This window comes from Paraburkholderia tuberum STM678 (assembly GCF_902833905.1).
GTDB lineage: Bacteria > Pseudomonadota > Gammaproteobacteria > Burkholderiales > Burkholderiaceae > Paraburkholderia > Paraburkholderia tuberum.
This window is the reverse complement of the sequence record NZ_CADFGP010000002.1, coordinates 1-57,671: the sequence shown is the minus strand read 5'-3', so window position 1 is coordinate 57,671 and position 57,671 is coordinate 1. Positions and strand designations below refer to the sequence as shown.

At 64.9% G+C, this 57,671-nt stretch carries 47 protein-coding genes and 1 pseudogene (1 of these 48 running past the window's edge); 25 read left to right on the top strand and 23 right to left on the bottom strand.

What is annotated here, in order from left to right:
• Together HWY30_RS01880 and HWY30_RS01875 are read left to right on the top strand one after the other, a co-directional pair.
• A protein-coding gene (locus HWY30_RS01880) for an NHL repeat-containing protein (protein WP_090808210.1) crosses the window boundary here: on the top strand, positions 1-1,895 show its 3' portion. It extends 289 nt beyond the left edge of the window; 1,895 of the gene's 2,184 nt are visible here — the last part of the coding sequence; its start codon lies beyond the left edge, outside the window; its stop codon occupies positions 1,893-1,895.
• 94 nt (positions 1,896-1,989) lie between these two features.
• A complete protein-coding gene (locus HWY30_RS01875; RefSeq protein WP_018424067.1) occupies positions 1,990-2,247 on the top strand; it encodes a hypothetical protein in 258 nt (85 codons plus the stop codon).
• A gap of 97 nt (positions 2,248-2,344) precedes the next feature.
• On the opposite strand, the gene HWY30_RS01870 is transcribed toward HWY30_RS01875, so the two are convergent.
• The 4 genes from HWY30_RS01870 to HWY30_RS01855 form a co-directional block, all read right to left on the bottom strand.
• Entirely contained in the window at positions 2,345-4,075 is a 1,731-nt protein-coding gene (locus tag HWY30_RS01870; RefSeq protein WP_090808212.1) for an FAD-dependent oxidoreductase, read from the bottom strand.
• Positions 4,076-4,193: 118 nt separating this feature from the next.
• Positions 4,194-5,186 carry a DedA family protein/thiosulfate sulfurtransferase GlpE gene (locus HWY30_RS01865; RefSeq protein WP_090808214.1) on the bottom strand — a complete coding sequence of 331 codons (993 nt, stop codon included), beginning with the start codon at positions 5,184-5,186 and terminating at the stop codon, positions 4,194-4,196.
• A 408-nt stretch (positions 5,187-5,594) separates the two neighbouring features.
• On the bottom strand, positions 5,595-5,846 hold the full coding sequence (locus HWY30_RS01860; RefSeq protein ID WP_008921056.1) for a hypothetical protein: 252 nt from the start codon (positions 5,844-5,846) through the stop codon (positions 5,595-5,597).
• A gap of 457 nt (positions 5,847-6,303) precedes the next feature.
• Positions 6,304-7,704 carry a GntP family permease gene (locus HWY30_RS01855; RefSeq protein ID WP_090810341.1) on the bottom strand — a complete coding sequence of 467 codons (1,401 nt, stop codon included), beginning with the start codon at positions 7,702-7,704 and terminating at the stop codon, positions 6,304-6,306.
• Between the two features lie 327 nt (positions 7,705-8,031).
• Between HWY30_RS01855 and HWY30_RS01850 the strand changes: the two genes are divergently transcribed.
• The 7 genes from HWY30_RS01850 to HWY30_RS01820 all read left to right on the top strand — a co-directional run bounded on the left by HWY30_RS01850 (position 8,032) and on the right by HWY30_RS01820 (position 17,367).
• On the top strand, positions 8,032-9,498 hold the full coding sequence (locus tag HWY30_RS01850) for a sigma-54 interaction domain-containing protein (RefSeq protein ID WP_090808217.1): 1,467 nt from the start codon (positions 8,032-8,034) through the stop codon (positions 9,496-9,498).
• Between the two features lie 99 nt (positions 9,499-9,597).
• On the top strand, positions 9,598-9,861 hold the full coding sequence (locus HWY30_RS01845; protein ID WP_090808219.1) for a hypothetical protein: 264 nt from the start codon (positions 9,598-9,600) through the stop codon (positions 9,859-9,861).
• A gap of 538 nt (positions 9,862-10,399) precedes the next feature.
• On the top strand, positions 10,400-10,603 hold the full coding sequence (locus tag HWY30_RS01840; protein WP_090808221.1) for a hypothetical protein: 204 nt from the start codon (positions 10,400-10,402) through the stop codon (positions 10,601-10,603).
• A 144-nt stretch (positions 10,604-10,747) separates the two neighbouring features.
• Positions 10,748-11,947 (top strand): serine hydrolase domain-containing protein, encoded by a 1,200-nt coding sequence (locus tag HWY30_RS01835; protein ID WP_090810343.1) that lies wholly within the window; start codon positions 10,748-10,750, stop codon positions 11,945-11,947.
• A gap of 126 nt (positions 11,948-12,073) precedes the next feature.
• Positions 12,074-12,376, top strand: coding sequence for an H-NS histone family protein (locus tag HWY30_RS01830; RefSeq protein ID WP_090808223.1), 303 nt, complete (start codon positions 12,074-12,076; stop codon positions 12,374-12,376).
• A 752-nt stretch (positions 12,377-13,128) separates the two neighbouring features.
• Positions 13,129-14,730, top strand: a complete 1,602-nt coding sequence (locus HWY30_RS01825) for a peptide chain release factor 3 (RefSeq protein ID WP_090808225.1) — start codon at positions 13,129-13,131, stop codon at positions 14,728-14,730.
• A 171-nt stretch (positions 14,731-14,901) separates the two neighbouring features.
• Positions 14,902-17,367, top strand: a complete 2,466-nt coding sequence (locus HWY30_RS01820) for a bifunctional acetate--CoA ligase family protein/GNAT family N-acetyltransferase (protein ID WP_090808226.1) — start codon at positions 14,902-14,904, stop codon at positions 17,365-17,367.
• Positions 17,368-17,409: 42 nt separating this feature from the next.
• On the opposite strand, the gene HWY30_RS01815 is transcribed toward HWY30_RS01820, so the two are convergent.
• Together HWY30_RS01815 and HWY30_RS01810 are read right to left on the bottom strand one after the other, a co-directional pair.
• Positions 17,410-17,955 carry a hypothetical protein gene (locus HWY30_RS01815; protein WP_090808228.1) on the bottom strand — a complete coding sequence of 182 codons (546 nt, stop codon included), beginning with the start codon at positions 17,953-17,955 and terminating at the stop codon, positions 17,410-17,412.
• A 102-nt stretch (positions 17,956-18,057) separates the two neighbouring features.
• The gene (locus HWY30_RS01810; RefSeq protein ID WP_090808230.1) at positions 18,058-18,843 is read right to left on the bottom strand and encodes an IclR family transcriptional regulator; all 786 of its coding nucleotides are present in this window, start codon (positions 18,841-18,843) and stop codon (positions 18,058-18,060) included.
• A 260-nt stretch (positions 18,844-19,103) separates the two neighbouring features.
• On the opposite strand from HWY30_RS01810, the gene HWY30_RS01805 reads away from it, so the two are divergent.
• Genes HWY30_RS01805 through HWY30_RS01790 form a run of 4 tightly spaced genes read left to right on the top strand, consistent with a single transcriptional unit; the run spans position 19,104 to position 22,660 of the window.
• A complete protein-coding gene (locus HWY30_RS01805; RefSeq protein WP_090808232.1) occupies positions 19,104-20,144 on the top strand; it encodes an aldo/keto reductase in 1,041 nt (346 codons plus the stop codon).
• 7 nt (positions 20,145-20,151) lie between these two features.
• Complete coding sequence (locus HWY30_RS01800; RefSeq protein WP_090810344.1) at positions 20,152-20,982, top strand: amidohydrolase family protein; 831 nt, start codon at positions 20,152-20,154, stop codon at positions 20,980-20,982.
• A 33-nt stretch (positions 20,983-21,015) separates the two neighbouring features.
• Entirely contained in the window at positions 21,016-21,759 is a 744-nt protein-coding gene (locus HWY30_RS01795; RefSeq protein WP_090808234.1) for an SDR family oxidoreductase, read from the top strand.
• A gap of 52 nt (positions 21,760-21,811) precedes the next feature.
• Positions 21,812-22,660, top strand: a complete 849-nt coding sequence (locus tag HWY30_RS01790; protein ID WP_090808236.1) for an ureidoglycolate lyase — start codon at positions 21,812-21,814, stop codon at positions 22,658-22,660.
• A gap of 86 nt (positions 22,661-22,746) precedes the next feature.
• Here HWY30_RS01790 and HWY30_RS01785 read toward each other — a convergent pair whose 3' ends face one another.
• On the bottom strand, positions 22,747-23,181 hold the full coding sequence (locus HWY30_RS01785; RefSeq protein WP_090808238.1) for a PaaI family thioesterase: 435 nt from the start codon (positions 23,179-23,181) through the stop codon (positions 22,747-22,749).
• A 282-nt stretch (positions 23,182-23,463) separates the two neighbouring features.
• Here HWY30_RS01785 and HWY30_RS01780 point away from each other — a divergent pair, with 282 nt between their 5' ends.
• Positions 23,464-25,086 (top strand): methyl-accepting chemotaxis protein, encoded by a 1,623-nt coding sequence (locus HWY30_RS01780; protein WP_090808240.1) that lies wholly within the window; start codon positions 23,464-23,466, stop codon positions 25,084-25,086.
• A 133-nt stretch (positions 25,087-25,219) separates the two neighbouring features.
• Here the strand turns inward: HWY30_RS01780 and HWY30_RS01775 are convergent, their stop codons facing one another.
• Together HWY30_RS01775 and HWY30_RS01770 are read right to left on the bottom strand one after the other, a co-directional pair.
• Complete coding sequence (locus HWY30_RS01775) at positions 25,220-25,423, bottom strand: cold-shock protein (RefSeq protein WP_018424088.1); 204 nt, start codon at positions 25,421-25,423, stop codon at positions 25,220-25,222.
• Positions 25,424-25,725: 302 nt separating this feature from the next.
• Positions 25,726-26,859 (bottom strand): AGE family epimerase/isomerase, encoded by a 1,134-nt coding sequence (locus HWY30_RS01770; protein ID WP_090808242.1) that lies wholly within the window; start codon positions 26,857-26,859, stop codon positions 25,726-25,728.
• A 274-nt stretch (positions 26,860-27,133) separates the two neighbouring features.
• Between HWY30_RS01770 and HWY30_RS41380 the strand changes: the two are divergent.
• From HWY30_RS41380 to HWY30_RS01740, 6 genes and pseudogenes are all read left to right on the top strand, one after another.
• A pseudogene (locus HWY30_RS41380) lies at positions 27,134-27,289 on the top strand (MgtC/SapB family protein); the annotation flags it as partial.
• Between the two features lie 314 nt (positions 27,290-27,603).
• The gene (locus HWY30_RS01760) at positions 27,604-28,974 is read left to right on the top strand and encodes a hypothetical protein (RefSeq protein WP_090808244.1); all 1,371 of its coding nucleotides are present in this window, start codon (positions 27,604-27,606) and stop codon (positions 28,972-28,974) included.
• A 163-nt stretch (positions 28,975-29,137) separates the two neighbouring features.
• A complete protein-coding gene (locus HWY30_RS01755) occupies positions 29,138-29,296 on the top strand; it encodes a hypothetical protein (protein ID WP_167368734.1) in 159 nt (52 codons plus the stop codon).
• 497 nt (positions 29,297-29,793) lie between these two features.
• Positions 29,794-30,099 (top strand): hypothetical protein, encoded by a 306-nt coding sequence (locus HWY30_RS01750; RefSeq protein WP_090808246.1) that lies wholly within the window; start codon positions 29,794-29,796, stop codon positions 30,097-30,099.
• 213 nt (positions 30,100-30,312) lie between these two features.
• Positions 30,313-31,188, top strand: coding sequence for a 3-hydroxyacyl-CoA dehydrogenase family protein (locus HWY30_RS01745; protein WP_244144759.1), 876 nt, complete (start codon positions 30,313-30,315; stop codon positions 31,186-31,188).
• A gap of 110 nt (positions 31,189-31,298) precedes the next feature.
• Complete coding sequence (locus HWY30_RS01740; RefSeq protein WP_090808250.1) at positions 31,299-31,910, top strand: flavin reductase family protein; 612 nt, start codon at positions 31,299-31,301, stop codon at positions 31,908-31,910.
• A 37-nt stretch (positions 31,911-31,947) separates the two neighbouring features.
• On the opposite strand, the gene HWY30_RS01735 is transcribed toward HWY30_RS01740, so the two are convergent.
• Complete coding sequence (locus HWY30_RS01735) at positions 31,948-33,381, bottom strand: polyhydroxyalkanoate depolymerase (RefSeq protein ID WP_090808253.1); 1,434 nt, start codon at positions 33,379-33,381, stop codon at positions 31,948-31,950.
• 227 nt (positions 33,382-33,608) lie between these two features.
• Between HWY30_RS01735 and HWY30_RS01730 the strand changes: the two genes are divergently transcribed.
• Positions 33,609-34,262 carry a glutathione S-transferase family protein gene (locus HWY30_RS01730; protein ID WP_090810346.1) on the top strand — a complete coding sequence of 218 codons (654 nt, stop codon included), beginning with the start codon at positions 33,609-33,611 and terminating at the stop codon, positions 34,260-34,262.
• 44 nt (positions 34,263-34,306) lie between these two features.
• Here HWY30_RS01730 and HWY30_RS01725 read toward each other — a convergent pair whose 3' ends face one another.
• The 3 genes from HWY30_RS01725 to HWY30_RS01715 form a co-directional block, all read right to left on the bottom strand.
• Positions 34,307-36,280, bottom strand: a complete 1,974-nt coding sequence (locus HWY30_RS01725; RefSeq protein ID WP_090808255.1) for a methyl-accepting chemotaxis protein — start codon at positions 36,278-36,280, stop codon at positions 34,307-34,309.
• Positions 36,281-36,471: 191 nt separating this feature from the next.
• Positions 36,472-39,108, bottom strand: coding sequence for a heavy metal translocating P-type ATPase (locus HWY30_RS01720; protein WP_090808257.1), 2,637 nt, complete (start codon positions 39,106-39,108; stop codon positions 36,472-36,474).
• 94 nt (positions 39,109-39,202) lie between these two features.
• Positions 39,203-39,850, bottom strand: a complete 648-nt coding sequence (locus HWY30_RS01715; RefSeq protein ID WP_090808258.1) for an FMN-binding negative transcriptional regulator — start codon at positions 39,848-39,850, stop codon at positions 39,203-39,205.
• A 344-nt stretch (positions 39,851-40,194) separates the two neighbouring features.
• On the opposite strand from HWY30_RS01715, the gene HWY30_RS01710 reads away from it, so the two are divergent.
• Positions 40,195-41,613 (top strand): DUF1254 domain-containing protein, encoded by a 1,419-nt coding sequence (locus tag HWY30_RS01710; RefSeq protein ID WP_167368735.1) that lies wholly within the window; start codon positions 40,195-40,197, stop codon positions 41,611-41,613.
• Positions 41,614-41,826: 213 nt separating this feature from the next.
• Entirely contained in the window at positions 41,827-45,597 is a 3,771-nt protein-coding gene (locus HWY30_RS01705; protein WP_090808260.1) for a DUF748 domain-containing protein, read from the top strand.
• A gap of 149 nt (positions 45,598-45,746) precedes the next feature.
• Here HWY30_RS01705 and acnA read toward each other — a convergent pair whose 3' ends face one another.
• From acnA to prpC, 4 genes are all read right to left on the bottom strand, one after another.
• Entirely contained in the window at positions 45,747-48,461 is a 2,715-nt protein-coding gene (gene acnA / locus HWY30_RS01700; RefSeq protein ID WP_090808262.1) for an aconitate hydratase AcnA, read from the bottom strand.
• Positions 48,462-48,503: 42 nt separating this feature from the next.
• Positions 48,504-49,955, bottom strand: a complete 1,452-nt coding sequence (locus HWY30_RS01695; RefSeq protein WP_090808264.1) for a bifunctional 2-methylcitrate dehydratase/aconitate hydratase — start codon at positions 49,953-49,955, stop codon at positions 48,504-48,506.
• Positions 49,956-49,979: 24 nt separating this feature from the next.
• Positions 49,980-50,492: a hypothetical protein gene (locus HWY30_RS01690; RefSeq protein WP_090808266.1), complete on the bottom strand. Its 513-nt coding sequence runs from the start codon at positions 50,490-50,492 to the stop codon at positions 49,980-49,982.
• A 101-nt stretch (positions 50,493-50,593) separates the two neighbouring features.
• Complete coding sequence (gene prpC / locus HWY30_RS01685) at positions 50,594-51,763, bottom strand: bifunctional 2-methylcitrate synthase/citrate synthase (protein ID WP_176078833.1); 1,170 nt, start codon at positions 51,761-51,763, stop codon at positions 50,594-50,596.
• A 237-nt stretch (positions 51,764-52,000) separates the two neighbouring features.
• On the opposite strand from prpC, the gene prpR reads away from it, so the two are divergent.
• Entirely contained in the window at positions 52,001-53,959 is a 1,959-nt protein-coding gene (gene prpR, locus HWY30_RS01680; RefSeq protein ID WP_090809232.1) for a propionate catabolism operon regulatory protein PrpR, read from the top strand.
• A gap of 6 nt (positions 53,960-53,965) precedes the next feature.
• On the opposite strand, the gene HWY30_RS41375 is transcribed toward prpR, so the two are convergent.
• Both HWY30_RS41375 and HWY30_RS01670 read right to left on the bottom strand, forming a co-directional pair.
• Positions 53,966-54,628, bottom strand: coding sequence for a hypothetical protein (locus tag HWY30_RS41375; RefSeq protein WP_244144744.1), 663 nt, complete (start codon positions 54,626-54,628; stop codon positions 53,966-53,968).
• Positions 54,629-55,022: 394 nt separating this feature from the next.
• Complete coding sequence (locus HWY30_RS01670) at positions 55,023-55,286, bottom strand: hypothetical protein (RefSeq protein WP_090809231.1); 264 nt, start codon at positions 55,284-55,286, stop codon at positions 55,023-55,025.
• 96 nt (positions 55,287-55,382) lie between these two features.
• Here HWY30_RS01670 and HWY30_RS01665 point away from each other — a divergent pair, with 96 nt between their 5' ends.
• The gene (locus HWY30_RS01665) at positions 55,383-55,592 is read left to right on the top strand and encodes a hypothetical protein (protein WP_143037257.1); all 210 of its coding nucleotides are present in this window, start codon (positions 55,383-55,385) and stop codon (positions 55,590-55,592) included.
• Positions 55,593-55,650: 58 nt separating this feature from the next.
• Here HWY30_RS01665 and HWY30_RS01660 read toward each other — a convergent pair whose 3' ends face one another.
• The 4 genes from HWY30_RS01660 to HWY30_RS41370 form a co-directional block, all read right to left on the bottom strand.
• A complete protein-coding gene (locus HWY30_RS01660; protein WP_090809227.1) occupies positions 55,651-55,926 on the bottom strand; it encodes a hypothetical protein in 276 nt (91 codons plus the stop codon).
• Entirely contained in the window at positions 55,926-56,213 is a 288-nt protein-coding gene (locus HWY30_RS01655) for a hypothetical protein (protein WP_090809225.1), read from the bottom strand. Before HWY30_RS01655 ends, HWY30_RS01660 begins: the two co-directional genes overlap by 1 nt.
• Positions 56,214-56,282: 69 nt before the next feature.
• Positions 56,283-56,633: a hypothetical protein gene (locus HWY30_RS01650; RefSeq protein ID WP_221307645.1), complete on the bottom strand. Its 351-nt coding sequence runs from the start codon at positions 56,631-56,633 to the stop codon at positions 56,283-56,285.
• Between the two features lie 12 nt (positions 56,634-56,645).
• Complete coding sequence (locus HWY30_RS41370; protein WP_244144743.1) at positions 56,646-57,476, bottom strand: hypothetical protein; 831 nt, start codon at positions 57,474-57,476, stop codon at positions 56,646-56,648.
• Positions 57,477-57,671 lie beyond the last annotated feature (195 nt).

Here is a 57,671-nt window from a genome sequence, read left to right as displayed (position 1 = left end):
GAGGCGACGCGGTGACGGTGAATCACACGTACCTGTACGCGGCGATGTCGATCGGCAACGAGAACAATGCGCTGGTCGGCGCCGACTATCCGCCGGCCAATCAGACCTGGTACGGCGTCACGCGACGCACGCTTGCGAATCTCGCGACCGGCGCGCCGTTTTCCGGCGGCATCGGCAATAGCGCGAACGCGACGAAGAACAGTTTCGTCGCGGTCGATACGGTGAAGACTGGCACCGACGCGAGCATTCGCGGCCTCGCCGCAACCGACAGCGAGCTCTACGTGGCCGACACGTACGGCAACCGGATCGCGGTGTACGACGCGCAGTCCATGCAGCCGCTGCGTTCGTGGAGCGTCGCGTCGCCGGCCCGCATCGCGATCGACACCGACTCGACGCTGTGGATCATCAGCGGCTTCGGCACAGGCAATCTGAGCATCCTGCACTACCGCGCCGACGGCACCGCGCTCGCCGGTCCATTGACACTGCCCGCCGGCACCGTGCCGAGCGACCTCACAGTGACGCCATCCGGCCAACTGCTGGTCGCCGACAACGGCGTTTCGCAGCAGATCCTCGTGTTCAACAAGGGCGCTGGCGGCCAGATCCAGGCGGGCGCGTCGATCGGCACGCGCAACGGCATTTTCCACCCGGTGCGCGGCGTGCCCGGCGATACGCGTTTCAACGGCATCACCGGCATCGGCGTCGACGCGGCCGGCAATCTGTACGTCGCGCAAAACGGCGAGGGACCGCGCGCGCTCGGCTCTGCATCCGTAGGGCAGGGCGCAGTGCTGGAGAGCTACGTGTACGGCACGCGCGTGCTCAACTGGCGGCTCTACGGTCTGAGCTTCGTCGATAGCGGCGCGTTCGACCCGGCCACGCCCGCTTCCATCTACACGGGCTCGAAGCGCTTCACGCTCGATTACAGGCAGCCGGTCGGCCACGAATGGTCATATGCGGCGTTCACGCTCGATCGCTTCGATTACCCCGACGATCCCGCCTTTCACGAGCCGCGCGGCGTGCGTGGCGAACCGATGGTGCGCAGATTCGATGGCCAGCGCTTTCTCTATACGCTCGATCCGGGCGCGCACTATCTGAACGTCTATCGCTTCGATGCCGCGCATGGCGAGATCGCGATACCGTCGGGGATGCTCGCGCAGAATCCGCTGCCCGGCGCATGGCCCGCCGCGCAACCGACGTACGGCGAATGGCTGTGGCGCGACAGCAATGGCAATGGCGCCGTCGACGCGAGCGAGATCAGCGGCAATCCGTCGACCGGCAGCACGGTCGGCGACGGCTTCTGGTGGGTCGACGAACCCGGCAACGTGTGGCTTGCCACGCCATTGAGCGGCGTGCGCGAGATGCCGCTGCAAGGTCTCGACTCCGCCGGCAATCCGATCTACACGTACGCGAGTGCGAAGATGTTCGCGATGCCCGCGCCATTCACGCGGCTCGCGCGGCTCGTCTACGTCGCAGCGACCGACACGATGTATCTGTCCGGTTTCACGAGTGCGATTCCGTGGGACCCGACGCACTGGAAGGAAGCGGGTCCGGTGCTGGCCCGCTACGACAACTGGAGCAGCGGCAACCCGACGCTGACATACACGGTCTCGCTGCCGTGGAACACGCAAAGCGATCCGCAGACCACCACGGTCGGCGTCGCGGTGGCGGGCAACTATATCTTCGTTGCCGAGCTGTACACCGATCGCATCGACGTCTACGACGCGCGCAACGGCACGGCGGTCGGTTACATGACGCCGGGCGCGAGCGTCGGCGGCACGAGCGGCTGGGTCGACGTGTATCTCGGCATCAGCGCGGTGCAGCGCGATAACGGCGAGTACGTGGTGCTGGTCGAAGACGACGCGCGCGCGAAGCTGCTGATGTATCGCTGGACGCCTTGACGTGGATCGCTGTCGCGCCGAACACGAATAGACGGCGGCGCACGATCGGTATATAACAACTTTACCGATGCACTCAATGGAGCGATGTTCGATCATGACGCAAGACGTTTCTCCCAAGCCGCCCTCCGACGATCGTCCCGAGATCGAGCAGCTCGACGCGGCGCTCAGTCACGTCGATCAACAGGTGTCGTCAGGCGGCATTGCGTCGGGCGCCGCGAAAGGCATTGTGTACAGTCTGATCGAAACGCTCGGCGCGCTGGTCGGCGATCCCGATCTGCCGGAGCACGCGCGTTCGGGTTACGAGGGACTGCTGGAGGCCGCGCGCGAGTTGCGCGCGAAGTTGGACCGCTGAACACGCGGGTCCGCTCCGGCGCAGCCATCGTGCCGTCTGCTATACAAAAGCGCACTGTGTAACTCACCGTGTGCTTTTTTTTCATGCTCTCTGAGGCTCACGCCCCGAGCGCCACCTCTTCACCGCTCGTCTGCGCCAGCAACTGGTGAATCTGCGCGACCACGGCCGCGCCTTCGCCGACCGCCGCGGCCACGCGTTTCGTCGACCCGGCACGCGCATCGCCGATCGCATAGACTCCTTCGACCGTGGTCCCGAGGTCGCACGCGGTGGCCGAGCCATCCGCGCTGATGCCGGTCAGCACGAAGCCTTTCGCGTCGAGCTGCACGCCGCAGGTGCGCAGCCATTCGGTGTTCGGGTCCGCGCCGGTGAACAGAAACAGATGCCGGGTGTCGAAGTGATCGACGCCGCCGGGCAGCGGCCGCTTCAGCGCGACCGACACGAGCCCGTCCTCATCGCCTTCGAGCCGGCCGACTTCCGAATTCGGATGCACGAACACGTTCGGCAGCGAGCGGATGCGGTCGATCAGATAGCGCGACATGGTCGCCTCGAAACCGCTGCGGCGGATCAGTACGTGAACCTTGGCCGCGTGCGTCGCCAGATAGACGATCGCCTGGCCGGCCGAATTGCCGCCGCCAACCAGCACGACCTCCTGGCGCTTGCACAGCTTCGCCTCGACCGGCGACGCCCAGTAGTAGACGCCGCGTCCGTCGAAGCGCTCGAGCCCGTCGAGCGCGGGGCGCCGGTACACGGCGCCGCTCGCTATCACGATCGCCTGCGCGCTGATGTGGCCGCCGCATTTCAGCTCGAGCCGATACGGCGACTGCCCGCAATGCAGCGCTTTCACGTTGACTGGGATCGCCACGTGCGCGCCGAACTTCTGCGCCTGCACGAACGCGCGGCCGGCGAGCGCCTGGCCCGAGATGCCGGTCGGAAAGCCGAGGTAGTTTTCGATGCGCGAGCTCGCGCCCGCCTGGCCGCCCGGCGCGCGGCTGTCGAGCACGATCACCGAAAGTCCTTCGGAGGCCGCGTACACCGCGGCGGCAAGTCCCGCCGGCCCCGCGCCGACGATCGCGACGTCGTACACGTACGTGTCGTCGAGATCGGGCAGCATACCTAAGCGAGTGGCAAGCTCCGGCATGCTCGGATGACGCAGCACCGAGCCGTCCGGGCAGATCACGAGCGGCAGGTCCTCGCGCTGCGCGGCGAACTGCTCGATCAGACGCAGCGCGTCTTCGTCGCGTTCGTCGATCACGGAATGCGGATGGCCGTTGCGCGACAGGAAGCCTTGCAGCGTCACGAGCCGTGCGTCGCTGCTATTGCCGATCAGGATTGGCCCGCCCGCGCCCTTTTCGATCAGTGACACGCGCCGCAGAATCAGCGCGCGCATGATGCGCTCGCCGAGTTCCGCTTCGGCGACGATCAGCGCGCGCAGGCGCTCGGGCGGAATCAGCAGCGCTTCGACGGGGCCAATCGCGAGGCCGTTCACGAGCGCGGGCTTGCCCGACAGTTGCCCGACCTCGGCCAGAAAATGTCCGGCGCCATGCTCGCCGATCAAGACTTCGCGGCCGATGCCGTCACGCTGATAGACCTTCACGCGTCCTTCGAGCAGCACGAACATGCCGGGCCCGGTGCGCCCGGTCTCGAACAGCAGTTCGCCGGACTTCCAGTGACCGACCTCGCCGAAGCGGCGCAGCCGGTCGATCTCCGCGCAACTGAGCTCCGGAAACATCTGGTGCATACGCGTCGATAGCGACGAAAACGGCGCGTCGGCGACGACCCCCTGCTGTCCTTCCACCTCTTGAATCGAAACGTCCTGAGTCGAAAGCATTGAACCGCTCCTTCGATATTCATTGCACGATTGAACGCGAGGCAACGCGATGCGCGCTCGCACGCCGGGACGAGCCGTGCCGCGCGCGTCAGGCGGACGATGCCGCCGCTGATTACGGCTAAACGGCTTTGGGCGCGATGTCGTCGACCGCGACTTCCGGCGGCGGCATCGCGGGCAGCGAGTCGACCGGCTTGCCCGAATCGCGCCAGGCTTCCATGCCGCCGCGCAGCGGCAGCACGTCGGAGAAGCCGGCTTCGTTGAGCTGCTTGGCCATCCATGCCGCGGAAATCTCGTTCGGGCAGGAGCAGTAGATCACGAGCTTCTGATCGTGCGCGTAGGTGGCGACGATGTCGTCGAGTTGCCGTTCATCGGCGAATTGCGCGCCGGGGATCACGAACGGATCGAGCTTGCGCTTCTCCTCCGAACGGATGTCGAACACGACCGGCGCCCGGTCAGCCGCGAACAGCTTCGCGAGTTCGTCGACCTCGATGCGCGCGGACGCGAGCTTCGCGATCAACTGACGGCGCCGGATCCACCGGTACACCGCGTACAGCACCAGCAACGCGACGACGACGAGCGCCGCCGTGCGCCCGAGCCGCCCGGCAATCGCGAACAGCATGTCGATCTGCCGCGCGAACAGCGCGCCGATGATCAGCCCGGTGCCGGACCACAGCGCGGCGCCGACGCCGTCATAGGTGAGGAAGGTGCGGTAGCGCGTGCCCATCGCGCCGGCCATCGGGATCGATACGATCGACAGCCCCGGCACGAACTTCGCGAGCGCGAGCACGCGCACGCCCCAGCGGCCGAAGAAGCGCTCGGTCTTTTTTACGCAGGTGTCACGCGACAGCGACAGCCGGCAGATCGTCTTCAGCGTATTGCCCCCGTAGATGCGGCCCGCGACGTACCACGCGCTGTCGCCGATCAGCGTCGCGAAGATCGACAGCACGAGGACCGGCAGCAGTTGCGTGCCGACCGAGCCGGGGTGCATCGCGGCCATCGCGCCGAACAGCACGAGCGACGGCATGGCCGGCACCGGCAGCCCGAGCGCGGCGGCCAGCACATTGAGGAAGACGAGCGCCGGTCCATATTGCGCGACGAGGTCATGTAGCATCGGTTTAACATCCGCGGTCCTTGCGGGCGCAGCGCGGTAAGGAATGCAAAGGGGAATGCAAAGATTATGGACGTATTTTCGAGACGTGCAACCGGCCCGGAAATTGGCCCGGCTTCTGGCTGCGATCAGATCGCCATATGTGGCCGCATGCCTCGATACACAAGCGTGGCAACCGCTTGTGACAAGTTGCTGAAGGCCGGGTAAGCGCGCTCGACGAGACGCGAAGGCGCTTGCAAAAAACCGTAGGAAAGCGGGGATTGGCGGCGTGAACGGAACAAACGGAAGCACGGCGACGCGCGCAGGCGCGCCCCCAATGCGAATAATCCCGCGCTGACGCGTCGAAGCGCGACGCAACCGGCGCGAGAGGCTGCCGAGTCACGCGACGGTCACACCCGCCGCGCGCCTGCTTCACTGACGATGATTGTGCTGCTCGCCCGGCAACTCGGCACCATGCGCGCGGATCGCGGCGATCAGCTCCGCGGGCGTGATTTCGTAGCGCACTTCGCGATGTATGCCCGGCTTGCGCTCATCGACCTCGATCAGCAGGATGCCTTTGCCGTCTTCGGTCGATTCGAGGCGCAGCGAGCGAAGTTCGCGCGCCGTTGCGTCGTCGTATTCGGTGAGCAGGGCCATTGACCCGGAGGACCCGGTGATGCGCATCGAAGTTGTCCTTGTTGCGTTGGTGATGGAACCATTGTACGGGGCGGACGGCGTGCCGTCTGCCGCGTCGTCGTGCCGTGTCGCGTCTGCCTCTGTCTCGCCGGGGTTTTAGTCGAGTGTGACGCTGCCGCTAGCGGATTCGCGGTTGCGGAGCGAGCAACCAGTTTAACGCGACTCCTCGTCGCGACGAATGCATTTTTCATGCCCCACAGTGGCGCGACGTGCGTTCGGATTTTGTCATGCGGGTGACGCGGGGGCGGGCTAGGAAGCGTTCGGCGCGCGCAAAAAATAGCCCGTCCGGACAGGGACGGGCCGTTAAACGCCGTTGTTACTCGGGTCAGCCTGCCCTTGCAACATTGGGCGCTGACGACTCCCATCCTCGTGCTTCGTTGGCAGGCTGTCGAGGTGGGGGTAATGCGGATCTATCAGATCAAAGTACTGTTTTCCGGTTCGGCGTTCACACGAGGCCGGTCGCGTAATACACCGCGATCACGAAGAACACCGCGAGCGTCTTGATCACGGTGACCGCGAAAATGTCGCGATACGACTGCCGGTGCGTGAGACCCGTCACGGCGAGCAGCGTAATCACCGCGCCGTTGTGCGGTAGCGTATCCATGCCGCCGCTCGCCATCGCGACCACGCGATGCAGTACTTCGAGCGGAATATGCGCGGCTTCCGCACCCTTGACGAACGTATCCGACATCGCGGCGAGCGCAATGCTCATACCGCCCGATGCCGAACCCGTGATGCCCGCCAGCGTGCTGACCGACACCGCGGCGTTGACGAGCGGATTCGGAATGCTTTTCAGCGCATTGCTGACGACGAGAAAGCCCGGCAGCGCCGCGATCACACCGCCGAAGCCATATTCCGACGCGGTGTTGAGCGACGCCAGCAGCGCGCCCGCCACTGCCGCCTTGGTGCCCACCGCGAAGCGCTGGCTGACGCGACTGAACGCCGTCACGACGACCATCACGATGCCGAGCAGCAGCGCGCCCAGCACGGCCCAAATCCCCACGAGCGCCTTGACGCTCGTTTCTACCGGTGCATGCAGCCCCGGCAGGATGTCCGGGGTGACCGTGAAGGACGGACCGTACCAGGTCGGAATCCAGCGCGTCAGCAGGAAGTTCGAGACGCCGACCACGACGAGCGGCGCGACCGCCAGCAGCGGATGCGGCAACTGCTTCGACTCGACGCGCTCCGGCTCGTTGACGAGGTCGGTGCCGTAACCCTCGCCGGTCGCCATCGCGGCGCGGCGGCGCCATTCCAGATACGACAGACCGACCACGATGATGAACAGCGCGCCGAGCACGCCGAGCGTCGGCGCGGCCCACGAGGTGGTCTTGAAGAACGTCGTCGGGATGATGTTCTGGATCTGCGGCGTGCCGGGCAGCGAGTCCATCGTGAACGAGAACGCGCCGAGCGCGATCGCGCCGGGCATCAGCCGCTTCGGAATGTTGCTCTGGCGATACAGCTCGGCCGCGAACGGATAGACCGCGAACACGACGACGAACAGCGACACGCCGCCGTAGGTGAGCAGCGCGCACACCGCGACGATCACCGCGTTAGCGCGCGAGCGGCCGATATAGCGGATCGCGGCCGCGACGATGGACTCCGAGAAGCCCGACAGCTCGATCACCTTGCCGAATACGGCGCCGAGCAGAAACACCGGGAAGTACAGCTTCACGAAGCCGACCATCTTGTCCATGAAGATGCTCGTGAAGACCGGCGCGACGGCGGCGGGCTCGGTGAGCAGGACGGCGGCGAGCGCCGCGATCGGCGCGAACAGGATCACGCTGTAGCCGCGATACGCAGCGAACATCAGAAACGCCAGCGCGGCGATAACGATGAGAAAGGTCATTGAATCTCCATAGCCCGGTTGTTCTACATGTTTGCCGTCCCGATCGAGCGACGGCGCGGCGCGCTCGGAACGCAGGTTCCATGCCATGCCTGCCGTTTTGCTGCTGGCATGCCGTAGCGCATGGCGCGGCCGCGCAGCGGCGGGCCGAGGCATCGTTGGCGGATTGTACCCAAGCGTCTCCGAAACGGGACTTCCATCCGGTGAAGAACGCCTGAAACCAGGGTAAGTCATGATGCATAAGGCCTATCGGGTGTCTCAATTTGGAGATAAATTCATCCACCGATTGAGATTGATGCAATCAAAACGATAAGCGGAGACAGCGACAGCATGTTGACCGACTGGACGGGCCTGCCCGCCACCTATGACGACGTGCTTCGTCGGGCGATGGATTCGCTGTTTCGCACGTTCGAAAACTTCAGCGAAGGCACCTTCATCGTCGATGGGCAGGCGCGCGTCGTCTGGATCAACAAGCGGTATGCGGCGCGCTTCGGCTTTGCTGACCCGCAGCAGGCGATCGGCCGGGATTGCGAAGCGGTGATTCCAAACAGTCTGATGCGCGAGGTCGTCAACACCGGCAAGCCGATCCTGCTCGACATCATGGAGACCGATCGCGAGCCGCTCGTCGTCACGCGCCTGCCGCTCAAGGACGATGCCGGGGTGACGATCGGCGCGGTCGGCTTCGCGCTGTTCGACGAGCTGAAAGCGCTGTCGCCCCTCTTTTCGCAGTACTCGCGGTTGCAGCAGGAGCTGATCGCGACGCGTCAGTCGCTCGCGCAGGCGCGCCGCGCGCGCTATACGTTCAGCAGCTTCGTCGGCACGAGCGCGGCGTCGCTCGAAGTGAAGCGCCAGGCGCGGCGCGCGGCGCAACTCGAAGCGCCGGTGCTGCTGCTGGGTGAAACCGGCACCGGCAAGGAGCTGCTCGCGCATGCGATTCACGGCGGCTCGGCGCGCGCGCACAAGCCGCTCGTCGGCGTCAACGTCGCGGCGATTCCCGACACGCTGCTCGAAGTCGAGTTCTTCGGCGCCGCACCCGGCGCGTACACCGGCGCGGATCGCAGGGGCCGGGTCGGCAAGTTCGAGCTCGCCAACGGCGGCACGCTGTTTCTCGACGAGATCGGCGATATGCCGCTGCCGTTGCAGGGCAAGCTGCTGCGCGTGCTGCAGGACAAGGAATTCGAGCCGCTCGGCTCGAATCGGATCGTGCGCGCGGATGTGCGGATCATCGCGGCGACATCGGCCGATTTGCCGGCGCTCGTCGCGGCCGGGCGTTTTCGCGCGGACCTGTTCTACCGGCTCAACGTGCTGACGATCCATGCGCCGGCGCTGCGCGAGCGTCCGTCCGACATCGAGGCGCTTGCCTACGCGATGCTCGAGGAGCTGGCCGCGCAGGCAGGCGGCGGCAGCCACTTCGAATTGCACGACGACGCGTTGCGCCTGCTGTGCGCGTACGACTGGCCCGGCAACGTGCGCGAACTGCGCAACACATTGGAGCGCGCCGTGATGCTGTCCGACAGCGAGCGCATCGATGCGCGTGTGCTCGCGCCGTTCATCGGCTCGGGGCAGGGCGGTGCGGTGGCACCGGCGCGGCCCCCGTCTGTCGCGGCCGCCGGCGTGGACGTGGCCGCCACCGCCGAACCCACCTCGTGGAGCGACGCGATGGCCGCGTTCGAAAAGCGCTTTCTCTGCGACGCGTTGCGCGCGAACGGCGGCCGCGTCATTGACACGGCGAAACAGATCGGCATGGGCCGCGCGACGCTGTACAAGAAGATCGCCGCGCACGGCATCGACGTTTGACTCGCCGCGCCCGGCCAGCCGCGCCACGCCAACTGACGCAGCACGAGAGCAGCGTGGCACAATCGCGAGATCGAAAAACAAGACGTGACCGGGGTCTCCATGAAATGCCATTCCTTCTTCGCGCGCCGCTCGCGCGACATACTGGCCGTCGCCGCGATCGTCGCGCTTGGCGGTTGCAGCAGCAGCGCGCCGCTGTTCCTGCCGGACGGCCGTGCGACCACGCTCGTGCAATGCCCGGTCGGTTCCGACTTGTGCTCGCAACAGGCGGCCGCCAGTTGCAATGGCGCGTTCGACGTCGTGCGCCAGTCGAGCGAGGGCGGTACGTTGAGCCTGATCTACGCCTGCCGCGCGACTGCGAAGTAAGCTCCTGACGCCGTGCCGATGCAATGCCGGCGCGCGCGGCTGGCCGATCCGTTGGCGGCCTTCGGTTTTTTTCGCCTGTTCGCAGTTAATCCCTGCCAATTCCCGATACGCTCGCTGACCACGCTCGTGCCATTCCGGTTACCACATGGCCGTCATAAATTCATGCGCCTAATGCGTGTCCGATAAGCGGTTTGCATGCGAATTGGATAAGTAAGCCCCATGCGGCATTTTTACAACATTGAGTCACCGCGCACCGATTATCCTTTGCGCCCGGACCATGATTTATCTTTACCCTCGGGACGTCGAACGTAGTCAGTGCGGCAGGCAACGGAACGTGAAATTTGACAGCAGTATTCTTTTTTAAACCGTTGGGATTTAACCCGGCGAGCAGAAATTGCCGGTTTTTTCCGATGCAGAAGGAGTTCAGGAAGGTTTTTCCGCTGCTGGCGGGCATTACTTTGGGCCGCGCGGGCCAACGCGGCTTCATGCTTTCGATTTTTTTGCTTCAACACTAATTCAATAGAATCCGGGGAAAGCAATGAATCATCAGCAACTCGAAAAAGACATCGAGCATCTCGAGCAGATAATTTCCCATATTTCCGCAGAAGACCGTATTCCCTTGTCTTACTGGCGTAACCGCCTTCAGCACGTTTCCGGCGCGGTTCTCGTGCCGGCGCAGGCAACCCGCGTCAAACGCCTCGATGCCGCGCTTTGCGCATTGGAAAAACGGCAGAAAGCCTGAATGTCGTCATTGTGTCCGCCAATCGGGATCGGCAATTAGGAAAGCCGTCGTGTGCGCTTTCGCCGGACAGGTTTTATCTTTCGGTTTGATCGCCCAAAGCGACCTGGGCGCGCGCACGTTTTCTTTTACCGACACAGGATGTACATGCAGATAGCAGGACTTGCCGCGACCCGGCTCGCTACGCTGACCAACGCGATGCAGGGCTACGTGGAACGGGGCGAAGTGGCGGGGGTGGTGTCGCTCGTATGGCGGCGCGGCGAAATCGGCTACTTCGAACCGGCAGGCCTACGCGACGAAGCCGCGCAATTGCCGATGGAGCGCGACACGCTGTTTCGCATCGCATCGATGACGAAGCCGGTGACGAGCGCCGCGATCATGATGCTGATCGAGGAAGACCGCCTCGCGCTCGATGCGCCCATCTCGCGGTGGCTGCCCGAGCTTGCCGCGCCGCGCGTGCTGCGTGACCCGACCGGCCCGCTCGACCAGACCGATCCGTTACGCGTGCCGATTACGGTGCTCGACCTGCTCACGCATCGCGCGGGCTTCGCGTATCACTTCACGGCGACGGGTCCGCTTGGCGAAGCCTACGCAGCCGCGTTCAACGGCTTCGAGGCGAGCGGCGGCAACAGCGCATGGCTTGCGCGCATCGCCGCGTTGCCGCTGATGTTCCAGCCCGGCTCGCGCTGGCACTACGGCGTGGCGACCGACGTGCTCGGCGTGCTGATAGAACGCGTGAGCGGCATGACTCTTGGGGAGTTTTTCCGCACGCGCATTTTCGCGCCTCTCGGCATGCGCGACACCGCGTTCTGGGTGCCCGACGCACAGCTTGCGCGCCTCGCCACCGCGTACAACATCGATCCCGGCACGCGGCGTCGTGTGGTCGAGGATCATGCGGCGGCGAGCCGCTGGGCCAATCCGCAACGCTTTCAGAGCGGCGGCGGCGGGTTGGTCTCGACCGCCGAGGATTATCTGCGATTCGCGCAACTGCTGCTCGGGCGCGGCCGCGTCGGCGACACGCGGCTGCTGTCGCATCGCTCGGTCGACCTGATGCGCAGCAATTTCCTGAGCCGCGACCAGCGCCGCCTGCCTGCCTTCGGTCACGTGATCTGGGCGGCGCAAGGCTTCGGCCTCGGCCTGTCGATCGTCGATGATCCGGCGCAGCAATTGCCGCTCGGCTACCGCTCGCTCGGCTCGTTCGGTTGGCCCGGCGCGTACGGCACGAGCTGGTTCGCCGATCCGGTCGAGAACATGATCGGCCTGATGCTGATCCAGCGCCGCTCGATCGACCCCTTCCCGATGGCCATCGACTTCGAACGCCGCGTCTACGATGCGATCGACGATTGAGCGGGGCCGTCGCGCATGCGCTCGGCCGCGCGATTCACTATCCTGTGATTTATTCGTCTGATAGTGTCCGCCAACCATTCATCGCGATTCATCGCAGTGCGTCCAACCGAGGGGGGGAACACCGGCATGGCCTCTTACAAACAGCTGACTGCGCAACTCGAAAAACTCCACAAGGAAGTCGCAGCCGCGCGCGAAAAAGAAGTCTCGCAAGCTATCGCCGATATCAAGCAGAAGATTGCCGAATACGACCTGACCGCCGAAGAACTCGGCTTGACGAGCGCCTCGCCGAAGCCGCGCCGCAAGTCGTCGTCGACGACGTCCGTCGCCAAGTACCGCAATCCGAAGACCGGCGAAACCTGGAGCGGCCGTGGGCGCTCGCCGGCCTGGCTCGTCGGCAAAAATCGCGAGCGGTTTCTGATCGAAGGTTGAGCTTCATCGTGGGTGCCGATGCGTCCGTGTTCTCTGAAGTGATGCGTGGTTTGATCCGTTCCGCACCGTTGCAAAGGTCCCGAAAACGCTCACCTTTGCGTGACGCCTGAACGTATACGGCGATATTTACCGATGCATTCGAACCTCGCGGGATGCTTCGGTGAGCCAGGCTTTGTCGCGCGACGCACCTCCGCGAGTGCGAATCGCCATCGTGCCGCCCCGCCCGCGCCGCTCGCAGAAAACCCGCGACAGCCTTTGCTGGCGGGCGTTTCCAGGCGTCGAGCCGGAACCTGTTCATAGCGGTGCGAAGCTTTATCGCCGTTTTCCCGCGCATCGCGTTGGTGGCGCCCGCGACCTGGCAGGTGCGTGCATGCGCTTCGCGATCCTCACCTTTGACCGCAAATCGATATTCGCCGCCGTAAGTCCCGAAAACGCTCACCTTTGCCAGAAGCATGCGCGGCGCGCCGACGCTCGCGCCGTCGCCCCGTCCGGCGCCGGGGCCCTTTCCCCCGGCCGTCGCGCCAGACGTGTATCATTCGCACCTTGCGCCGTTTTTGCGCCAGCGATTCCCGCATTGTCGAACGCTGGGTCGTGACCCGTTCGCCACCCGTTTTCGGACGCGGTGCGAGCGCCGGCCGATCCGGGCCCGCGCCTGATTCTCGCAGCTCGACGCCGCCGCGCCACGCGCGGCATACCGGCCGCGCACGGCCGCCGGGAACCGCCTGAACCCCTTTCCGTGACCGCCAGACCCGATGTCAGTCTCCGAACTCAAACGCCGCCGCACGTTCGCGGTCATTTCCCACCCGGACGCGGGTAAAACCACGCTCACCGAAAAACTGCTGCTGTTCTCGGGCGCGATCCAGATCGCCGGTACCGTGAAGGGCCGCAAGAGCAACCGCTACGCGACGTCCGACTGGATGGAAATCGAAAAGCAACGCGGCATTTCGGTCGCGAGCTCGGTGATGCAGTTCGAGTACGGCGATTGCGTGATCAACCTGCTCGACACGCCGGGCCACGAAGACTTCTCCGAGGACACCTACCGTGTGCTGACCGCGGTCGACGCCGCCGTGATGGTGATCGACGGCGCGAACGGCGTCGAAGCGCAGACGCTGAAGCTGCTGGAAGTCTGCCGCAGCCGCAAGACGCCGATCGTCACGTTCATCAACAAGCTCGACCGCGAAGTGCGCGAGCCCCTCGAACTGCTCGATGAGATCGAGCAGCACCTCGGCGTGGCGGCGGTGCCTTTCACATGGCCGATCGGCATGGGCAAGGATTTCCAGGGCGTCTACGACGTCCAGCGCGATCAGGTGCGCGTGTTCCGCGCCGGTCAGGACACGGCCGGCGGCGCGGTCGAAACGCTGCAGGCACTGAGCAACGAGGAAGGCGAGCGCCGTTTCGGCCATGCGTGGGTGCGTGCGAAGGAAGAAATCGATCTGATCAGCGGCGCGACGCCCGAGTTCGACCGTGAGCAGTTCCTCGCCGGCCAGCAGTCGCCGGTGCTGTTCGGTTCGGCGATCAACAACTTCGGCGTGAAGGAGATTCTCGACGCGCTGGTCGACCTCGCGCCGCCGCCGTCGATGCGAATGACCGTACAGCGTCCGGTGCAGCCGGAAGAGTCGAAGTTCACCGGCGTCGTGTTCAAGGTGCAGGCGAACATGGACCTCGCGCACCGCGACCGCGTCGCGTTCATCCGCGTGTGCTCGGGACGTTTCGAGCGCGGCATGGCGGTGAAGGTCACGCGCTCGAACAAGACGTTCCGCGCAAACAACGTGGTCACGTTCCTGTCGCAGCGTCGCGAGACGGTGAGCGAGGCGTATCCGGGCGACATCATCGGTATTCCGAACCACGGCACGCTGAGTCTCGGCGATACGCTGACCGAAGGCGAGCAGCTGCAGTTCGTCGGCCTGCCGTTCTTCGCGCCGGAAATTTTCCAGACCGTCGAAGTGGTCGATCCGATGCGCGCGAAGCAGCTCGGCGAAGCGCTGAAGCAGCTCGGCGAGGAAGGCGCGATCCAGGTGTTCCGTCCCGAAGCCGGCGGTCTGATGATTCTCGGCGCGGTCGGGCAGCTGCAGTTCGAAGTGGTGTCGCACCGTCTGTCGACGGAATACAAGGTCGTCGTGCGCATGGCGCCGGCGCGTTACCGGCTGTCGCGCTGGGTGACCTGCGACGATGCGGCCGAGCTGCGCCGCTTCACCGACTCGTACTCGGCGCGGATCGCGCTCGACGCGTCCGATGCGCCGACCTATCTGGCCTCGCACGTATCGGAGATCGAAGTCGCGCAGAAGGCGTGGCCGAAGATCGTGTTCAACGAGTTGCGCGAGCACTCGGGGGCGCCGTTCAGAAAGGCGATGTAAAACCGCGCGTCCGCTGGTTTCGAAGCAAAAAAGCCGCGTCGTTCGACGCGGCTTTTTACTTTTCCGCCGCAACAACGTCCCGCGCCAGCGCGCGACTTCGCCTATGCTGACGGAACCACCCGCCTCGCCGCGAAGCCGGCTCCAATTCCTGTCCAACCGCATGGAGCGCCCGTGACCGTTCGCAACCTCGACGCCTTGTTTCGCCCGAAATCCGTCGCCGTGATCGGCGCGTCCGAGCGGCCGGGCAGCACCGGCGCGATGGTCTGGGCGCGTGTGCTGGAAGGCGGCTTCGACGGCCCGCTGTGGCCGGTCAATCCGAAGCACGCGACGCTCGGCGTCCACCCGGTGATTGCCGACGTCGGCGATCTGCCGCAGGCGCCCACTGTCGCGGTGATCTGCACGCCGCCCGCGACGTGGCCCTCGCTGATCCATAAGCTCGGTGGCATGGGCACGCGCGCCGTAATCATCGTCGGCGAGGTGCGCAGCGATGAAGACCGGCTCGAACTGCGGCACGCGCTGTCGGCGGCGCGGCCGCATCTGTTGCGCATCGTCGGACCCGGCAGTCTCGGCGTGGTGTCGCCGGCGCTCGGCGCGCATCTGGGCGCGCCGTCATGCACGGTCAAGGCGGGCGGCGTCGCGTGGGTGTCGCAGTCGAATGCGCTGACCAACGCAGTGCTCGGCTGGGCACGAGCGCGCGGGCTCGGTTTTTCGCACGCGGTGGCGCTCGGAGCGGAGGCCGACGTCGATGCCGGCGACGTGCTCGATTACCTCGCGAGCGACCCCGGCACCCGCGCGATCCTGCTCGAACTCGACAGCGTGCGGGCGGCGCGCAAGTTCATGTCGGCCGCGCGCGCGGCGGCGCGCAACAAGCCGGTGCTCGCGCTGCGCTCCGGCCGCGACGATCCCGCCGACGGTCTCTACACAGCGGCGTTCCGGCGCGCGGGCCTCGTGCGCGTCGACGCGCTCGACGATCTGCTCGACGAAATCGAAACGCTCGGCGTCGGCCGCGTGGCGGCGGGCGCCAGCGCCACGCTGATCACTAGCGACCGCGGTCTCGCGACGCTCGCGCGCGATGCGTTCACCGCCGCCGGCGGCCTGCTCGCGCCGTGGCCGGCCGCGGCGTCGGACGCGCTGCGCGAGGCGCTGCCGCTCGCGGTCGGCGGCAATCCGCTGCTGCTCGGCGACGGCGCGCGTCCTGAGCACTTCGGCACTGCGCTGAAGCTGCTCGGCGAGTATCGCGAGACCGGCACCGCCGTCGTGGTGCACGCATCGACGCATGGCGCGCCCGTCGACGACGTCGCGCAGGCGCTGATCGAGCATCAGCGCTTTGCGTATCGCGGGCTGCTCGCGTGCTTTTTCGGCGGTGTCGATGCGACGAGGCGCGACGCGCTGCATGCGCAGGGTATCCCGGTGCACACGACGCCGCAGCGGCTCGCGCGCGCCTTCGCCCGTCTGGTCGATTACCGGCTGGGCCGCGAACTGCTGATGCAAACGCCGGAAGGCCTGCCTGCGCAGATTCCCGAGTCGATCGACGCCGCTCTGGCGCAGGCTCGCGAAGCGTTGGCGGCGGGCGCGAGCGAGCTGGCCGGGGCGGCGGCGGCGCGGTTTCTGTCGCGGTTCGGGTTGCGGGTGGAGGGTGCGCAAGGAGGGGGCGCCCACGCGTCGGGCGCCGATGTGCCGGGCGCCGATGCGCCGGGCGCCGATGCCGACGGCGCCGCAAAACCCATCGTCGACGTCGCCGTCGAACTGCACGACGACGACAATTTCGGCCCCGTGTTCCGCTTCGCCGCACCGCCGATCGACGGTGTTTCCAGCGGGTTGCACGTGTACGGCCTGCCGCCGCTCAATCCGATGCTCGCGCGCGATATCGTCATGCGTTCGCACTACGCGAGGCTGGTCGCGCCGGAGCCGACGCTCGCGGCGTTGACGGCGGTGTCGCAAGCGGTTTGCGACGTGCGCGAGATCGTCGGCCTGTCGTTGAAGCTCAGGGTCTACCGGGACCGCGTGACGGTGGTCGATCCCGTGTTGCGGCTCGGCGCGCAGCGCAGCCGTCTCGCGATCGTGCCGTATCCGCGCCGCTTCGAGGAAACGATCGACTGGCAGGGGATGCGTGTAACGGTGCGGCCGATTCGCCCCGAAGACGAAAACGCGCATCGCGAGTTCGTGCAGGCGATGACGCCGGAAGATTTGCGGCTGCGTTTTTTCGCTTCAGTCGGCGCGTTCGACCACTCGCAACTCGCGCGCATGACGCAGATCGACTACGACCGGGAAATGGCGCTGATCGCGACGGTCGACAACGAAGACGGCGTCGCGCAGACGCTCGGCGTGGTGCGTGCGGTGGCCGATCCCGACAACGAGACGGCCGAATTCGCGGTGACCGTGCGCTCGGATCAGAAAGGGCGGCGTCTCGGCCAGTTGCTGATGCAGCGGATCATCGCGTACGCGCGGGCGCGCGACACGCACTGGCTGATCGGTGAAGCGTTGCGCGAGAACACCGCGATGATCGCGCTCGCGAAGGCCAGCGGCTTCACGATCACGCGGACCGATGACCCCGGTGTGGTCGGCTTGCGGATGGCGCTCGACGAAACGGCGGGGGCGGACCCGAAGTCCGCCGCGCAGAACCAGCCGGCGCGTTGAGCGGCTGACGTCGCGAGCCGCTCAACGCATGGCTTCACCGCCTCACGCCGCCAGCTTCTGTGCCGCCTCATCGACCTGCGCGCGCGTGACCGACAGCTCGTCGAGCCATGCCTGCGCATACACGGCGCCGGTTTCGCGTTCGAGCCGCGCGATCGTCGCGGCGCAGCGGTTCGCGTCCTTCAGCGTCGAAATGAACGCTTTCACCGACTCACCGCCCTTGAACGCGTCGAACAGCGGCACGCGAATTTCGTCGGGCAGCGCACGGGTGGTCCATTGGTACGGCTTGCCGTTGAACGTCAGCGACGGCGGCAGCACGCGCTCCTTGCGCGCGGCCGGAATCAGGCCGTAGGTGCGCGCCGCTTCGCCGATTTGCTCGGGCGAAAACAGCTCGTCGGGCGTGATGTGGAACTGCTGGATGAAGGTCTCGATGCTTTGCATCGCGGCGGCGCGGTCGTCGCGGCGCTTCTGCGCGTGGGCGACGATGTCGCGCAGCTCGTCGGCTTCTTCGGCGGAGATCGTGAAGCTCGACTGCTTCTGCTGGAGTTCGGAAAAACGCTGGAATTCGGAATCGGTCAGAAGTTTGGCCATTGCTCAATCGATGCGCGCGCATGAGCCCGTCATGCGGCGTTATTTTGGAAGGGCCGCCATTCTAAACCATGTGCGCGTGCGCGCCGCCGCGCAACTTACCGATCACGCCGCCTGCTCGCGGAACATCGACAGCGCCTGCACCGTGTCGCGCAGCAGCGTGGTGGCCGCTTCGAGCGTCGGCGCGACGTATTCGTCGATCCGCCGCAGATACGGGCAGGTCAGCACCGCGCTCGCCTGTCCCGACGGCGCGAGTATCGGGAACGTCACGTCGGTGACGCCGAAGGTCTGCTGGCTGTCCTTCTGCCAGAAGCCCGCCGCGCGGATGCGCTCGCAGGCCTCCTCCAGCGCGTCGAGATCGAGCGTCACTTCGCCCTTCACCTTCGTGTGCTCCGCCAGCATCTGCTGGCGCTGCTCGACGCTCTGGAACGCGAGCATCACGCGCCCCGAACCGGTGTCGATCAGGCCGACCCGCGAACCGAGCCGCACTGACATGCCCCATGTGCCCGGTCCGTCGACTTGCGCAATCACCAGCAGGTTGCCGCGGTCGTAGACGACGAGGTGGCAAGACTGCTCGGCCGCGTCGGCGAAACGCTGCATCAGCGGCAGCGCTTCTGCGATCAGCCGGTTCATTGGCGGATGACGGTGCGCGAGCGCGAACAGCTTCAGGCTCAGCGAGTAGCGGTCGCCGGCCGCCGAGCGCACCACGTATTGGCGCGCGACGAGGCGTTCGAGCATCCGGTACATCTCGCTCGCGTTGCGGCCCAACTGCCGCGTGATTTCGGCGCGCGTGAGTCCTTCCTTCTGCTCGGACAGTAGCTCGAGAATGTCGAGGCCTTTATCCAGCGCGGGGGCGCGATAGCGGTCGTCGTCCTTGTCTTCGGCGTCCATCGTGAGGGTCCGGGAATTCCGTGTGGAGTTCTGATTATCTGGTGTGCGCGGGCGAGTGCGTAGCATTTCGCGAACTGGATGGCCTATGTCCAGGGAAAACCCAGGCATCCGCGCCGCGTAGTTTTCTTGACTTGGAAAAATTCGAATATGAATAATACGTTCATTGGTGAATGAATGCACTTCCCAAGCGGTGCGCGGAGTGTGACCGCCGCGCCCTCGCCGCCGCATGGTAAAAAGACCACAAATCTGGAGACACGCTCATGTCGGCATCGATCGTATCGAAAATCGGGCAGCGGCGCCGTATCGGCCGCGGCTCGCTGCAGGTGAGCGGACTGGGGCTCGGCACGGCGCCGCTCGGCGGCCTGTACCGCGACCTGTCCGACGAGGAGGCCCAAGCGACGATCGCCGCCGCCTGGGACGCGGGTGTGCGCTACTTCGACACCGCGCCGCACTACGGCAACACCAAGGCCGAGCATCGGCTCGGCGCCGCGCTGCGCCACTATCCGCGCGGCGAGTATGTGCTGTCGACCAAGGTCGGCCGCCGCTTCGTGCCGCGCACGTCGCCATTCGACGACCGCGAAGGCTGGCAGAATCCGCTGCCGTTCGAAGCGATCTACGACTACACGCACGACGGCATTCTGCGTTCGTTCGAGGACAGCCAGCAGCGCCTCGGCATCATCGATATCGACGTCCTGCTCGTGCATGACATCGGTCGCGTCACGCACGGCGACCAGCATCCGCACTACTGGCGGCAACTGACCGAAGGGGGCGGCTTCCGTGCGCTCGAGCGCCTGCGCTCGACGGGCGCAATCAAGGCGCTCGGCCTCGGCGTCAACGAGGGCGCGGTGATCCTCGACGCGATGGCCGAGTGCGAGATCGATTGCGCGTTGCTCGCGGGCCGTTATACGCTGCTCGAGCAGACTACCCTCGACGACCTGCTGCCCGCCTGCGAGGCGCGCGGCGTCAGCATCCTGCTCGGCGGCGCGTTCAATTCGGGCATTCTGGCGCGGGGCGTCGAAGGCGATCTGAAGTTCAATTACGGCGCCGCGCCGCCCGAGGTGATCGAGCGCGTCGCGCGTCTGGAGGCGGTATGTCGCGCGCATGACGTGCCGCTCGCCGCCGCCGCGTTGCAGTTTCCGTATGGACACCCGGCGGTCGCCACCGTGCTGACCGGCGCGCGTAGCGCCGACGAATTACGCGAGAACGTCGCGTCGTTCGAACTGCCGATCCCCGCGGCCTTGTGGTCCGCATTGCGCGACGCGGGCCTGCTCGACCCCCGTGCGCCCGCGCCCGAGGACTGATCCGACCATGCCGATCGACGCTCACCAGCACTACTGGGACCCCGCGCGGGGAGACTACGAGTGGCTGACGCCGGAGCTGAAAATCCTCTACCGGCCGTTCGGGCCTGATGATCTGAAGCCGTTGCGCGAACAGGCCGGCATCGAGCGGACCGTGGTCGTGCAGGCCGCGCCGACGCTCGACGAAACCCGCTACCTGCTCGACATCGCGCGGCACGAGCCGTCGATCGCGGGCGTGGTCGGCTGGGTGCCGCTGTTGTTGCCGAACGCGCCCGATCTGATCGAGGTGCTCGCGCGCGAGCCGAAGTTCAAGGGCGTGCGGCCGATGCTTCAGGATCTGCCCGACGACGGCTGGATCGCCAACCCCGATCTCGCGCCGGCGATCGAGGCGCTGATCGCGCACGATCTCGCGTTCGATGCGCTGATCTACGCGCGTCACGTGCAATACGTCGAGATCTTCGCGCAGCGTTTTCCGGCGCTGCGCATGGTGGTCGATCATGGCGCGAAGCCGCCGATCCGCTACGGCCAGGCGGGCTACCCGGTATGGCGCGACGCGATCACGCGGCTCGCCGCGCTGCCGCAGGTGCACTGCAAGCTGTCGGGTCTCGCGACCGAGGCCTCGCCCGGCTGGACCGAGGACACGCTGCGGCCCTACGTCGAGCATCTGCTGAACACTTTCGGTCCCGCGCGGCTGATGTGGGGCAGCGACTGGCCGGTGCTCGAAATGAACGGCGACTATTTGCTCTGGCATTCGGTGGCGACCACGCTCGTCGCGTCGTTGAACGACGCCGAGCGCGACGCCGTGTTCGGCGAGAACGCCGCCGCGTTTTATCGGCTTTGATTTCGTTAGCAGCCCATTCAACTGGAGTCGTAGATGACACAAAGACTGGCCGGCAAAACGGCCCTGATCACCGCGGCGGGACAAGGTATCGGTCTCGCCACCGCCGAACTGTTCGCGCGCGAAGGCGCGCGCGTGATCGCCACCGATATCCGCATCGACGGACTCGCCGGCAAGCCGGTCGAGGCGCGCAAGCTCGACGTGCTCGATGGCGCGGCGATCAAGGCGCTCGCCGCGGAAGTCGGCACGATCGACGTGCTGTTCAACTGCGCGGGCTTCGTACACTCGGGCAATATCCTCGAATGCAGCGAGGAGGACTGGGATTTCGCCTTCGACCTCAACGCGAAGGCCATGTACCGTATGATTCGCGCGTTCTTGCCGGCCATGCTGGAGAAGGGCGGCGGCTCGATCATCAACATGTCGTCGGCGGCGTCGAGCGTGAAGGGCGTGCCGAATCGCTTCGCGTACGGCGCGTCGAAGGCCGCGGTGGTCGGGCTGACGAAGTCCGTCGCTGCGGATTTCGTCACGCGTGGTGTACGCTGTAACGCGATTTGCCCGGGCACGGTGTCCTCGCCATCGCTCGAACAGCGAATCGCCGCGCAGGCTCAGGCGCAGGGCGCGTCGCTCGATACGGTGCAGGCCGCCTTCGTCGCGCGTCAGCCGATGGGCCGCATCGGCAAGCCGGAGGAGATCGCCGCGCTCGCGCTGTATCTCGCGTCCGACGAGTCGTCGTTCACGACGGGCCAACTCCATGTAATCGACGGCGGATGGTCGAACTGATTCTGATTGACTGACGAACCGGACACTACTGAACGTAAAGGGAAGTGCAACGATGAAACTGCTTCGTTATGGGCCGAAAGGCCAGGAAAAGCCGGGCCTGCTCGACGCGCAAGGCAAGATTCGCGATTTGTCGAAGGTAGTGGGCGATATCGACGGCGCTGTGCTCGGCGATGAAAGTCTCGCGAAACTGCGCGCGCTCGATCCGGCAACGCTTCCGGTCGTCGAAGGTAATCCGCGCGTTGGACCGTGCGTCGGCAAGATCGGCAAGTTCATCTGCATCGGCCTGAACTATGCGGATCACGCGGCGGAATCGAATCTGCCGGTACCGGCGGAACCGGTCATTTTCAACAAGTGGACGAGCGCGATCAGCGGCCCGAACGACGATATCGAAATCCCGCGCGGTTCGAAGAAGACCGACTGGGAAGTGGAACTCGGCGTCGTGATCGGCAAGGCGGCGAAGTATGTCGACGAAGCGAACGCGCTCGAGCATGTGGCCGGCTACTGCGTCATCAACGACGTGTCGGAGCGCGAATGGCAGATCGAGCGCGGCGGCACGTGGGACAAGGGCAAGGGCTTCGACACGTTCGGCCCGATCGGCCCGTGGGTCGTCACGCGCGACGAAGTCGCGGATCCCCAGAACCTGAGCCTGTGGCTCGAAGTGGACGGCCATCGCTACCAGAACGGCAGCACGAAGACGATGATCTTCAGTGTCGCGAAGCTGGTGTCGTATGTGTCGCAGTGCATGAGCCTGCAGCCGGGCGACGTTATCTCGACCGGCACGCCGCCGGGCGTGGGCATGGGTGTGAAGCCGAACCCGGTGTTTCTGAAGCCGGGGCAGACGGTACGTCTGGGTATCGAAGGGCTGGGCGAGCAGACGCAGAAGACTTACGCGGCGGAGTAACGCGCTTTCTCTTTCCGTCATATCGCCGTGAATGAAAGGCCGTTCCTGTTTCGCGCAGGAGCGGCTTTTTTCATGGCGTCCCGGCTTTAACTCCCCGCCTCCTGCTCCCCGTCCTCTCCAATCCGATTCACAGTGCCCTGCGCAACCGCCACCAGCTTCTCGCGATTCCCCTCCATCACGAACACGCTGCACTGGCAGGTCGCCTGATGCCTGCCCGCATAGACCACGCTGGCGCGCGCGATCAGCGTGCCCTTCACTGCCGGGCGCAGATAATTGATCTTGTACTCACCGGTCACGACTCTCGGACCCAGCGACAGCGCGCCAGCGAACGTCAACGCATTGTCGGCGAGATAGCTGATGACGCCGCCATGTACGAAGCCATGCTGCTGCCGCAGTTCATCTCGAATCGGCAGACATAGGGTGAGCTCGTCGCTGCCGGCGTGGATCAGCTCCGCGCCTAGCAGCATGCTGAACGGCTGGGCGTGCAGTGCGCCGCGCGCCCGGTCGAGTAGGTCGGTCATCGTGGTTCCTTCGTGCAGGGTCTGGGTAGTGCATCGGTGCAACAAAACATCCGCGCGGCGCGTGCCATGCGGTCCCTACCCACTCTAGGAAGTGCCGCTGCGCTGCGCAAGGTGATTCGTCGCGACCACCGGCGCATTGTTGCGCAAAACAACCGCAATCGCGACGATCGACGATGAAACCTGCACGTAGAGCGCTTTTTGCGGGAATTGGCCTCAAGCCGCCAATCGGCCTGCCGTTAACCCTGGTGTAACCCCGTCATTCTTTGTTCCCAGGTGTCCACGATGTTCAGCAAGATCAAGGTCGCATCCGGCCTGCTATGTGTTCTGGCCGCGTTCTGCGTCTTCCAGCTCGTCACGGTAGGGTTGGGCTTCTGGTCACTGACGCGCACGCACGACGACGTCGGCGATCTGTCGAACATCGCGCTGAAGCAGGTCGACGCGGTCAACCAGACGACGCAGCGCCTGATGGACGCGCGCATCAACCTGTCGCGTGCCGGCACGCGCATGGTGCGCGGGGGCACCGAGCCCACGGACATCGTGCAGCACGCTCGCGAACAGCTCGCCGCCGCCGATCAGTCTTTCGCGGCCTTCATGAGCGCGCAGAAGACCAGCGACGAAAACAGCGCGCGCGCCGCCGCGCTCGCCGAACGCTACAAGACGCTGCATGGCGCGCTCGCGGAACTCGCGCAGTATCTCGACTCGAACAACATCCAGGCCTTCCTCGATCAGCCGACGCAGTCGTTTCAGGACGCTTATCTGGCGGAAGTGCACAACTTCGGGCAATTCGGCGACGCCGCGAGCCGCGCGTCGCTCGATTCGATCGATGCGCGCGTGGCGGCGTTTCGCATCGTCAGCGTGGTGATCTTGCTCGTGCTCGTCGCCGGCACGCTCGCCGTCTATACGGCGCTGCGCCGCGGCGTCGTGGCACCGCTCGAGGAAGCGGGCCGCCACTTCGAGCGCATCGCCCAAGGCCGTCTCGATCAACCGATCGCCGCACGCGGCAGCAACGAAATCGGCCGTCTGTTCTCGGGCCTCGCGACGATGCAGGCAAGCGTTGCACGCACCGTCAAGAGCGTGCGCGAATCGGCCGACTCGATCCATCTTGGCGCCAACGAAATCGCGACCGGCAACGCCGATCTGTCGGCGCGCACCGAAAACCAGGCAGCATCGCTCGAGGAAACGGCATCGAGCATGGAGGAACTCACAGCGACCGTGCGCCAGAACGCCGATCATGCGCGCGAAGCCAATGCGCTCGCCGAGACCGCGCTTGGCGCGACGTCGCGCGGCAGTGAAGTCGTCAATCAGGTGGTCGACAAGATGCGCGGCATCGCGCAGAGCTCGGACAAGATCGCCGAGATCATCTCTGTGATCGACGGCATCGCGTTCCAAACCAACATCCTCGCGCTGAATGCCGCCGTCGAGGCGGCGCGCGCGGGCGAGCAGGGCCGCGGCTTCGCGGTCGTAGCCGGCGAAGTGCGCGGCCTCGCGCAACGCAGCGCGCAGTCGGCGAAGGAAATCAAGACGCTGATCAGCGAATCGGTCGCGGAGATTCAGGGTGGCTCGACGCTCGTCGAGCGCGCCGGCGAAGCGATGAGTCATGTGTCGGCGTCGATCTCGCGCGTCACGCAGATGATGGCCGAAATCAGCGCGTCGTCGCTCGAGCAGAGCACCGGCATCGAGCAGGTGAATCAGGCGGTCGTGCAGATGGACGAGATGACGCAGCAGAACGCGACGCTCGTCGAGCAGGCCGCGGCGGCGGCGGCTTCACTACATCAGCAAACCGAGCAATTGAAACAGGCCGTTTCCGTGTTCGAAATTTCTGAAAGTGTGTTGCGTACGCAACAGCGCGGAGCACTGTCCGTCGCAAACGCAGAATTCGCATTAACCGGAATGCATGCGCTTTAAAGCGGCGACGCTTGAAAACGGACGCAGAAATAGAAAATGGCCCGCGTAAAGCGAGCCATTTTGCATTAGACGCAAGCGCCTGTAGAGGCGCCTATCGTGACGTCCAAGTCTGTCTCAAAGTACCCGAAGGAACTTAGACCGGCTGGATGTTTGCAGCCTGCTTGCCCTTCGGGCCTTGCTTGACTTCGAACGACACTTTCTGGTTTTCCTGCAAGGACTTGAAGCCCGAAGACTGGATTTCCGAGAAGTGTGCAAACAGGTCTTCGCCGCCGTCGTCCGGGGTGATGAAGCCAAAGCCCTTTGCATCGTTAAACCACTTAACAGTACCTGTTGCCATTTTTGATCCAAATAAATGTTGTGTATTGCATCGCGACCGCGATCGCACCAATGCGAGAGCGAGCGCGAGGGGAGAGTTGTATCACGTCTTTATGACAGACGCCAATCAACCTGCGTCCGGGTATTCCCCGGTTTTGATGTTTTTTCGCGCTTTGAGAACGTCTGACGAGAACTTTTTTGCGCCAGGGTTTACCAGCAACATCAAATTTCTCTCGCGACCCGGCGGCGGACATTCGTCCGTGCGTGCCGCACTTTGTTGAGGCGATCAAGCGTGGAACTTCATCTATCACTGGCCAAATTCGGCTAAGTTCCCGCTCGAAATTCGGCGTCCACAGGCAGCGCCGCGTAGGCGGTGGCCAGATGATAAGGCGTCGTTGACGGCATGTCCGTACGTGCAATTTCGCCGCTCGATGTCTTGCATTCGAACCAGCCGTGTTCATGCAAAAAGCATCGCTGAAAACGTGCGATCTGTTGCGGCAGCGCCGCGCGCACAACCGGATCGTCGTGACTGGCGAGCGCGCGCAGATATTCCGTCTGCGCCCAGATCCGCTGGGTCGCGTCGCTGACCTTGCCAGCCTCGTCGAGCGATGCGCACACGCCGCCGTTGTCCGGGTCCACACCATGCTGCTGCGCGAAGGTGAAGGCGCGCGCCAGCGCGTCGGTTAGTCCCGTGCCGTCGAGCAGCGCGCCCGCCTGCCTGGCCAGCCAGTACCACTCGAACTGATGTCCCGGCTCCAGACGGTTGCCGCTCGCGCCGATCGGCAATTCGGCGATACAGCCGCTCGGCGCATGCACGAAGTGTCGCGCGACCGCGCCAGCGAGGCGGCGCAACGCGGCGCCGAAGACGTTGTCGCGCGTCGCCTCGCAGGCGGCGAGCCACGCTTCGGTCAGGTGCATCAGCGGATTCTGCAACGGCGTGGCGGTGACCTTCGAAAAGTCGAGGTTGAGCGCGGCGTTGAACAGATCGCCGTCGGCCGCGAAGTTCGACTGGATCAGCGCGGTCGTGCTGTGCACGAGCTTCAGCGCGTCGAGGTCGTCGGAGCGCCGCGCGTATTCCGCGCACGCGAACACGACGAACGCGTGCGTGTAGAGGTCCTTGGTCGTGTCGAGCGGCAGGCCGAGCGCGTCGACGCTGTAGAACCATCCGCCGTGATCGGCGTCCCGAAAGGTGCGGGTCAGCGAATCGAACAGCACGCGCGCGTGTTCCATGTCGCCCGCTTGTGCAAACGTGAACAGCTGCCGCGCGCATGCCATCGCCCGATAGCGTTGCGCGGGTAGCGGCTCGCCTCCGGTGGCGTCGAGCGCTTCGTAGGGCAGCTGCAACGCGTGATTGAAGCCGGGTCCGCGCCACATCGGCAGCACCACGTTCGCGAAGTGCTCGCGCAGCGCGGTCGCGGCGGTGGTCGTCGAAGCAGGGGGAGGGGGCGTGCTTGGCATCGTCGGTTGGTTCGGGCGCGCAACGCGCGCAGTGTGTCGAGGCAGCGTTCAGGGCGGCGGTTCACGATTCCGCTCGCCGAGACTGCTGCGGTGTGCGGCCTAGCATAAAGCAAACGCCTCGCGCTGACAGCTTGGGTCAAGCATCCGAAATGCTCGACGCCGACGTGGGGCGACAGACGCATCAGGCGCGACAGATGCACGAGCCGTATGGAATGCGCAACGCGAGGCGCACTGAGCTGCCGCCGCCGCTCATTTCGGATAAGGAGGAACAACGATGCCCGGTAATCTCGAACTCATCTCCCGTCTCGTGCTGGCCGCGATGCTCGGCAGCGTGATCGGCTACGAGCGGGAGCAGTTGTCGTGGGCGGCGGGCTTGCGCACGCACATGTTGGTCTGCGTGGGCTCGGCGCTCATCATGATCGTGTCCGCGTGATTCGTGATGCAGCAAAGCGACGATGTGAACGAGTGCGACGAAGTGATCATCACGCTGCATCGCGTGTCGAATGCGGAATGCGGAATGCGAGTCGATCTGCGCTCGCCTTCGGCAATGAGAGGGCGTGCGGGAATTCCAGGGCGACGACGCGAGGTCGTGAAAGGCGCGAGGCGCGCGAAAGGGCGCAAATCGACGGGGAATGGCTTCGGCACGGGCGGAGCGCCATGCGACAATGCTGGCTCTAAATATTCCAATGGCAATGACAAGCGGCATCCGGCGCCCCGTTCCTGGCGACGACCGCTTTTTCCTCTATGGCAGATTCCGTAGCATCCCCGCAGTCCATGCCCCCGCGCGTCGCTTCGAAGAAGCAGCGCCAGGGCGCCGTCTCCACCGAAACCGAAAACAAGCTGGCGCGCGCGGCGCGCTCGGCGCAACGCCTCGCGCAACTGAGCGGCGTCGCGCGCGACGACAGCACGCTCGACCTGTTCCCCGACGATCCGACCCGCGCGACGCTCGAGGCGATGAATATCGACGTCCGCCAAGGCACGCTGCACGGCTTTGAACTGCCGGACGTGGTGCTGCAGGCGGTCGGCGTATTCGATGAACACGGGTCGCTCGACAAAACTGCGCGCCGCGCACCGCGTGCGGCGAAGCTGGATGCGCCGATGCCGGTGAACGGGCTGTTGAGCGGGTTTGACGTCGAGCCGGTGATGGCGGTTGCGGATGCGTCTGCAAACAAGCCCGCAAACGAGCCCGCGAACGGCGCCCCCGACGGCTCAGCGCCGAACGCCGCAGCAAACACCGACCACAAGCCCGCGGCAACGTCGCGTGAGCCATCCGCGCCGCCCAGTTCGGCGATGGCCGCCGCGACCGTCGCGCGCAGCGTGACCGCGTTGCGCCAGGCGGCCGAAGCGGAGTCGGCTGCGACGGCGGGCGCGGGCAAGCCACAGCAGCGTTTCGCCGCGACGTTCGCGAAAGCCGCGACGGCATCGCGCGATGCAGCGGCGGCTACCGCCCCGGCTTCGCTTGCAACGTCCGCTGCGACCGACGGCAGTAGCATGAGCCAGTCCGCCGACGAGCCCGCGACGCGTACGCAATCCGCCTCGCCAGAGGCCGTGACCACGAAACAGGACGACAAGCTCTCCGCCACCGCGCAGTTGACGACACCCCGGTCCTCGTCCGCAGACAACCACGCCGGATTCGCCACTTCCTCGCGTGACGCGCGCCGCACCGACGCGGCCGCCACCGCGCTACGCTCGGAGCCGGAACTCGACCGCGCGCGTGCCACCGCGTTCGCCGATACGGTCGATGCGCTCTATGGCGTGATCGCCGATCAACGCCGCGCCGCGACCGATCATTCGCGGCGCGTGAAATGGATGCTGTCGATCGTGGTCGGTGCGCTGCTGGTGACAGTGGCGATCGGCATCGCGCAGACGCTGCTGCTGATGCGCCTCACGCGCGAGACGACGGCCCAGCAACACCGCATCGAACAGATGATGCAGAACCAGCAAGCGGCGATGGTGAGCCTGCTCGACGCGCATGCGGCGACAGCGAACGCCGCCTCGGCGCCCGCCGCCACGACCCCCACCGCAGCGCCCCCCGCCGCGCCCCTACAGCCCAGCGCGACGCCGACGCGCGCGAGGCACGCTCCCGCTTCGCACCGGCGGCCGCCGAGTCACTAAATCGGGGACGTTGTCGCGATGCAACGCCTCCCGGCCCAATGACATCGCGGCAACCCGCCGCAGCGAAAATTTGCTGCAGTGCACTAGCTTTTCTCTAGGGAAAACCCCTATAATCACAACTAAGGGAAAACCCTAGCAACGCAGTCACTAACCGGGAGTCGCCATGAGCTACATCTTTGCACTGTTCCAACAGGTCAGCGACCTCTTTGCGTCGCCCCATCTGCCGCTGGATTCGGACTACTCGTACGCAGCGCGTGCCCGTGAAGCAGAGCGTCTGCGCCGCGCGCAGGCCACGCTGTTCGGCATCAAGCTGACGGACTAAAAACCAGCCGCACCCTCCCGAGCGCGCGACAACGCGCCGGGGCGCGCACCCCGAGTGCGCTTTTCATTGAGCCACTATTCGCGAAATGCGGATCGTGGCTTTTTGTTTTTTGGGGCTCTCTTATCGCGATGCACCATTGCGCGACGAGACAGACGTATCAGCGCCAGGCCCCAGTGTCTGTCCGACTCCTTGCGAATTATTTCGGGGCCGAAATGAATGTAACCACCTTTCGCGCTGATTCAGCGAGTCGAATGAAAGCATTGCCCGTAAACCTTCGTTGAATGAAGCGCGAAAGCGACACCGCGCTTCCATCAACAGGCCCCATCTATGAAATGCTCGCTTACAAGTGCTAACGTCTTCACGCGATTCGGGCCGCTAAAGTGAGTCTCAAGCGTACGGCGTCTGGTTCGGCTCACAAGCGAAGCGAACGAAGCGAATCGCACGATCCGAGCAAACACGGACGCTGGCCTGGAATAAAACTTTGACGGGAGGTCATTATGAAAAACTTTGGCAAGGCATCGCGCTCGCTGATCGCAACGCTGCTCGCGGGCGGCGCACTCGTCGCGGCTGGTAGCGCATTCGCGCAAGACCGCGTGATCGTCGAACACGGTCCGGCACCAGTCGTGTACGGCCAACCGCATATGATGCCGGTGGGCGTGTCGATCAACATCGGCTGGCACGGCGATCGTTACTGGGACGGCCACCGCTACTGGGAGCACGACGAGTGGATGCGCCATCATCCGCACGACTACGATCCGCACCACCGCGGCGACGATCACCGCACCCCGCCCCCGCGCTACTAAAGCGCGCCTGATGGCGTCGCAACAGGCGGCGTAAGTCCACGAAGCCGGTCTTCCCTCGAGGGGAAGGCCGGCTTCGTCGCATTTGGACGTGCGAGTCCGACCGTGGTATTGCGCGTGCTGCGCTATGCTTCGGGGCTTTCATCAACGGCAGCGGGAGCGCGTGTGGACAAGACGACACAGGATGTAGCGATAGGGGTGGTGGGCACGGGACTGATGGGCGTCGGCATTGCGACGCAGGCCGCGTTGCATGGATACCGGACGATCGTTCACGACGTTGATCCGGCGCGACTCGCGAGCGTCGCGCCGAAAGCGCAAGCCGTGCTCGACGAACTGATCGACGCGGGCCGTATCGACGATGCTGCCAAACAGGCGGCGCTCGCGCGCATCGAAACCAATGCGCAACTCGATGCGATCGGGCAAGCGCGCTTCGTGATCGAGGCGATTCCCGAAGTGCTCGAACCCAAACACCGCCTCTACGCGACGCTGACCAGCCTGCTCGCCGATGATGCGATCCTCGCGAGCAACACCAGCGGCTTCCCGCCCGACCAGCTTGCCATCCCGCTGCGCGCGAAAGAACGCTTCGTGATCGCGCATTTCTGGAACCCGCCGCACATGATTCCGCTCGTCGAGGTCGTGCCGGGCACCGAGACCGCGCTTGAAGTCGTGCGGCAAACCGCCGGACTGATGAGCGCGATCGGCATGGAGCCGGTCGTGCTCGCGAAGGCGATTCCGGGCTTCGTCGGTAATCGGCTGCAGTTCGCGGTACTGCGCGAGGCGTTGCACATCGTGCGTTCGGGGGCAGCGACGCCCGAGGTCGTCGATCGCGTGATGAAAGCTTCGCTGGGACGTCGCTGGGGCATCGTCGGACCATTCGAGGGCGCGGACATGGGCGGACTCGACACGTTCGTCGACATCGCGTCGCATCTGATGCCGAAACTCGCGAAAGACGAGGACGTGATCGATCTGCTGCGCGCGCAGGTCGACGCGGGGCGTGTCGGCGTGCGCAGCGGCGCGGGGTTTCATGACTGGGATGAAGCGCGCATCGCGCGGGTAAAGGACGGGCGCAAGCGCGTGATCGGGCGCGGCTAGTGCGGTATAAATAGCCGTTCCGTGCCTGGTACTCCGCCGCTTTTCGCGCTAACTGCCACACGCGTCGCAAGCGAACCTAAATCAACTCCAAGCCAGCCCCAAGCCACTTCATGCCTCACTACTTCTACGACCCCGCCGCCGGTCACGGCCTCCCGCACGATCCTTTCAAGGCGATCGTCGCGCCGCGGCTGATCGGCTGGATTTCGTCGCGCGATGCCGAAGGCACGCTCAATCTCGCGCCATACAGCTTTTTCGGCGCGTTCGCGACCTTTCCGCCGATCATCGGTTTTAGCAGCGAGGGCCGCAAGGACAGCCTCGCCAACATCGAGGCGACCGGCGAATTCGTTTGGAATCTCGCCACCCGGCCGCTCGCGGAGCAGATGAACCGCTCGTCGGCGCCGGTCGCGCCGCACGTCGACGAGTTCGCATTGGCCGGGCTCACGCCGGCGCCGGGCCGCAACGTGGCGGTGCCGCACGTGGCCGAATCGCCGGCGGCGCTCGAATGCAAGCTGCTGCAGATCGTGCGTCTGCATGATGTCGACGGCAAGCCGATGGACAACTATCTGTCGCTCGGCCAGGTGGTCGGCGTGCATATCGACGACGCGTATCTGAAGGACGGCCTGTTCGACACGCACGCCGCGCAGCCGATCATGCGCGCGGGTTATCGCGCCGACTATGCGCAGATCGGCGAGATGTTCCAGATGATCCGGCCAACGGCCTGAACTGGCCCTCAGCGGCTTCCGCTGAGTAGCGGATCGCTCAGGGTGTCACCGGCGGCGGCTTGCGTGGGGACTGCGCGGACGTTATTGCCGCGGAGTCACTGTTGCCGCTCCCGCCCACGGGCGCATCCACTTCAACCTCGACGACCGCAGCCGCGACCGGCGCGGCCGCCGTGACTTCCGCCGCAATCGCCGCGGGCACCGGCTGGATCGGGCGCGCACGCGAGCTGACGAGCACCGCGCGCGGTTCATTGTCGTAAATCACGGCCCGCACGCGCGGATAAATCTCCCGCTCCCAGCGACGTCCGCTGAACACGCCGTAGTGGCCGACGCCCGTTTGCACGTGATGCGTCTTCAGATACGGCCGCAGACGATCGCACATGTCCTGCGCGGCGAGCGTCTGACCGACCGCGCAGATATCGTCCTTTTCACCTTCCACGGTCAGCAATGCGGTGCGGCGAATCTTCGACGGCTCCACCAGACGCCCCTCGACTTCGAGCGCGCGTAACGGCAGCGCATGCTGCTGGAACACGGTGTCGACGGTCTCCAGATAGAAGTCGGCGGTCAGATCCATCGTCGCGAAGTACTCTTCGTAGAACGTGCGAATCGTGTCGGCTTTCTGCGGATCGCCCTTGCCGCGCTCGTAGTACATCGTTTCGAACGAGTCGGCGTGGCGGCTCGGATTCATCGCCATGAACGCGGCCAGCTGCACGAAACCCGGATACACGCGACGCTGCGCGCCGGCAAACCCGAACGGCACCGCGCTGATCAGATTGCGCTCGAACCACTCGATCGGCCGGCTCCTGGCCAGTTCGTTGACGCGCGTTGGATTGGTGCGCGTGTCGATCGGGCCGGCCATCAGCGTCATGCTGGCCGGCTGCGCGGGATGGTCGTCGGCGGCCATCAGCGCGACGGCGGCGAGCGCCGCGACGGTCGGTTGACAGACCGCGAGCAGATGCGTGCCGGACCCGATCGTCGCGGTGAAGTCGATCACGTGGCGCACGAATTCATCGAAGCCGAAGCGGCCTTCGCCGAGCGGCACGTCGCGCGGGTTGTGCCAGTCGGTGATATAGACGTCGTGCTCGGTCAGCATCGTGCGCACGGTTGCGCGCAGCAGCGTCGCGAAGTGGCCCGACATTGGCGCGATCATCAGCACGCGCGGCTGCGGCGTTGAAAGCACGGCGTCCTTGCGAAAATGCAGCAGCGAGCAGAACGGCGTGCGCGCGACGACTTCCTCGACCACCGCGACCGGCTCGCCTTCGGTGACGACGCTATCGATGCCGAACGGCGGCCGCTTCGGCGTGAGTCCGCCGAGCATCAGAAGTTCGCACGTCGCGCGCAGCGAGCGTCCGTGCGGCGTAGCGGCGAATGCGGACCACGCATCGAGCGAACGGTTCGCCAGCGCCGCGCCGTGCCGCAACGGTAGCAGCAGGTCGGCGCAGGCCTGATAGGCAGGATAGGCGAACAGATTCATACTTTCACTTGAATGCGCTGGAAAGACAGGAACTCGAATAAAAGCAAGTGGTGCGCCAGGCGCTGGCGCGCGTTGCCCTGTATCGCGTCATATCTGCGTGGGTCGGCATATCACTTGCATGCGTAGGCGAAATGGGCCGGCCTTGCCGCGTTTTGGTGCGCGCGCGCACCGCGGCGTGCATGGGTGCAGGCACGCGCGGCGCGATGCCCGATCTGGAGGACACACGTATGGGAAATACTACGCTCACGATAAGCAGCAGGAATTATTCGTCGTGGTCGCTGCGCGGCTGGCTGCTGACGAAGTTCAGCGGCTTGCCGTTCGAAGAAATCGTGGTGCCGATCGACGACCCCGCGACGCGCGCCGAACTACTGCTGCTGTCGCCGTCGATTCTGGTGCCATGCCTCGTACACGACGGCGTCAAGGTTTGGGACACGCTGTCGATCGCCGAATATCTGCACGAGCTGAAGCCGCAAGCCGCGCTGTTGCCGCACGAGATCCGCGCCCGCGCGCATTGCCGCTCTATCTGCGGCGAGATGCATTCGGGGTTTGCGTCGTTGCGTTCGGCGCTGCCGATGAACCTGAAGGCGCATTTCCCGGGCTTCAAGGTATGGGCGCGCGCGCAATCGGATATCGAGCGGATCGTGACGATCTGGCGTGAATGTCTGAAGGAGTACGGCGGCCCGTTCCTGTTCGGCGAGCGGACCGCCGCGGACGCGATGTACGCACCGGTGGTTACGCGTTTCGTGACCTATGACGTGCAACTCGATCCGGATATGGTCGAATACGGGCAGCGCATCATGGCGCTGCCCGAAATGCGCGAGTGGATCGCGCTCGCGCGTCAGGAGGTCGAGGAGATCGATGAACTGGACGTCGAGTTCTGAGCGCGGCGGCCGCCGTCCGCCGCCGTCCACATTAAGCAGATCCGTCAGCCGCGCTCGCCTTCGAGCTTGAACACGCTGACCAGCTGCGCGAGCCGCGCAGCTTGCTCGCGCAACTCGGCCGCCGCGGCTTGCGCATCGACGACGATCGTCGCATTCTGCTGCGTCGCCTCGCCGATCTGCGTGACCGCCAGGTTGACCTGCTCGATGCCGCCCGACTGCTCGCGCGACGCGACATTGATCTCGCTCATGATCGCGCGGACCTGACCGACCTGAGTGACGATTCCCTGCATCGTCGCGCTCGCTTCTTCGGCAATGCGAAAACCGCTGTCGACGTTCGCGCTCGACGCCGCGATCACCCCCTCGATCTCCTTCACCGCCGCCGCGCTGCGCTGCGCGAGCGCGCGCACTTCCGACGCGACGACCGCGAAGCCCTTGCCGTGCTCGCCCGCGCGCGCCGCTTCGACGGCCGCGTTCAACGCGAGGATGTTGGTCTGGAAGGCGATGCCCTCGATCACCGTCGTGATCTCGGCGATCTTCTGCGACGAGCGGCCGATCTCGCCCATCGTCGACACCACGCGCTCGACCGCGCGGCCGCCTTCGAGCGCGGCGTCGGCGGCGTGGGTGACGAGGGTGTTCGCTTCGGTCGCGTGATCGGCATTCTGCTGCACGGTCGACGTGATCTGCTCCATGCTCGCCGCGGTCTCTTCGAGGCTGCTCGCCTGGGTCGCGATGCGCATCGCGATGTTGCCGCTGCCGGTGGCGATCTTCTCGGTGCCCGCCGACATGTCGGCCGACGCGTTGCGCACCTGCGCGACGATGCGCGCGAGGCCTTCGCCGATGCCGTCGATCGCCAGCATCAGGCGGCCGATCTCGTCGGCGCGCGCGCGGCCGTGCTGCGCGACGCGCACGCTCAGATCGCCCGCGGCGAGACGCTCCGACGCACGCGCGGCTTCGTCGAGCGGACGGCTGACGAGCCGCCGCACCGCGACGAGGAACACGATCGCGAACAGGCCGACCAGCGCGAGGCCGAGCAGCAGGAAGGCGTTGCGGGTGCGCACGACCTCGGCCATCACTTCGTCGCGCGGCGCGACGCCGCCGACGAGCCACTGCCACTCCGGCACCGTGACGAACGACACGAACTTGTCGCGCGCGTCGCTCTCGCCGAGCGTCGCGTCGGCCGAGCGGTAGTCGAGCTCGCCCTGCTTCATGTCGAGCATGCGCTGATACGGCGCGTTGGCGTCGTCGGCTTTCTGGCCCGCGGCGGCCGGATGCACGAGCAGCTTGCCGCGCTCCGCGCCGCTCGACGCGTCGAGCACGAAGTAATAGCCGCTCGCGCCGATCTTCAGCGCGTGAATGCCGTCCTGGACCGACTGGATCTCTTTGTCCACGTCGACGCCGACGAACAGCGCGCCGATCACGCGGCCGCTCGCGTCGGCGATCGGCCGGTACTGCGTGATCATGCGCTTGCCGAACAGCATGGCGAGGCCGGTGTATGAGCGGTTTGCGAGCAGCGGCGCATACGCCGGCCCCTTGCGGTCGAGCAGCGTGCCGACCGCTCGGGTGCCGTCCTGCTTCTTCAGCGAGGTGGTCACGCGCACGAAGTCGTCGCCGCTGCGCGCAAACACGGTCGCGACCGCGCCGCTGCGTTCGAGGAACTGGTCGGGAATTGTGAAGTCGAGATTCAGCACCTTGCCGCCGGCCTTGAAAGTCGGCGTCGCGGTGCTCCCGATGTCGACTTTCTGCGTGTCGTCGAGCGAGAAGTCGGTGGGCAGGAAGCTCGCGAACAGCGCCATCGACCGATCGACTTCGGCCGACAGCGCCTTGTCGAACAGCTCGATCATCGCGGCGATCGAGCGGTCTTTTTCGGCGATGCGGGCGAGCACCTGGTCGCGCACCTGGTCGCCGGCGGCGTGCGCGAACGCCCACGCGAAGGTGCTGAAAATCAACGCGACCAGCACGCACGAGAGCACGGCAAGCCGCGCGCCGACGCTGGCGCGGCGCAAGAAGAGAGAGTTCATGGGCAGGCGCGAAAAGGGGACAGGCGACGCGCGGGGCGGGCATGGCCGCGAACGGCATCGATTTACTGGTTTACGGCTCGGGAGACGGCGGCTTTAGGGCGACTGAAAGCCGCCCGTAATGGGATGAAAGGGGCCACAACGGGCCCCCGAAAGAAGGACGAGGCGGAATGCGAAAGGTGTCGCTGCGTTGCTCAGCGCACCGGATCGACGGTTCGGCCGGGCGCGCTTCGCCACGTCCGCAGTAACAACGCATTGGTGACGACGCTGACGCTCGAAATCGCCATCGCCGCGCCCGCGAGCATCGGATTCAGCAAGCCGAACGCGGCCAGCGGAATGCCGATCAGGTTGTAGACGAATGCCCAGAACAGGTTCTGCTGGATCTTGCGCCAGGTTCTGCGGGAGATGTCGATCGCGTCGGCGACGAGCGCCGGGTCGCCGCGCATCAGCGTGATGCCGGCGGCGTGCATGGCGACGTCGGTGCCGCTGGCCATCGCGATGCCGATGTCGGCGGCGGCGAGCGCGGGCGCGTCGTTGATGCCGTCGCCCGCCATCGCGACGATGCCGGCGTGGCGCATCTTCAGGTCGCGGATCACGCGGGCCTTGTCGTCGGGCAGCACCTCGGCGTGGAATTCGTCGATGCCGAGCGCCCGCGCGACGCTCGCCGCACTGCGGCGGTTGTCGCCAGTCACGAGCACGCTGCGGATGCCCATCTGCGCGAGCCGCGCGACGGCCGCGCGCGCGGTCGGCTTCACCGTGTCGCCGAACGCGATCAGCGCGAGCGCTTCGGGGGCGTGAGGCGCGCGCGTCATCAGCCACGACACCGTGTTGCCGGCCGCTTCGAGTGCCTGCGCGCGCGCGGCAAGCGCGCTCGGCAGCGCGAGGTCGAGCTCGCGCAGCCAGCGCGTGCTGCCGAGGGCGAGCGTGCGGCCGTCGACGTCGGCTTCGACGCCCCGGCCGGCGACGGCGCGAGCGGCGGTGGCGCTTGGCCCGCCCTTGTGTTCGCCGGCCATTTGCCCGAGCTGAGCCTCGTGCGCGCGCATCACCGCTCGCGCGAGCGGATGATCGCTATGCCGCTGCACCGCCGCCGCGAGCGCGAGCGCTTGGTCGCGGCTCAAGCCGCCGATCGGCTCGAACGCCGTTACCGATGGTTGGCCGAGCGTCAGCGTGCCGGTTTTGTCGAACGCGACAATCGACACGCGATGCGCGATTTCCAGCGCTTCCGCGTCCTTGATCAGCACGCCGTGGCGCGCGGCGACGCCGGTGCCGGCCATGATCGCGGCGGGCGTCGCGAGGCCGAGCGCGCACGGGCAGGCGATCACCAACACCGCGACCGCGTTCAGGATCGCGGTTTGCGCGCCCGCGGCGGCGAGCAGCCAGCCGATCAGCGTCAGCGCGGCGAGCGCGAGAATCGTCGGCACGAAGACTTCGCTGACGCGGTCGACGAGCCGCTGGATCGGCGCCTTCTCGGCCTGCGCGCTTTCGACGAGCCGGATGATGCGCGCCAGTGTGGTCTCCGCGCCGATCGCGGTGGTCGTCACCACGAGCGCGCCTTCGCCGTTGATCGAGCCGGCCGTAACGGCGTCGCCGGTCTGTTTCGGCACCGGTAGGCTTTCGCCGGTGATCAGCGCTTCGTCGATATGCGTGCGGCCTTCGAGCACCGCGCCGTCGACCGGTACGCGCTCGCCCGGCCGCACGATCACGACGGTGCCGACCCGCACCTGCGCGAGCGGCACCTCACGTTCGCCGGCGCCGTCGCGGATGCGCGCGCGCTCGGGGCGCAGCGCGTTGAGCGCGCGGATCGCGTCGGTGGTCTGGCGCTTGGCGCGCGCCTCGAGCCACTTGCCGAAGCGCACCAGCGTGATCACGACCGCCGATGCCTCGAAGTACAGATGCATCGTGTCGGCCGGATGCATCGCGAGTTCGTAGACGCTGATGCCGTACGCCGCCGATGTGCCGAGCGCGACCAGCAGGTCCATGTTGCCCGCGCCGGCGCGCACCGCGCGCCAGGCTGCGCGATAGAAGCGCGCGCCGAATATGAACTGCACGATCGACGCGAGCACGAATTGCAGCCAGGCTGGCAGCATCGCGTGGAGGCCGAACCATTCGCCGAACATCGGTGCGACGAGCGGCAGCGTCAGCAGCGCGGACGCAACGACGCTCGCGAGGTCGCGGCGGGTTTGAATCCGTTTGCGGTCGACGACGGGGGCGTGGGTCGTGTCGAGGATGTCGCTTTCGTCGCCGGACGCGGCGATAGCGGCCGTTGTCTCGGCTGGAGCGGCTGCAGCGGGCGGCGCGCTCAGCGTCGCTTCGTAGCCGGCTTTCCTGACGGCGGCGATCAGCGCGCCGCTATCGGCGGATGCGGTGCCTTGCGGATGAGCGGTGGCGGTTTCGGTCGCCAGATTGACCGACGCGCGCGCGACCCCAGGCACCTTCGCGAGCGCTTTTTCGACGCGCAACGCGCAGGCTGCGCAGCTCATGCCGCCAATCTCCAGTTCAATGGTTCCCGGCGTCGCGGCGGGTGTCGCGGTTTGCGTCGCGCTTGGCGCGGCAAACTCGGCGTTCGCGACCGGCGTCGCTTCGTATCCGGCCTTGCGCACGGCATCGGCCAGTTGCTGAGGCCCGAGCGTCGCGTCGCTTTCCACGCGGGCGCGCTCGGTCGCGAGATTCACCGACGCGCGCGCCACTCCCGGCAGCTTGGTCAGTGCTTTTTCGACGCGGCTCGCGCAAGACGCGCAAGTCATCCCGCCGATATCGAGTTCGACGACGCGCGTGGGCGAAGAAGAAGCGGCAGCGTCGGCGGGACGCTGCGGGTTGGCAAGTGCGGTCATGGCAGGCGAGGCTCGTGGCGGCATTGGGCCGCATCGTGAATCCAGTATCGACCTTCCCATGACGGGAAGGTCAAGGCTGATTATCCGGCCGCCGTCAGAACGCCGGCGGCGCATCGAGCATCGCCTGTCCCACCGCCTTCTGTTGATCGCCGTCGCGCGCGAGCAGCGTTTGCGCGGCGCCGCGCCGGTCTTCGGCCGCCTTGTTCTGCCCGAGCTTCCATTTGCCGACGAGCCGCGTTACCTCGATCTCCATACCGACGATCGCGCCGAGCATCTGCGCGATGTAGTCAGCGGGCGCGTCGCCCATCTTCCATGGCACCGGCTCGCCGGCTTCCATCTCGCGCGTGAGTCGCGCGACGAGACCGCGCACGAACGATTCATCGTCATGCACCACGATCCTGCCATGTGCATGCACGACCATATAGTTGTAGGTCGGCACCTGCTTGTGCGTTTCGTGTTTGCTCGGATACCAGCTCGGGGAAATATAGGCGGTCGGCCCCTGGAAGATCACGAGCGCTTCGGGATGGGTCGCGGCTTCCTGCCAGACGGGGTTCGCCCGCGCGACGTGCGCGCGCAGCACCAGACGTGACGAATCCGCCGCATCCGCCTGCGCCTCGAACGGCAGATGATTCGCATCGAGCCCGTTGGGGCCGTGCGTAATCAGCGCGCCGAACGGGTGCTCGGCGATCAGGCGATGAAGAACCCCTGGACGGTTCTCTTCGAAATGGGCGGGCATGTACATTGAAGTATTCCGAATGCAGGACGACGAAAGAGTGGAGGCGAACGGCCAAGCTGTCGGATCGACGAATGCGCGAATCAAAAAAGCATGGCGCGCTCGCGCGAGCCGTTGGCGCGGGAACATAATGTGACAGCGACGCCGATTGTCACATCGGTGACGCGCCTGCGCGCTGTCAGCCACAATTCCCCGCTTTGTGCTTGCCTGACTAGCAAGGATACGATACAACGCGATGTTGTCGGAATCGCAATCCGCGGACTCGCTGCGCAGTGTTTCGGGAGAACCGCGCATGCACCAGGCGCTGCACACCGGCATCCCCCATAGGACTGCACGTTCCGCACTCTGAACGAATGATAAAAAATCTCCGAGAACTGTTTTTGCTTCAACGAACCTGCGCGTCGCTCGCGGGTCTGGCACTGCTGGCCAGCTGTGCGTCGACCCCCACCGCGACGCAACAACGCACCGGCTGGATCAAGGACGAAGTCGCCGACTCCTACGTATTCGGCTATCCGCTCGTGCTGATGAGCGCCGCGCGCGATGCGGCGGTCGGCACCGAGCCGGGTCAGGCGCCTTTCAACACGCTGCGTCACGCGCAGGCGCTGCCGCCGATCGGCGCGACCAATCCGCCGCAGCCGAGCCTCGACACGCTCGACTCGACCGGCTGGCTCGACCTTGCCGCCGAGCCGGTGATCTTGGCGCTACCTGATTCGCATGGCCGTTATGTCGATGCGCGCGTGCTCGACATGTGGACCAACGTCGCGTGGTCGACCGGGCCGCAGTTCGCCGCGGGCACGGGCACCGTGAAGGGCTTGCGCGCGCAGACGATCGCGTTCGTCGCACCGGGCTGGAAGGGCGAGCTGCCGAAGGGCGCAAAGCGCGTCGAAGTGCCGACGCGCAACGCATGGATCAGCGTGCGCATCCAGTCGAACGGCGCGCGCGATCTGAACGCGGTGCGCAAGCTGCAGCACGCGATCCGTCTGGAGCCGCTGAGCGTGTTCGTCGGCGACGCGGAGCCGGCGGTGCCGCCGCCCGGTTACGCAAGCGGCGTCGCGGGCCCGAGCGGCACGCCGGCGCAGCAGGTCGCCGCGCTCGACGCGAGCGGCTTCTTCGGCCGTCTCGCCGACGCGTTGCCTGACAATCCGCCGACACCGGCCGATCCGCACGCGCTCAAATTTCTCGCCGATCTCGGCGTGACGCCGGGCGATCCTGTGAAGCTGCCTAAGTCATCCGATGCGCTCGCGACCGGTCTCGCCGACGGTCGCGATCGCGTCGCGACGCCGCCGTCGAATCTGCTGAGCGCGAACGGCTGGAGCTGGTTCGGCGATGCCGTCGGCAACTACGGTCCCGACTATGGATTGCGCGCGTATGCGGCGAGCACACAGTTGGGCCTCGGTACGAAGGACGACGAAGTACGCGCGTTCGTCACGCAGGACAGCGACGGCAACACGCTGAACGGCGCGAATCGCTATGTGATCCACTTCGCGGCGAACCAGCTGCCGCCGGTGCGCGGTTTCTGGACGATCACCGCGTATACGAAGGATGGCGCGCTGAGCGAGAACGCGCCGGCGCGGCTCGCGGTTGGCGATCGCAATGGCGCGCGCCGCAATCGCGATGGTTCGCTCGACGTGGTCGTGTCGTCGACGCGCAGCCGAACCGGTAACTGGCTGCCCGCACCGCGCGCGGACATGCAACTGGTGCTACGCCTGTATGCGCCGAAGCCGCAAGCCACCGACGGCAGCTGGCAGCCACCCCCGGTCGTGCGGCAATGATGTGAACGGCGCGCGGGCAAACCGCGCGCCGGCCGGTTTCGTTATCTGACGCTCGCGAAAATCTCGTTCGCGGGAAAGCCAGTCAGTCAGCAGCACGAATCGTCAAGGCGGGCCTGACATTCCTGTCTAACCATTGATTCACGCCTTATACTGCCGCTTGCGGGATCTCTGTTTTTCGCGGCGGGCTTGCCGCCGCATTCCTCCACATCGAGCATGGCAAGCCTCAATAAAGCATCGTTAGCCTTCTCCATACAGACCGTGCGCGCAGTCGCGCAGTCGCGCCGTACGCGACGGATTCTCGTCGGTCTGCTGATCTTCGTCGTCCTGTTCGGCCTGCTCGGTTTTTTCGCGGCGCCGCCGCTGATTCGCCACATCGCCAGCCAGCAACTGAGCAAGCAGCTCGACCGGCCGGCGTCGATCGGCCGCATCGCGCTCAATCCGTACACACTGCGTTTCGAGGCCGACAACGTGCATATCGGCGAGCGCGGCGGCGCGGGCGACTTCGTCGATATTTCGCGGCTCATCGTGAAGCCGTCGTGGAGTTCGCTGTTTCGCGGCGCGCCCATCGTCGACGAAGTGCAGGTCGATTCGCCGCGCTTTCATATCGTTCGCCTCGATGCGCAGCACTTCAATTTCAGCGACCTGATCGAGAAATTCGCGAATCAGCCGGCAAAACCGAATAGCAAGCCGACGCAGTTCTCCGTCTCCAACATTCGCGTCGAAAACGGCCAGATCAGGTTCGACGACCGGCTGCTCGGCACGAGCCACGTGATCGATCAATGGAAGCTCGGCATTCCGTTCATCGCGACGCTGCCGTCGAAGACCGATATCTTCGTCGAGCCGTTGCTGCGCGCGCGCATCGACGGCGACAGTCAGCTCGCGATCGACGGCAGGACCAAGCCGTTCGCGGCATCGCGCGAGTCGGAAGTGTCGCTGCGCTTCAGCGAGCTCGACGTGCCGAAGCTGGTGTCTTACGCGCCGTCGAAGCTGCCGGTGATCGTGCAGTCGGGCAAGCTGTCCACCGACCTGAAGCTGAACTTCGAGATGTCGAACGACACGCCGTCGCTGCGCGTCGCCGGCACCGTCGATCTGAACGACGTCAACGTGCAGGATCAGGGCAAGGCGCCGTTTTTCGCGGCGCGCGCCGTGCATGTGGCGGCGGCATCGCTCGAACCGTTGAAGAGCATCTATCACTTCGACGATATCCGCATCGACGCGCCGAGCGCGAGCCTCGCGCGCGACAAGGACGGCGTATTGAGCGTCGAGCATATGTTCGCGCCCGCGCCGGAAAAAACCACGGCAAAGGAAACCGCGGACGCGAATGCCAACGCCAAAACCACCGCCGCCGAAAAGGCGGCCCCGCCGTTCGACGTCGCGATCAAACGTTTCACACTCAACGACGGCACCGTGAACGTACACGACGAAGCCGTGTCGCATCCGGTAGAAGCCGGGCTGCAAAACCTCGCGGTTACGCTGACCGATTTCTCGACGCTCGCGTCGGCGCCAGCGCACTACACGCTGAACACGAACCTGAAGAACATTGGCGGTTCGCTCGCCGCCGATGGCACGGTCGGCCTCGCGGCGAAGACGGCGAGCGCGAAGCTCGATCTGAAGTCGCTGAAGCTGCCGCCGTTGCAGCCGTATCTGGATACCGCGACGTCCGCGCAGGTGCTCGACGGTGCGTTGTCCGCGACGACGAATATCGACGCGAACTGGTCGAAGTCGCCGATGGCGCTGACGGTCGCGGACACGCAGCTGGACATGCAGGCGGTGAAGCTCGCGGCGCGCGGCGGCAAGACGCCGGTGATCTCGCTCGCGCAGGGCAACGTGGTAGTCAAACAGGTCGACGTCGCGGCGCGCACGGCCGACGTGACGAGCGTAGACGTAACCGGTCTCGCGGTCGACGCGCAGCGCCTGAAGGACGGCACCATCAATCTGAATGCGCTCGCGAGGGCGCATCAACAGGCGACGGAGCGCACGGCGATCCACGCGGCGAAACAAGCGCAGGCCGAAGGTCCCGCATGGCGCTACAAGATCGCCGAATTGACGCTCAAAGACGCGACCGCCGATTTCACCGACAACACGACGCCGCAGCCGGTCAAGCTGAGCTTTACGCCGGTGCAGCTGAAGGTGCGGCAGATCAGCGACGACCTGGGCCGTCCGCTGCCGGTCGACCTGCAGGCGACGTTGAACAAGAAGGGCACGCTCGCTGTGAAGGGCGACGTGACCGCGACGCCGCTAAAGCTGGCCGTCAAGATCAACGCGAACCAGCTCGACGCGGCCGCGTTCGAGCCGTACTTCGGCAGCAAGCTGAACGCGACGCTCGCAAGCGCGCTGCTGAACGCGAACGGCGATCTCGCGGTCACCCAGGCTAAGTCGCTGAAAGCGAACTTTCGCGGCGACATGGCGCTCGTCGCCGTGCGCATGCTCGACAAGGTGACGTCGGACCCGTTCGCGGGCTGGGGCTCGCTCGCGCTGTCGAACCTGAAGGCCGATTACGACGAGCACGGCACCGTCGTCGACGCGGGCCGCGTGACGTTCTCGAAGTTCTATGGCCGTGTACTGCTCGACGCGCAAGGCAAGCTGAATCTGAAGGATGTGGTCGCGCACGAGGGCGGTACGACGCAGTCGCTGACGCGCGACAAGAGCGGCTCGCACCCGATTCCGCTGACACCCGAGGCGGTGTCTGAGGCAGTCGCGGCGTCGGCGCCGGTCGCGGCATCTGCTGCAACGCCCGGCAAGCCTGCCGCCACGGCCGTCGCCAGCGCCACGGCCGCGACGCCGCCAGCAAACCCGGTCAAGATGCACGTCGGGCAACTGGTGTTGCAGCAGGGCCGCGTGACCTATACCGACAACTTCGTCAAGCCGAACTACACGGCGAACCTTGTCGCCATTCAGGGCACGATCGGCGCGTTCGGTACGGAATCGACGACGCCCGCGCCGGTCGACGTGGCCGCGAAGCTCGCGGCCAACGGTCCGCTGACGATCCGCGGCACCATCAATCCGCTGATCGCGAAACCGGCGCTCGATCTGACCGCGAGCGCGCACGACATCGAGCTGACCAACCTGACGCCGTATTCGGCGAAATACGCGGGCTATCCGATCACGAAGGGCAAGCTCAACGTCGATCTGCATTACAAGCTCGAGAACGACCAGCTGAACGCGAACAACCACCTGTTCATCGATCAACTGACGTTCGGCGATCACATCGACAACGACACCGCGACCAAACTGCCGGTGCGTTTCGCGATCTCGCTGCTGAAGAACTCGCGCGGCGAGATCGACGTGAACCTGCCAGTGTCGGGCTCGTTGTCGAACCCCGAGTTCAGCATCGGCGGGCTGATCTGGCATGCGGTGCTCAATCTGCTCGAAAAGGCGGTGACCGCGCCGTTCTCGCTGATCGCGCACGCGTTCGGCGGCAATGGTGAGGACCTCGGTTACGTCGAATTCGAGGCCGGCTCGGCGACGCTCACCGATGCCGACAAGCAGAAACTCGACACGATCGTGAAGGCACTCACCGACAAGCCGTCGATCCGCATGGACCTGATCGGACGCGTCGATCCGAAGGTCGACGAGCCGGCGCTGCGCACGCAGTACGTCGATCAGATGGTCAAGCGGCAGAAGATCAAGGACGCGGTGGGTAATGGTGAGAGCGTCGATCCGTCGACGGTCACGGTCGATCAGAAAGAGTACGACAAATATCTGACCAAGGCCTACAAGTCCTCCGACTTCAAGAAGCCGCACAACTTCATCGGCATGACGAAGACGCTGCCCGACGACGACATGAAGAGCGCGCTCGCGGCCAACGCGCCGATCGACGACGCGAGCTTGCGGCAACTCGCGCAGCGGCGCGCGCAGAGTGTGCAGCAGTACCTGCAAGGCAAGATCGACAGCAGCCGCGTGTTTATCGTCGCGCCGAAGATGAATGCCGACGACATCAAGGACAAGGGTGCGACGACGCGGGTCGATTTCGGCTTGAAGTGATGGAGGAGTCGCGGCGCGGCGCGCGAGCCGTGGCGTTCAGCGAGCCGATAAAAAAAAGCCCGACCTGAGGTCGGGCTTCAAAGTCGGCTGCGCCCTCCACAGGACGCAGCCCCTGCAAAACAGCGAGGCTGTATGCGTTGCCGCGAGGCTTAAGCAGCCAGCAGCGAGCGCAGCACGAACGGCAGAATCCCGCCGTGCTTGTAGTAGTCGACTTCGATCGGCGTGTCGATACGCAGCAGCACCGGAACGCGCTTGTCGCCGTCCTTGCCGTGGATCACGAGCGTGACTTCCTGTTGCGGCTTGAAGTCGTCGCCGAGGCCTTCGATGTCGTACGTTTCTTCGCCGGTGATGCCGAGCGACTGCACGCTATCCGAGCCCTTGAACTGCAGCGGCAGAACGCCCATGCCGACCAGGTTCGAACGATGGATCCGCTCGAAGCTGCGTGCGACCACAGCCTTCACGCCCAGCAGTTGCGTGCCCTTGGCCGCCCAGTCGCGCGACGAGCCCGTGCCGTACTCTTCGCCCGCGAACACGACGGTCGGCGTATCGGCGTCGATGTACTTCATCGCTGCGTCATAGATGGACAGCTGTTCGCCGCTCGGCTGGTGAATCGTCAGGCCGCCTTCGATGCGCGACCCGTCCGCCTTCGCCGGGATCATCAGGTTCTTGATACGGACGTTCGCGAACGTGCCGCGCATCATCACGTCGTGGTTACCGCGCCGCGAGCCGTAGCTGTTGAAGTCGGCCTTTTGCACGCCGTTTTCCTTCAACCAGCGGCCTGCCGGCGAGTCTTCCTTGATCGAGCCTGCCGGGCTGATGTGGTCGGTCGTGACCGAGTCACCGAAGATGCCCAACGCGCGTGCGCCCTTGACCGGCGCGATGCTGGAAGCCGGCGTCATCGAGAAGTCCTTGCCGAAGAACGGCGGCTCGGCGATGTAGGTCGACTTCGGCCAGTCGTAGACCTGACCTTCTTCGCCCTCGATCTTGCTCCACAGGTCGCCCTTCTTCGTGAGCTGCGAGTAGTTCTTGCGGAACGCGTCGGCATCCATCGCGTACTTCAGCAGCGCGTTGACTTCTTCGCTGGTCGGCCAGATGTCGCCGAGGTAGACGTCCTTGCCGCCCTTGCCCTTGCCGACCGGCTCGGTCATCAAGTCGCGCGTGATGTTGCCGGCGATCGCGTATGCCACGACGAGCGGCGGCGACGCGAGGAAGTTCGCGCGGATGTTCGGGTGGATACGCGCTTCGAAGTTACGGTTGCCCGACAGCACCGCTGCCGCGACGATGTCGTTCTTCGTGATCGCGTCGTTCAGTTCCGGCGTCAGGTCGCCCGCGTTGCCGATACAGGTCGTGCAGCCGTAAGCGGCCAGCGTGAAGCCGAGCTTGTCGAGGTACTTCAGCAGGTCGGTCTTCGTCAGGTACTCGGTGACGATACGCGATCCCGGCGCCAGCGAGGTCTTGATGTGCGGCGCGACCGTCAGGCCAGCTTCGACAGCCTTCTTCGCAAGCAGACCGGCGGCCAGCAGCACGCTCGGGTTCGACGTGTTCGTGCACGACGTGATCGCGGCGATCAGCACGTCGCCGTTCTTGACGTCGACGCCGTTGCTCGTCGTGTATTGCGCGTCGAGATCGGCGGCCTTCTTCGCAAAGCCGTTTTCGGCGACCGGCTTCGAGAACAGGTCGGTGAAGGTCGACTTCACGTGGCCGATCTCGATGCGGTCCTGCGGACGCTTCGGGCCTGCCAGCGACGGCGCGACCGTCGCGAGATCCAGCGTGACGACCTTCGTGTAGTCGATGTCGCCTTCGCCCGGAATGCCGAACAGCTCCTGCGCCTTGAAGTAGTTTTCGAAAGCCGCGATTTCCGCGTCCGTGCGGCCCGTGCCGTGGAAGAAGTCGATGGTCTTTTCGTCGACCGGGAAGAAGCCCATCGTTGCGCCGTATTCCGGCGCCATGTTGCCGATCGTCGCACGGTCCGGCACCGACAGCGAGCGCGTGCCTTCGCCGAAGAACTCGACGAACTTGCCGACGACCTTCTCCTTACGCAGCAGTTCGGTGATCGTCAGCACGAGGTCGGTCGCAGTCACGCCTTCGATCAGCTTGCCCTTCAGGTGCACACCGACGACGTCCGGCGTCAGGAAATACACCGGCTGGCCGAGCATGCCTGCTTCGGCTTCGATACCGCCCACGCCCCAGCCGACCACGCCGATGCCGTTGATCATCGTCGTATGGCTATCCGTGCCGACCAGCGAATCCGGGTAGTACACGGTGTCCGCGCCGTCGGCCTTCTTGTGCACGCCGCGCGCGAGGTACTCGAGGTTCACCTGGTGAACGATGCCGACGCCCGGCGGCACGACCTTGAACGTGTCGAACGCCTGCATGCCCCACTTCATGAACTGATAGCGCTCGTTGTTGCGCTGGAATTCCAGCTTCATGTTCAGGTCGAGCGCGTTCTTCTCGCGGAAGTGGTCGATCTGCACCGAGTGGTCGACGACCAGATCGACCGGCACCAGCGGCTCGATCGACTTCGGGTTCTTGCCGATGGCCTTCGCGACGCCGCGCATCGCGGCGATGTCGGCGAGCAGCGGCACGCCGGTGAAGTCCTGCAGCACGACGCGCGACACGACGAACGGAATTTCGTCGACGCGCGCCGCGGTCGGCTTCCAGTTCGCGAGTTGCGTGACATGTTCTTCGGCGACTTTCTTGCCGTCGTAGTTGCGCAGCACCGATTCCAGCACGATACGGATCGAGACCGGCAGGCGGTCGATCTTGAGGTTCAGAGCCTTGCCGAGTTGCGGCAGGGAGTAGAACTTGCCTTTGCCGGAACCGCTGTCGAATTCCTTGAGCGTTTTGTGGAGGTTGTGGGCCATGGTGTTTTCCTTGGTTTGGATCGCGGAACTACAGTACTCAACCTAGATGACGTACAGATCGACGTATTCATTGACCGGCGTCGCTTCGAGCTTGGCCTGGTCGAGCGATACGTCGAGAATCGCCAGTTGTTGCTTGACCGGAAAGCGCCGCGCGAGGTTGGTCTTGAACTTCTCGACCAGCAACGGAATACCGTCTTCACGACGGCGCTTATGACCGATCGGGTATTCGACTACGACTTCACCGAACTTCGACCCGTCGTTGAATTCGATCGTCAGTGCGTTGGCGATCGACCGCTTCTCCGGGTCGTGATAGTCCTTCGTGAACTGTGGGTCTTCGACGCATTCCATCTTCGCGCGCAATGCATCGATACGCGAGTCCTGCGCGACTGAATCTTCGTAATCGGCAGCCGTCAGACGGCCGAAAATCAGCGGCGCCGCGATCATGTACTGGATGCAATGATCACGGTCAGCCGGATTGTTCAACGGACCCTTTTTATCGATGATGCGAATCGCCGCTTCGTGGGTGCGGACCGTGATGCGGCGAATGTCTTCGACGCGCCGGCCCTGCGCGGCGAGCTGCACATGCAGCGCGAGCGCGGCTTCCACGGCGGTTTGCGCGTGGAACTCGGCCGGAAACGAGATTTTGAACAGCACGTTTTCCATCACGTACGAGCCGTACGGACGCTGGAACTGGAACGCGTTGCCGTTGAACAGCACGTCGTAGAAGCCCCACGTTTTCGCGCTGAGCACCGACGGATAGCCCATCTCGCCGGTCTTCGAGATCAGCGCGAGGCGCACGGCGCGCGAGGTCGCGTCGCCGGCGGCCCACGATTTGCGCGAACCGGTGTTCGGCGCATGACGGTAGGTGCGCAGCGCCTGCCCATCGACGAGCGCCTGCGATACCGCGTTGATCAGCTCGTCGCGCGTAAGGCCGATCAGCTGGCCGACCACGGCGGTCGACGCGAGCTTGACGAGCAGCACATGATCGAGCCCGACCTTGTTGAACGAGTTCTCGAGCGCGATGCAGCCTTGAATTTCGTGCGCCTTGATCATGGCGATCAGGACGTCTTTCATCGTCAGCGGCGCTTTGCCGGCTGCGATGGCGGTGCGCGAGAGCCAGTCGGCCGTCGCGAGAATGCCACCGAGGTTATCGGACGGATGGCCCCATTCGGCGGCGAGCCAGGTGTCGTTGAAATCGAGCCAGCGGATCATCGCGCCGATGTTGAAGGCCGCCTGAACCGGGTCCAGCTGGAACGACGTGCCCGGCACCTTCGCGCCGTTGGGGACGATCGTGCCTGCCACGATCGGTCCCATCAGCTTGGTGCAGGCTGGGTAGGTAAGCGCCTCAAGTCCGCAACCGAGCGTGTCGATCAGGCAATGACGCGCGGTTTCCAGCGCGAGCGCGCTGTCGATCCGGTAATCCAGCACGTAGTCGACGATATCGGCCAGGACGGCGTCCGGGGCGGGTCGTACGTTGGAGATCGGGGCGGACATCGGGGGCTTCCCTGGCGGCGAAAATCAGTTGCCGGTCTTGTTGATCGCGTTCGATTGCGTTGCAGCCGGCGCGCCCTCTTCCATGGCGACCGTCTTGCACTCGTCGGCGAGACGCGAGCTGTCCTTGTCCTGGAACAGCATGGCCTTCGTCGGGATCACGACGAGGTCCATACCCGACGCTGCGTCGTGGAAGCGGTCGGCGCCCGTCGTGGTCGCTTCGCGCGGCAGGTTGTAGTTCTTGTTCGCCCAGTGAACCGTGACGATCTGGTCACGCTTCATGTCGCCTTTCATTTCGAAAGCAAGGCCGTCCTTGCACGCCCACTTTTCAGCGCCTTCCGGGATCGGATCGACCTTCGCTTCCTTCGCCGGACTCGGCTTGCGCTTGATCAGGCGGCGCGGCTCCGGGCGCTTCGCGACGGCCTTGGTGGCCGGCTTCTTCGTGGTGGTGGCCGTGTCCGCAGCGGTGGCGTCAGTCGCGACGGTCAGCATCGTCGTGGACAGGGCGCCAATCATGGCGGCGATCATCAGCTTTTTCATGGAGAAAACCTTTCTATCAAAATCAGTTAAACAGTGCGCGGACGACCGGTCCGGCGGCCGCGCGGGTTGAACTGCACGCGCTGTGGAGCGCGCAGCGATCGCTATTTTCTCCTATTTAGCGGCACGTACTTTAAATTCTCGGGTCCGGTGTAATTCGCGCTCGGCCGGATGATCTTGTTGTCGACGCGCTGCTCGATGATGTGCGCGCTCCATCCTGCCGTACGCGAGATCACGAACAGCGGCGTGAACATCGCGGTCGGCACGCCCATCATGTGATACGACACCGCGCTGAACCAGTCGAGGTTCGGGAACATCTTCTTCGCGTCCCACATCACCGATTCGAGCCGTTCGGCGATCGAGAACAGCTTCGTGTTGCCCGCTTCCTTCGACAGCTTCTTCGCGACTTCCTTGATGATCTTGTTGCGCGGGTCCGAGATCGTGTAGACCGGATGGCCAAAGCCGATCACGACTTCCTTGTTCTCGACGCGGCGGCGGATGTCGGCTTCGGCTTCGTCAGGCGTCTGGTAGCGCGACTGGATTTCGAACGCGGCTTCATTGGCGCCGCCGTGTTTCGGGCCGCGCAGCGCGCCGATCGCGCCGGTGACCGCCGAGTACATGTCCGAGCCCGTGCCCGCGATCACGCGGCCGGTGAACGTCGACGCGTTGAACTCGTGCTCCGCGTACAGGTTCAGCGACACGTGCATCGCATCGACCCACGCCTTCGACGGCTCGACGCCATGCAGCAGATGCAGGAAGTGACCGCCGATCGAATCGTCGTCAGTTTCGACCTCGATGCGCTTGCCGTTGTGCGAGTAGTGATACCAGTACAGCAGCATCGAGCCGAGCGAGGCCATCAGTTTGTCGGCGATATCGCGCGCGCCGGGGAGATTGTGGTCATCCTTCTCGGGCAGCACGGTGCCGAGCACCGACACGCCGGTGCGCATCACGTCCATCGGATGCGCGGCGGCCGGAATCCATTCGAGCGCGGCTTTTACGTTGGCGGGCAGGCCGCGCATCGACTTCAGCTTCGTCTTGTACGCGGTCAGTTCGGCCTGGGTCGGTAGCTTGCCGTGGACCAGCAGATAAGCGATCTCCTCGAATTCGCACGCCTCGGCGATGTCGAGAATGTCATAGCCGCGATAGTGCAGATCGTTGCCGGTCTTGCCGACCGTGCACAGCGCGGTGTTGCCCGCAGTCACGCCCGACAGCGCGACGGATTTTTTCGGTTTGAAAGCGCCTGCGTTCGGCGTGCTGTTGTCTGCTTCGCTCATCGATTGTCTCCAGAAAGGGTTGGAATTTGGCCATTGCTTCGACTGGGCTGCCTTGTACGCAAGGAACGGGCCAGCCCGTTCACCACCAGCTAAGTGCCTGATTTGGCGGGAGTCCGGCAAAGCAATGACGCGACCCCGTCCGACGCTCGATTTCATTAATGAAACTCCGGATTTCAAATCGGCAATGAATGCTCGCATAATGGAGGTCCCCAACCATCCCGTTGCGAGCCGTCCGCCTTGAGCACGCCTCTTTATGAACCGCCGCAGCGTCCGCGCGTCTGGGCGCTCAGCATTAGCCGCCTGCGCGATCTGTTCTTCGACATCGCCGGCGAATACGTGGAACTCGCGGATGTTCGCATCGTGTCGCACGCCTTCGAAGACGCGGTGCGCGAAATCGAGGCCGCGGGCGCCGCGCGGCCCGACGTCGTGCTCGCGGGCGGCTCGAACGGCGCGTATCTGAAGACGCGCGTGTCGGTGCCGGTCGTGCGGATCAGTCCGACCGGCTACGACGTCATGCATGCGCTCGCCCGCGCGCGTCGGGAAGGCGCGCGCGTCGCGCTCGTCACGCACGGCGACACGCCCGACGAAGTGCGGCGGTTCGCCGCCGCGTACGCGCTCGATGTCACGTTCGCGTCGTACCAGTCGGCGCAGGACGCGGAGAGCGTCGTGCTCGATCTCAGCGATCGTGGCATCGACGTCGTGGTCGGCCCAGGCATGGTCACCGACCTCGCCGCGAACGCCGGCATGGGCGCGGTGTTTCTGTACTCGCGCGCGTCGGTGCGGGCCGGCTTCGACACCGCGCTCGAAGTCGCGCAGGCGACGCGCCGCGAAACCGTGCGACGCCAGCGGCTCGACACGCTGCTGCAGCACCTGCGCGACGGCGTGGTCGCGCTCGATGCGCAAGGCCGCGTCGAACTGATGAACCAGCGGCTCGCGGGCGTGCTCGGTATCGATGCGGCAAAGGCCGTCGGCCGCGCGCTGCTCGAACTCGCGCCCGACCTCGCGGGCAGTCTGCCGGACGCGGAGGGCGACAGCTTCTGCACGGTGCGCGGCGCCAGCTATGTCGTGCATCGCGGGCCGCTCGCAAGCAGCGGCGCGGCGCCGGGCACCGTGCTGACGTTTCAGGAATCGCGCGCGGTCGAACGGCTCGATCGGACGCTGCGCGCGCGTCAACGCGTGCAGCAGTTCACCGCGCGCTACCGGCTCGACGATATCGTCGGCGCGTCGGAATCGATCGAACGGGTGCGCGCGCTCGTCGTGCGTTATGCGAGGTCGGACGCGACCGTGCTGATTCTCGGCGAAAGCGGCACCGGCAAGGAAATGGTCGCGCAGAGCATGCATCAACTGAGCGCGCGACGCGACTTCGCGTTCGTCGCGATCAATTGCGGCGCGTTTCCGGAGGCGCTGCTCGAAAGCGAACTGTTCGGCTACGAGGAAGGCGCGTTCACCGGCGCGCGCAAGGGCGGCAAGGCGGGGCTGATCGAGGTCGCGCATCGCGGCACGCTGTTTCTCGACGAGATCGGCGAGATGCCGTTGCCGTTGCAGAGCCGCCTGTTGCGCGTGTTGCAGGAGCGCGAGGTGGTGCGGCTCGGATCGACGGAGCCGATGCGCGTCGATATCCGCATCGTCGCGGCGACGCATCGCGCGCTGACCGACGCCATCACAGAGGGCAGTTTCCGTACCGATCTGTACTACCGGCTCAACATCCTCAGCATCGCGCTACCGCCGCTGCGCGAGCGGCCGAACGACCTGCTGCCGCTCGCCGCCGAACTGTTGCGCCAGGCGGCCGCGCGCGAGCCGAGGCTGGCGGCGCGCGTGCCCGACGCGCAGACCGCCGCTCGCATGCTGGAGGGTTTGGGCGCGGCGTTGCGGCGCTATGCGTGGCCGGGCAATGTGCGCGAGTTGCAGAACGTGATCGAGCGGATTGCGGTTGAACTCGCCGATGGCGATGCGGACACGGATGCGAGTGCGGCGCTCGTCACGCGCGACATGCTGCGCGCGATCGCGCCGGAAGTCGTCGAGCCCGTCGCGCGCGCGAAGCCGGCGGCGCTGACGCTGCGCGAGCGCAGCCGTCATGTCGAGGCTGATGAAATCCGCGCGGTGCTCGCGGTTCACGACGGTGATCGCGATGCGGCTTGCGCCGCGTTGGGCATCAGCAAGACGACGCTGTGGCGCAAGTTGAATGCGGGGCGGTAGAGATGGTTACGGTTTCACTGCCCGCACGATCACGCCGTTCCAACCGAATTCGACGCGATGCGCATCCATGCGGAATACGGCCGCGCAATTGTCGCTGTCCAGCAGTAGGGTCTTCGGCGGCAAGCCCGTATCTTCGAGATTGATACCGTAATAGTCCTTGAGCTTCGGCGCGGTATTGACGGTGCGGACGTTGAAACCGCCGTGCGGACGACAGCGGTCGCCTGCGAATTCGATCTGCCCAGTCGATATGCTCAGCACCTTGCCGAGCAGTCGTTTTGCCTCAGGTATTCCGCCCGAGACATCGCTGTATCCGACCACATCGGTGACGGTCCATTTTCCGTTGAATGATGACGGGGTGGCCGTGATCCCGGTGGCAGAGCAGGTGGTCGCAATCAGGTAAATGATCAGCGCCGGGCACAGTGGTTTGAGCATCACGGTCGCTGCTTCCTGAAAGGCGCCGATTCCCGTACCCGCCGATTCGCCAGTCCCCGGCTTCTGCGGGGCGAGCCAATCGGGCGCCCCCGCCGATCGCGTGGGGTCACCATGATATTGAGCGACATGTGCTGCGCGACTCCTTCCATATCCCCCCGATTTGCAGGGTCCAGCGCTTCTCGTGTATTCCGATCCGCCGAGTTGTATGCGAAAGAGACTGCCTTGCTGCCATGTCATCTCCTCGAAAACAAATCATGTCATCTCCTCGAAAACAAATCCATAGGCGAGCGCTACAGACAACTTGTTCGCTGCCCGTAACGCGAGCGGAAATTTACCATCGCTTGCCCTACTTGAAGCGCTATGCAGTAAATTTTGGGCCGTCGCCCAAACAAACCGCATACCGTCGTCATCCGGCATGCCGGGCTGATAGTCGAACGGCTGCGCATTGCTGAGATTCTGTGGCACGCGGGGCTTTTGTAATAGCGCCCATAAAAACCGCCTCAATAGAGGCAGTAACAGTAATGCAACAGGGGTACCAGGGGAAACAGGCAACCATCGACTCTGCTGCTGGCGACCCGATCATCATACGGACCCTTGACTGGTGGATCCGACTTCGCTGACGCGGTACGGCCTACGGAAACGGAAACTGATCCGGCTCCACGCGCAAACGTTGCTGCACTTCAGGGTGATATATCGAGAGAACGCCAAGCGCCATAGCGCCGAGACGCTTCGCGATGTTTTCACCTAATTTGCCGCCCGGAATCGCTGAAAGACGCCAAGGCGCGACAACGGCGTTTTCGCGTAGAGCGGCCAAGTCGGAATCCTTGAGTGAATACATTTCAAACTGTTGCAGCTCTTCGTTATACGAGACGACGAATGATTTTGACGGGACCATAGTTCAGTATCCTCGACATTGGTTATACAACCGGAAAGCGTTGTCCTTGCACGCGCGCCCGGTTGCCGCAGCGACACCACCGCGGCCGGAGCAGTCGTGGCGGCGGTACTCGCAAGGATGGGCGGGCAGCGGGCAGACGTGATCGTCTATCGCGACAGCACTGGGCAGTTCGACGGGCTGCTGGTGGACGACGACGACAGCTTTGCCGGCTTTCTCCCACTCGGCGGCGCACGTTCGCTAGCGGAAGCGCTCGCGCGACTTCCTGAAGCGCTCGCGGCCCTGCGCGCGCCGGACGCGCAACAGTAGGTTTGATAACTCCCGAATGCCCGTTGCACGCACAGCGCATAAGTGCGCGGGCGGCGGGCTACGTCTGTGAAGGCTTGTCGATCGGCTCTTGCGTAACTGACATGTACTGCTTGATGTCAGGCTGACCGAGCGCAATCACGTTGAGTATTGCGACGCCAAGCCTCCGCGCAAATTCGTCGTCGAGTTTGAAATCGTACTCATCGAGAAGGATCGGCATTTCGATTTTCCCGGCCAGCAACGGGGCAAGCCTGGTTGGGTCAACGGTTTGCACCGTGAGCCGTTGACGGTCCTCTGTATAGGTTAGAACCACGGAATACGGCGGATGAGTAGCCATCAATATCCTCTGCACTGTTGATAGTTCTGGAATGCCTGCGTTTTGCATAGCGCGATGCCACGTGTACCGCCCATTGGGCCAGCCAGTGCGTTGCACAGGTCTAGGTCCCGTTCGTACTGCGCGAAGCATTCGGTCTCGTGAAAATCGCTCACTCCGCGCGCCGCAATGTCCTGCACATCGTCACTCACGGCATCTGGCTGATAGTTGAACGCCTGAGCATTGCCGAGGTTCTGCGGCGCGCGCGGGCTGTTGCCATAGAGCGAACTTAACACTGGGTACAGTGTCATTTAGCATCACGGCCACTGCTTCCCGAAAGGCGCCGATTCCCGTAGTCGGAGATTCACGAGTCGAATCGCCTACTCAGCGTCGATGTCGAGCGTCTCAAATTCCACAGCTAGCTCCGCGCCGGCCGTTGCGAGGACTAGCGCTACTTGAGACCCCGGCGTCTTCGAAAACCGCTCGCTTTTAGAGAGCATGGCGCGGGCGAGATCGTAATTCGTGTCCCCCGGCGTGAGGATCTTCATCTCAAAGACGATGTTATTGGACACGCTGAAATGTTCAACGGTGCAGCGACTGGTTCCGCTAAAAGTTGCCGTTGCTCGCTTCCCTTCATCCTCCAACATGACAATAAGTTTATGCTTATCCCGAACCACGAGAGCGTTGATATACCAGTCGTGGAAGTAACCAAATTCCTTGAGTTTGTCCATCAAACAAATCCTTTACCAAGGTAGCAGCGAAAATGCATTTCCCTTATCTCTAACGCCATTTTCCCAATTAAGGGAGTGTGGAACGCCAAACCCGTGATCGTGACCGAAATCAATATCGACGGCCGCGTTACCGTCTCCGTCATATAAGCGCCATTGTTTCTTGCCCGATGTGTTTTCGACCCATTGGTTAGGTGACCCTCCTTCTGAGGGAAGCCATGCCGTTTGCATTTCACCGCCCGTGGGAATGTCCTCGCTGTACTCGAACGGCTGAGCTTCGCCTAACGAACCAACACGGGGAGAATACGACGGCGTACCGGCATTCTGCGGCACCCGGGGGCTGTTGCCATAGAGCGAACTTAGCATGTCCGCGTCGGCCGGTTGTTGCGCGCGCGCGGACGCTGTCCGGGACGCCTTTTCCCGCTGCTCCCGTATCGCCTGCACGCACTTGCGCATCTCGTCCCGCTCAGGGACGAAGATCAGGCTACCGTCCTTCACTTCGTTGTAGAGGGCTTTGGCAACCTCATCGTCTTTCATCCTGTACATATGAAAGCGGTTGTCACTCCGGCCGAGCATATCGCGTAACTCGTATGGCTGGTGCGACAGCAGCACGGATGGGCTATGTTGCAGCCACGCCGCGCGCGCTTCCTCCATGCCCTGCACAATGTCATCGTGCGCTTCGCGGGCTGTGCTCGCCGGCAATGCAAAATGGAACCACCGATCCACGTCAAACAACCAGCGAGACCTGATGTGAAGGTTGAACGATCTGTAAAGGCTGACCGAGAAGAAATGTCCGTGCCGCCTTTCACGGACCTCATGATAAGAACCCAGGGAAAGTGAAGTCATCGTGCCTCACAGTCAATAAAGGAGGCCCGATTGTGCATCAAGGTACCATCCCAAAAAACCCCTGGTTAAGCCCATAGCGTTATACATAAGTCCTTAGCCGAGCCCGTCGCGGAGCGCGCGTAGCGTGTCAGCGGCAGCGAGTACCTGATCGAGCCCTCGCCAGATGGTCTTGGCACCCGGTTCACCGTCGCTCTT

What these genes read in the sequence shown, in the direction of transcription:
- HWY30_RS01670 (WP_090809231.1), bottom strand. Translation starts at nt 55,286, where the DNA reads ATGGTCCCGTCAAAATCATTCGTCGTCTCGTATAACGAAGAGCTGCAA.
- HWY30_RS01845 (WP_090808219.1), top strand. Translation starts at nt 9,598, where the DNA reads ATGAAATGCCATTCCTTCTTCGCGCGCCGCTCGCGCGACATACTGGCC.
- HWY30_RS01795 (WP_090808234.1), top strand. Translation starts at nt 21,016, where the DNA reads ATGACACAAAGACTGGCCGGCAAAACGGCCCTGATCACCGCGGCGGGA.
- HWY30_RS01750 (WP_090808246.1), top strand. Translation starts at nt 29,794, where the DNA reads ATGAAAAACTTTGGCAAGGCATCGCGCTCGCTGATCGCAACGCTGCTC.
- HWY30_RS01730 (WP_090810346.1), top strand. Translation starts at nt 33,609, where the DNA reads ATGGGAAATACTACGCTCACGATAAGCAGCAGGAATTATTCGTCGTGG.
- HWY30_RS01855 (WP_090810341.1), bottom strand. Translation starts at nt 7,704, where the DNA reads ATGACCTTTCTCATCGTTATCGCCGCGCTGGCGTTTCTGATGTTCGCT.
- HWY30_RS41370 (WP_244144743.1), bottom strand. Translation starts at nt 57,476, where the DNA reads ATGACTTCACTTTCCCTGGGTTCTTATCATGAGGTCCGTGAAAGGCGG.
- HWY30_RS01775 (WP_018424088.1), bottom strand. Translation starts at nt 25,423, where the DNA reads ATGGCAACAGGTACTGTTAAGTGGTTTAACGATGCAAAGGGCTTTGGC.
- HWY30_RS01870 (WP_090808212.1), bottom strand. Translation starts at nt 4,075, where the DNA reads ATGCTTTCGACTCAGGACGTTTCGATTCAAGAGGTGGAAGGACAGCAG.
- HWY30_RS01755 (WP_167368734.1), top strand. Translation starts at nt 29,138, where the DNA reads ATGAGCTACATCTTTGCACTGTTCCAACAGGTCAGCGACCTCTTTGCG.
- HWY30_RS01655 (WP_090809225.1), bottom strand. Translation starts at nt 56,213, where the DNA reads ATGACACTGTACCCAGTGTTAAGTTCGCTCTATGGCAACAGCCCGCGC.
- HWY30_RS01830 (WP_090808223.1), top strand. Translation starts at nt 12,074, where the DNA reads ATGGCCTCTTACAAACAGCTGACTGCGCAACTCGAAAAACTCCACAAG.
- HWY30_RS01780 (WP_090808240.1), top strand. Translation starts at nt 23,464, where the DNA reads ATGTTCAGCAAGATCAAGGTCGCATCCGGCCTGCTATGTGTTCTGGCC.
- HWY30_RS01865 (WP_090808214.1), bottom strand. Translation starts at nt 5,186, where the DNA reads ATGCTACATGACCTCGTCGCGCAATATGGACCGGCGCTCGTCTTCCTC.
- HWY30_RS01715 (WP_090808258.1), bottom strand. Translation starts at nt 39,850, where the DNA reads ATGTACATGCCCGCCCATTTCGAAGAGAACCGTCCAGGGGTTCTTCAT.
- HWY30_RS01805 (WP_090808232.1), top strand. Translation starts at nt 19,104, where the DNA reads ATGTCGGCATCGATCGTATCGAAAATCGGGCAGCGGCGCCGTATCGGC.
- HWY30_RS01860 (WP_008921056.1), bottom strand. Translation starts at nt 5,846, where the DNA reads ATGCGCATCACCGGGTCCTCCGGGTCAATGGCCCTGCTCACCGAATAC.
- HWY30_RS01825 (WP_090808225.1), top strand. Translation starts at nt 13,129, where the DNA reads ATGTCAGTCTCCGAACTCAAACGCCGCCGCACGTTCGCGGTCATTTCC.
- HWY30_RS01725 (WP_090808255.1), bottom strand. Translation starts at nt 36,280, where the DNA reads ATGAACTCTCTCTTCTTGCGCCGCGCCAGCGTCGGCGCGCGGCTTGCC.
- HWY30_RS01705 (WP_090808260.1), top strand. Translation starts at nt 41,827, where the DNA reads ATGGCAAGCCTCAATAAAGCATCGTTAGCCTTCTCCATACAGACCGTG.
- HWY30_RS01770 (WP_090808242.1), bottom strand. Translation starts at nt 26,859, where the DNA reads ATGCCAAGCACGCCCCCTCCCCCTGCTTCGACGACCACCGCCGCGACC.
- HWY30_RS01690 (WP_090808266.1), bottom strand. Translation starts at nt 50,492, where the DNA reads ATGAAAAAGCTGATGATCGCCGCCATGATTGGCGCCCTGTCCACGACG.
- HWY30_RS01835 (WP_090810343.1), top strand. Translation starts at nt 10,748, where the DNA reads ATGCAGATAGCAGGACTTGCCGCGACCCGGCTCGCTACGCTGACCAAC.
- HWY30_RS01815 (WP_090808228.1), bottom strand. Translation starts at nt 17,955, where the DNA reads ATGGCCAAACTTCTGACCGATTCCGAATTCCAGCGTTTTTCCGAACTC.
- HWY30_RS01875 (WP_018424067.1), top strand. Translation starts at nt 1,990, where the DNA reads ATGACGCAAGACGTTTCTCCCAAGCCGCCCTCCGACGATCGTCCCGAG.
- HWY30_RS01850 (WP_090808217.1), top strand. Translation starts at nt 8,032, where the DNA reads ATGTTGACCGACTGGACGGGCCTGCCCGCCACCTATGACGACGTGCTT.
- HWY30_RS01660 (WP_090809227.1), bottom strand. Translation starts at nt 55,926, where the DNA reads ATGGCTACTCATCCGCCGTATTCCGTGGTTCTAACCTATACAGAGGAC.
- prpC (WP_176078833.1), bottom strand. Translation starts at nt 51,763, where the DNA reads ATGAGCGAAGCAGACAACAGCACGCCGAACGCAGGCGCTTTCAAACCG.
- HWY30_RS01760 (WP_090808244.1), top strand. Translation starts at nt 27,604, where the DNA reads ATGGCAGATTCCGTAGCATCCCCGCAGTCCATGCCCCCGCGCGTCGCT.
- HWY30_RS01740 (WP_090808250.1), top strand. Translation starts at nt 31,299, where the DNA reads ATGCCTCACTACTTCTACGACCCCGCCGCCGGTCACGGCCTCCCGCAC.
- HWY30_RS01735 (WP_090808253.1), bottom strand. Translation starts at nt 33,381, where the DNA reads ATGAATCTGTTCGCCTATCCTGCCTATCAGGCCTGCGCCGACCTGCTG.
- HWY30_RS01695 (WP_090808264.1), bottom strand. Translation starts at nt 49,955, where the DNA reads ATGTCCGCCCCGATCTCCAACGTACGACCCGCCCCGGACGCCGTCCTG.
- HWY30_RS01720 (WP_090808257.1), bottom strand. Translation starts at nt 39,108, where the DNA reads ATGACCGCACTTGCCAACCCGCAGCGTCCCGCCGACGCTGCCGCTTCT.
- HWY30_RS01650 (WP_221307645.1), bottom strand. Translation starts at nt 56,633, where the DNA reads ATGGACAAACTCAAGGAATTTGGTTACTTCCACGACTGGTATATCAAC.
- HWY30_RS01800 (WP_090810344.1), top strand. Translation starts at nt 20,152, where the DNA reads ATGCCGATCGACGCTCACCAGCACTACTGGGACCCCGCGCGGGGAGAC.
- HWY30_RS01840 (WP_090808221.1), top strand. Translation starts at nt 10,400, where the DNA reads ATGAATCATCAGCAACTCGAAAAAGACATCGAGCATCTCGAGCAGATA.
- HWY30_RS01710 (WP_167368735.1), top strand. Translation starts at nt 40,195, where the DNA reads ATGATAAAAAATCTCCGAGAACTGTTTTTGCTTCAACGAACCTGCGCG.
- HWY30_RS01785 (WP_090808238.1), bottom strand. Translation starts at nt 23,181, where the DNA reads ATGACCGACCTACTCGACCGGGCGCGCGGCGCACTGCACGCCCAGCCG.
- acnA (WP_090808262.1), bottom strand. Translation starts at nt 48,461, where the DNA reads ATGGCCCACAACCTCCACAAAACGCTCAAGGAATTCGACAGCGGTTCC.
- HWY30_RS01790 (WP_090808236.1), top strand. Translation starts at nt 21,812, where the DNA reads ATGAAACTGCTTCGTTATGGGCCGAAAGGCCAGGAAAAGCCGGGCCTG.
- HWY30_RS01745 (WP_244144759.1), top strand. Translation starts at nt 30,313, where the DNA reads ATGGGCGTCGGCATTGCGACGCAGGCCGCGTTGCATGGATACCGGACG.
- HWY30_RS41375 (WP_244144744.1), bottom strand. Translation starts at nt 54,628, where the DNA reads ATGACATGGCAGCAAGGCAGTCTCTTTCGCATACAACTCGGCGGATCG.
- HWY30_RS01810 (WP_090808230.1), bottom strand. Translation starts at nt 18,843, where the DNA reads ATGGACGCCGAAGACAAGGACGACGACCGCTATCGCGCCCCCGCGCTG.